Source organism: Hyalangium versicolor (assembly GCF_020103695.1).
GTDB classification, from domain to species: Bacteria; Myxococcota; Myxococcia; order Myxococcales; family Myxococcaceae; genus Hyalangium; species Hyalangium versicolor.
Genome location: NZ_JAHXBF010000031.1, coordinates 1 through 57,519 on the forward strand (window position 1 = coordinate 1; position 57,519 = coordinate 57,519).

Sequence of the window (57,519 nt, forward strand, 5' to 3'; positions counted from 1 at the left end):
CAGCCGGATTGCCTCCGCCCTGAACTCGGGCGTGAAGCTCCGTCTCTTCCTTCGTTCCATGGGACACATCCTCTCGTGTTTCGACTCATCAGGGGTGTCCACAAAATCGGGGCAGGCTCAGGTGGCATTGACGAGGAAAGAGAAGCGCTTGCGCTGGAGCACCTGTGCGGCCGCAGCCTCCATGGGCCTCAGCGCGCCGAGCCTCACGGCGGACCAGTCCTCCAACGCCTCCACCAGCCGGGGCATGTCCACCCGACGCTGCAATGCGAGGAACTCCGCGGGAGAGGGGCACTGGAAGAAGGGCGCCAGCAGCTCTTCATCCCACCAGGTGGAGGAGTCCGGCCAGCCTTCCGGTACGGCCAGCCCCCCGCACGAGGGCGGGCCTTGAGAGGGCTCCGCACTGGCCGCCGCGCGCACGGCCATCTCCTCCGGGCTCACCAGGGCCACGTCCGTGCCCACCACGGGACGCCGTCCCATCCACATGCGCCAGCATCACTGGCGGCGAACCTCCCCCGGCCCTGCCCCAGTCCCGCACCGCAGACAGCCCCAGCGTGTAGCGCCCTGGTTCAGATGACGCTCGGGTGACGACATGAGCCAGATCCACCTCGGCCTGCGCTCCCGTGAGGCGAGCGCTCAGCACATCCGAGGCGAACGCCTCCACGTAGAGGGGCCCCAACGTGCCGGTGAGAAAGGCGCCGGCCGGGTGGGAGTCCGGGTCGGCCCAGTTGGAGTAGCGCCGCACCAGATGCCCGGACAGCAGGCTGTAGCCCTCCAGCGCCCCGACCCACAGGGCCACCGGAGACGTGGGGCCACCCAGCTTCAGGGCTCGCACCCACTGTCCCCAATCCGAGAGACTGTCCCAGTCCTCCCGCCGTACCTCCTCCGCCCCTGCCTCGCCGCCCCACAGCCGCAGCCGCACGGGAGTACCCATGTTGAGACCGAACTCCTCGCCTCCGTCCACCACCAGCGTGGGCTCTACCTGCATGAAGCCCTCGGGCCTCCTCCCTCTTGGTAGAAGCACCAGCGTGGCGGCCTCTCCTCGCGTGAGCCAGTGCCACCTCTCGGCCGATGTGGTGGGAACAGTCTCAGCTGCGGGCGCCGCATCCTCCTCTGGGGTCTGCGCCAGCCAGAGCAGCATCATCAGCGAGGGCATCATTGGAGGCTCCTGGAAAGGCAGCCTCCAGACTACCCAGCGCCGCCGACACACCTGCTGCCCTCGACTCTTCGGGGCAAGATCAGATTGTTGTCAATCTGGGGGACACGTCCGACAGGTCCACAAGAAACCGCGGCCCCGCGATCCGCACCTTCCGGAACACGGGGCCGCTGTTCATCCCCCCTCTGCCTCTACGACAGCCTCACCTTCTCCGCCCGCTTCACCCCCACTCCCGCCCCCATCACCGAGTACTGGCTCATCAGCCCTTCAATCAGCTTGTCCACCTGCCCCAACGGGATGGTCCGGATCTCCATCACCGACTCCTCCTTGTGCCGGTTGAGCTGCACCCTCACCGGCGTGCCCTGCGGCAGGTGCCTCATGATGGCCTCCCGGTAGCCGTCCACCAGCGTCCGCTCCTGCTCCGGGTACGGCTTGGACTCAGGCTCCGCCCTCACCAGCTTGAGCGCCTGGCGCAACTCCTCCGTGCTGCAGTCGGCGAACAGCTTGGGCTCCACCTTCCCCTTCTTGTCCGGCACCTGGATGAGCGCAGTTCCCGGCTCCTCGTAGTCCACCTCCAGCTTCGTGGCCTCCTTGTAGCTCAGCAGCAGCCTCAGCCTCGACATCCCGTAGCGCGCTCCCACCTCCTCGCGGAACACCCGCGCCACCGCGCTGTAGTCCAGCAACGACGTGCGAGACACCTCCTTCACGTTGTTGCACAGGTAGTCCAGCGGGCTCTTGTACTCCTTCGAGCCCTCCAGCAGCTTGCTGTCCACCAGGTAGTTGTACAGCAAACCCATCCTCATGTAGTTGCGCGTCTGCCCATTCACCAACTGCAGCATTTCCTCCAACGCCTCCTGCTCCGTCAGCCCCTCGTAGGGGTTGGCGATGTTCGGCTTGTTCGTCACTGGGATGCTCCCGCCCTCGTTGAACCTGCCTCGGCTGCTCAGGCTCGACCGGCTCTCTCTGGGCGCCGCCGGTTGCTCGCCATAAAGCAGATCCGAGGCCAACCTCCGGGCCACGGAAATTCAGCCACTTGCGCGCACGGCACCGTCCACAATGAGAGACTTCAGTCCACGGCGCGAGACGGAGGGGCCGCAAGGGCTCGCCAACGACGCAGGGGCCGACCCCTTACGACAGTCCGAACGTTCGGACCGATGCCGATCCGAACGCGCCCTTTCGACACCCCAAGCATTCGAACAAAGGCTGTCTCCCTCTCGAAGCCCCCTCACCCCGACCACCGGGAGTCTCCTACGGACTCGCCATCCGCACTGAGCAACCGAAGTGGTCGAAAGAAGGCTTCGAAGAACAGTACATCAGCGGAAGCCCCGACGTAGAAACCCGCCGTGACTCACTGATGAGAGCGCTCCAACCCGTGTTTGGCGGAACGCCGCAGCCTGACGAGTTTCCTGTTTACAAGCAGGAGGTGTGGGCTCCGAGGGTAGACGCGCTCATCTCCGCACTGAAGAACTCCATGCCCGGAGAGAATGTGGTGTAGGAGTCGAGCCCTGAGGTGAAGGCCTGCGCCCAGGCAGGAGTCCTGCTCCTTGACACAACCGCTGTAGCCTGAGCTACAGGATTCGCCACGATTCTTGCCACATCCCGAGCGAATGTAACGCTTTCGGGCTGTGACATCGAGCCAGAGTGAATCCCAAGAGTCTCTCGTCAAGTCCGCCAGGCTGCATCGCACCGTCGATGTCCCTCAAGCGGATCGCCTTGAGAACATCCGGCAATTGATTGCCGCCACGAAGGAAGGCATCCAACACCCTGCTGCTCTTCGCGAACTCCTTGGAGTCGACGAGCGCCATTTCGCATACTACCGCAGAGCCGCCACGATTTTGGGATTGCTGGCGGATCGCGACGACGGTCGCCTCGATCTCACCGATAACGGGCGCGCGCTCCTCGGAACAAAAGAGCGCTCCCCAGAAGAACGCCGCCAATTTCAAGCAGCGATCATTTCCGCGCGCGGTCTGAAGCCATTTCAGTCCTTCTTCGAAGGAGAGGAGGTTTCATTCGAGGAGATCTCGTACCGGCTTGCTCAACTCACCGGCCTCTCGAAGACAACCGCCGATCGACGCGCGCAGACGCTCATGCGCTGGCGTGAATATGTACGGGCACCCGAGGCGGCCCTGGCTGGCCCCGAACTTCCCAATCTGACATCGCAGTTGGCATCCCTCATCGCCACGCATAACGCCCTCGCCAAGCAAAGGTATCTCGAATGGCTCTTGAAAATGGAACCGGCCGCATTCGAGAACCTTGTGGGCCAACTCGTTGAAGCCCTCAATCATCGCGAAGTGGAAGTCACCGGACGATCAGGCGACGGAGGAGTGGATGTACGGGCAGTTCGCGTCGATCAATGGGGGCATGCTGCACCGATCGCTGTTCAAGTCAAGCGTTACAGCAAGTCCATCGGGCGTAGAACGGTGGATGAACTGCTCGGAACGATTGTCCGCGAGAGGTTCGTAGCAGGAATTCTCGTGACGACCTCGGATTTCTCAAAGGATGCACAGAAGGCAGCATCACTGGCGCCTCAAATCCAATTGGTCAATGGTGCTCAACTCGTGGATCTGCTCGCCGAGCACGGCGTAGCGATCGCTTACGGCCATTATGGCGAACTGGTCCTGGCCACGAGCGACTGATGTTGAGAGGCCCTGGGTGAACATCTGTGCTGAGACTGCCTCGATTCTGTGGCTCTCTAGCACTGGGACTGCTCCAGTTCCGTGAACACCCTCGATGTGCGCTTCTCACTCGCCTTCGAAGTAATCGGTATCAATCTTCGGAATTCGCAGAGCCTCTGCGGCCACCCCGACACCATGTTCGATCATCAACTCGGCGAGTTGAGCACCGTCGATGAGGACAACGCTCCCTCGCGCCTGTCGCGCGGCCTCGCGAGCAGGGCCCGAGATCGTCCCTGATGTGATTAGCACGCCCTTATCCGCCCCTTGGAGTTGAAGCGCGCCCATGAACGCCTGGATCTGTGGCGCCCCTACCTGTCCCTGCCACTTCTTCGCCTGGACGTAGACCTTCTGGAGCCCGAGCCGGTCGAGCGCAACAATCCCGTCGATTCCGCCGTCGCCAGAACGCCCGGTCCGAACCAGTGCCTTCCGGCTCGTGCCGTACCCGAGCGCATAGAGGACATCGAGCACGAGCGACTCAAACTCCGCAGGGGTTTGCTGAGCGATGTGCTCAAGGAGGTCTCTCGCGACGCTCGCTCGGATCTGGATCAGCGCGTCTTCGATCTGCTCGCGGGGACTCCGGGTTTCCGCCTTCGCCTCGTTGGCGGCCGCCGTCCGAGCCGTGCGCTGCGCTCCATTCGAGCTGGCAAGCGACTGGATGGATACGTCGCGGGACTGGCTTCCGATTCGCTCCACCTCATTCTCCGGAAGTTTCCCTCCATGCGCATCCAGCAACTTTCGCCCAGCGTCGGTGATGAGCCACGAGCCACGAGCGGGCGCGCTCGAGAGTCCTGCTCGCTTCAACGCGTCATGCGCCCAGCCGATGCGGTTTTGGAAGACGGGCTGCATACCACTTGGCAACAACGTGGCCCGATCTGCCTCCGAAAGAGAGAGACGATTCGCCAGTTCCTCGTACACGACCCGCGTACGGACTGGTGCTTGCTGCTCTCCGAAGTACTGGAGGAGTGGCCCGATGAATTGATCGTAGCTGGGAAGTGACATGAGTCGGCATCCTTCGGCTGGCTCTACTTCTGCGGGACAGCTTCCCGCACGAACATCTTCGAGCAGGGTCATGCCAGGTAGCGACGATGTCCGCCCTTGCGCTTGCCGACGCGGAGGGGCTCGCCCCCCATCACTCACCTCGCCTCACTGAGCAGCCCTCGGCGCGCGCCCCAACGGTACATCGACGGCACATCGCCAAGAGCCATCTCCCAGAAACGAAAAAAGCCCCCGAGTCGCTTGGACTCGGAGGCTCTTTCGGAGTGCCCAGGGCGGGATTCGAACCCGCACACCTTTCGGCGCCACCCCCTCAAGATGGTGTGTCTACCAGTTCCACCACCTGGGCAATTTCTACGCGGCCCATGTACCTGAACCGCGTCGGGTCACGCAACGGTTTTCAACCGTCGCGCTCCCCTCTTTCTTCCTACGGCGCAGGAGCCGGCGTCGGTGCCGCAGGCTGCGTCGGTGCCGGAACCGTCCCTGCCGGGTTGGCCGGAGCCGCCTCAGGCGCAGGCACCGGCGTCTCGCGCGGCTGCTCCATGGTCGCCGGAGCACCCGTCCCAGCAGGCGCGGGAGCCTGAGCGCCCGTCGCATCCGTGGCACCCGTCGTCGTCCCCGGAGCGCCCGGCGTCGCAGGAGCCGTAGCCGCCGGCTTCTTGCTCGTCGTCCCCGCCGCCACCGACGTCTTCAATCCCACGAAGGACAGGCCCAGCGAGGTGAGGAAGAACAGCGCCGCGCAGACGCCCGTCACCTTGCTCAGGAAGGTCACCGCTCCACGGCCACCGAACGCGCTCGTAGCCGCGCCACCACCCAGCGCCGCGCCCATGCCCGCGTCCTTACCGGGCTGCAGCAGGATGACGAAGATCATGAACACGCACAGCAGGACGTGCACGATCGTGAAGAAGGTCAGCATGGCTTCTCTTTCAGACGCTCAAAATTGGAAAGGACGCGCACCCTACACAACCGGATACCGGGGTGACAACTTCTTCCAGCCACCCCGGCCCCGTCACACTCAGGCGCCCGCCTTGATGATGGTCGCGAAGTCGCTCGCCTTCAGGCTTGCCCCGCCCACGAGCGCCCCGTCCACGTCCTTCTGCCCCAGCAATTCCGCGGCGTTGTCCGGCTTCACGCTCCCGCCGTACTGGATCCGCACCTGCTCGGCCGTCCCCCCGTCGTACAGCCGGGAGAGCTGCGAGCGGATGGCCGCGTGGACCTCCTGCGCCTGGGCGGTCGTCGCCGTCCGCCCCGTGCCGATCGCCCACACCGGCTCGTAGGCCAGCACGAACTTCGCCACGTCCGCCGCACCAAACCCCGCCAGCCCGCCCTTCACCTGCCGCTCCACCACCTCCAGCGTCCGCCCACCCTCGCGCTCGGCCAGCGTCTCGCCCACGCAGAGGATCGGCACCAGGCCCGCCTTCACCACCGCCTGCGCCCGCTTGTTCACCGTCTCGTCCGTCTCACCGAAGAACTGCCGGCGCTCCGAGTGCCCCAGAATCACGTAGGTGCACCCCAGCTCCTTCAGCATCGACGCGGACACCTCTCCGGTGAACGCACCCGACGCCTCCCAGTGGCAGTTCTGCGCCGCCAGCTTCAGGTTCGAGTCCTCGATGGCCTTCGCCACCGGGTGCAGCGACACGAACGGCGGCGCGATGACGATCTCCACCTTGTCGCGCAGCACCGACACCATGCCCCGAAGCTCTCGCACCAGCGCGAGCGCCTCGGTCACCGTCTTGTTCATCTTCCAATTGCCGGCGATGACTTTCCGGCGAGGCTCCGCGGCCATGCTCCCTCCCTGCTCCACCTACGTGGCTACTTGGTCTCCAGCGCCTTGATGCCCGGCAGCGCGATGCCCTCGAGGAACTCGAGCGACGCGCCACCACCCGTGGACACGTGCGTCATCTTGTCCCCGTACCCCATCTGCTGTACCGCCGCCGCGCTGTCTCCGCCGCCGATCACCGTCACCGCGCCCTTGTTGTTGGCCATCGCCTCGGCCACGACGCGCGTTCCCTCGGCGAACTTGTCCACCTCGAACAGGCCCATGGGCCCGTTCCACACCACCGTCTTCGCGTTGCGGATGTGCTGGGTGAACTGCGCCCGCGACTTCGGGCCAATATCCAGGCCCATCTTGTCCGCGGGGATGTTGCGGTCCGCCGTCTCCTCCTTGCTGCTCTTCTCGGACGGCTCGGTGCCCACCACGTGGTCCACCGGCAGGATGATCTCCGTCTTCAGCCGCTGCGCCGCATCCAGGATCTTCGTGGCCAGCGCCAGCTTGTCCTCTTCCACCCGGCTCTTGCCCACCTCGGCGCCCTGCACCTTCAGGAAGGTGTACGCCATGGCACCGCCAATCAGCAGCGCGTCCACCTTGGGCAGCAGGTTCTCGATCACCTTGATCTTGTCGCTCACCTTCGCGCCGCCCAGGATGGCCACGAAGGGCTTCTCCGGGTTCTTCAGCACGCGGCCCAGGTACTCGATCTCCTTCTTCATCAGGAAGCCGGCCGCCTTCTCCTTCACGAAGGGCACCATGCCGGCCGTGGAGGCGTGGGCGCGGTGCGCCGTGCCGAACGCGTCGTTCACGTACACGTCCGCCAGGGACGCCAGCTCGCGCGCGAACGACTCGTCGTTGGCCTCCTCCTCCTTGTGGAAGCGCAGGTTCTCCAGCACCAACACCTGCCCGTCCTTCAGCTCCTTCACCTGCTTCTTCACAGCGTCGCCCACGCAGTCATCCGCGAGGATGACTTCATGCTTGGGCCCCAGCAGCTCCGCCAGCTTCGAGGCAGCCGGCTCCAGCGAGAACTTCGGCTCGGGCCCCGCCTTGGGGCGCCCGAGGTGGGAGGCGAGAATGACCTTGCCACCCATCTCCAACGCGCGGCGGATGGTGGGCAGCGCCTCTCGGATACGGGTGTCGTCGGTGACGCGCTTGCCCTCGAGCGGGACGTTGAAGTCCACGCGGATGAAGACGCGCTTGCCGGTCAACTGCAGGTCATCGATGTAGCGAATCATGTCTCTCGGTCTCCCTCTCGGTGCGCCCTGTGCCGCGGACTAGAAGCCCTTGGCCGCGAGGAACTTGCTGGTGTCCACCATGCGGTTGGAGAAGCCCCACTCGTTGTCGTACCACGCCATCACCTTCACCAGGTTGTCACCCATGACGAAGGCGTTGGTCGAGTCGAAGATCGCCGAGTGCGGGTTGCCGTTGTAGTCGATCGAAACCGTCAGCTCCTCGCTGTACTGGAGGATGCCCTTGAGCGGACCCTCGGCGTTCTTCTTGAACGCATCCTTGAGCTGCGCCTCGGTGACCGGCTTGCTCGTCGTCACCGTCAGGTCCACCAGGGACACGTTCGGCGTCGGCACGCGGATGGCCAGGCCGTGCATCTTGCCCTTGAGCGCCGGCAGCACCTCGCCGATCGCCTTCGCCGCACCGGTGCTGGTGGGGATCATCGACAGGCCCGCGGCGCGAGCGCGGCGCATGTCCTCGTGCGACAGATCCAGCACGCGCTGGTCGTTGGTGTAGCTGTGGATCGTCGTCATCAGGCCCTTCTCGATGCCGAAGTTGTCCAGCAGCGTCTTGGCCACCGGGGCCAGACAGTTCGTGGTGCACGAGGCGTTGGACAGAATGTGGTGCTTCTTCGGATCGTACTGATCGTGGTTGATGCCGTAGGCGATCGTCAGGTCCGGGCCCTTGGCCGGCGCCGAGACGATGACCTTCTTGGAGCCCGCGGCCAGGTGCTTCTCAGCACCCTCGCGAGCGGTGAAGCGGCCGGTGCACTCCAGGACGATGTCCACGCCCAGCGACTTCCAGGGCAGCGCCGTCGGGTCCTTCTCCGCCGTAACGGTGATGGTGTGGCCGTCCACGACGATGGCCTTCTCCTGCGCCTTCACCTCTCCCGGCCACGTGCGGTGCACCGAGTCGTACTTGAACAGGTGGGCCAGGGCGGTGGGCTTGTCGAGATCGTTGATCGCGACGACCTCGAGGTCCTTCTCCTGGCGAGCCAGGATCGCGCGCAGGACGCAGCGACCGATACGACCAAACCCGTTGATGCCAATCTTCGTGGCCATGTCTGTGTGTCTCCTTGAGATGAAAATCAAAAGTGTGGGCCCTACGCCCACGTGGCGAAAGCGGGCGGCCGACCGTAGGCAGGCCGGGCATCCGAGTCAACGCTTGGAATGCGTTGATTTCCGAGTCTGTCGCCGAAGCTGACGGATAACCAGCAACGCCAGCCAGGGAATGGACGCCCCCACAGAGCCCGCCCCACATCCGCATCCGGTGTCTCCCTCTTCATAGAACTGAGGAAGTTGGGCCACCACATAAGGAGGTACAGGAACCGGTGGCGGAGGAGGATCCGGCGGCCGGGGATCCTTGCCCGTGGCAGCGGCCCATTGGTTGGCAGGGCCCGGCTCGGGCGGCGGAGGTTCGTCTCCAGGCGCCGTGGGCGCCGTGGCGAGCAGGCCCGTGCGCGCCAGGAAGGTTCCGAGCACGTACTCGCGCCGCAGCGGGCTCACGAAGCCTTCCAACGGCACGGTCAGGAAGAGCACCTGTCCCCCAGGAGTCGAGGAAACGCCCGCGGACAGATCCGCTCCGTTGTAACGCAGCACGGAGGTGCTTCCAGAGGGAGAGAGCACGTCGGGAATGCCCACTGCCAGACCTCCTCGCGTGCCGTCGTCGAGCTCGATTCCGGAGGCGGACTCGAGCCACTCGCCCGGCTGTCCCTCCACGAGCAGCGAGGACGAGCCGTTGCCCACAGCCGCACGAAGGATATCGGCGAGGAACGCCTGATCGTCCGCATCCCCCGCAGCGAGCCGAGAGGCCACGTTGCTGCCGGAAAAGAGCAGGTGTCCACCACCCGTGACGAAGGCCCGCAGCGCGTCCTGCTCCGCTCGGATCGGTGCTGCGCCCGCGACTCCGCCGCGACCCGTGAACCAGTCGACGAGTTGGTAGCCCGAGAGGCTCACGAGCCCAGCGGCAAAGGCCTCGTTGGTCGCGCTGTCGAAGGCCACTTCATACCGAGCCACCGCGGCGCCGTGGCGGCGCACCGAGGTGCCATCATTCATCGTCTCCAGCAACACGCGCAGCGGAGAGCCCAGGCTGTAGCGCGAGAGATCCTCGGGCCGGTCCATGGTCGCGTCGAGCCGATCGAACGCGTTGACGATGAGCACCGGCGCCGTGGTGCCCACCCGCGCGCCCACTGTGTCCGATGGGAAGGATTCGCCGCCCGCATTGAGCGCCGCGACCCGGAAGTAGCGCGTGGTGCCCGCCGCCAGGTTCACGGTGAGCGAGGTGTTGGCCGTCTCCGTCCCGTCGTCCCAGGCCAGCCCATCCTCGCTCTGGTAGACGCGGTAGGACGTGGCGGTGTGCCCACCAATATCGTTGGAGTCCGTCTCAGGAGGCGCCCAACGCACCTCCACCCCGCCCGCTACATTGCGCACAGCCACCACGGTGGGAACCTCCGGCGGCAGGTGAACCTCCTTGCCGTCCTTCGTGGCGAAGTACTTGATCAGGCCCTGCAGGATCGCGCGGGCCGCGACCCGCCTGAACTCCGGCTCCTTGAGACGTGCCGCATCCGATGGGTTGTCGTGGTAGGCGATCTCCAGGAGCACAGCGGGCGTCTCTGGATTGTGGGTCGGGTTCAATTCGCCCAGATTCGCGGAGCGCAGCCGCCGCATCGTCCAGTTGGGGTCGAACACGGCCTTGAAGTCATGGTCCAGCTCGGCGCGCAGCGCGGTGGCCAGCACGTCGCTTCCAGGCACTCCCGTGAAGTTGTACGTGCCGTCCACGGGGTTCGGCCCGTAGACATAGGTCTCCGTGCCCACCACGGTCCCCGTGGTCCCCGCGTTCGTATGCCAGGCCACGTATACGGCGTCCTCGCCGCTCTCGTGGTCCCACGTCGCGAAGCGCGAGCGAGAGGTCACGTCATCATTGCGCTCATTGCCCAACCTGTTGGCCCCCGAGGGCGCGAACACAGAAGCCGGCGCCCCGTTGAATTGCAGGTGGTACCGCGCGCACTCCAGGTAGCGTGGCATGCCCAGCGGCGCCAACGTCGCGTCTCCGATGAAACCCGTGCCCCCGCCAATGCGAACCGCATCCAGAGAGATAGTGCCTGCCGCTGAAGAGTCGTTGAGCGCCACCACCGCCCCCTTCTCCGCGTCCTGCCCCGCCTTGAAGTAGAAACGGCCGAGCATGATCCACGTCCCGCCGTGACGGCGCTGGTCGACGCGGAAGTTCGTCTCTCCCCCCGCGTGCTTCACCACGAAGTGCGCGTCCGGCACCCGCGTGGCGTCCGCGGCATGGGAGACATAGACGTAGTAGTTCCCATCCACCGGGATGCGCGGCACCCACGAGGCCGAGGCGGTGGCTGGAACCGAGACGCTTCCAGTGGACTTCATCAGCCGACTGCCGCCCAGGTTGAAGGGCAGCACGTTGTTCGCCATGGGCGAGGAAGGCGGCCCCCAGCCCGGCACCGTGGCCGAGCTGAACAGCTCCACGGGCCCCGTCTCCGAGTAGTTCTCATCCCCGTTGTTGACGATGACCATCCGCCCGTTCAGGTCCGGCTCGCGCACCGGCACCACCCGAGCCCCCGCCCCCATCAACATGGGCAGCAGGTACTGGTCCAGCGTCTCCGCGGAGATCAGATCCTCCACCACGTCGTTCGTGTTGGGGCGCTGCGTCGCCCAGCGCGCCAGATTGGAGTCTCGATAGAAGCCGTGCCCGGGGCTCAGGTACACCGTCTTCCCGGACAGCGCCCCCGTGCGCATCCGCGTCTGCGGCACGCCCGAAGAGGCCGAGCGCACCCCATCCCTCAACTCCTGCCGCACGAGCGGCGGCTCAGAGGCGCTCCACGGTTTCACCTCGGAAGGCCGGGGCTCCGGCAGCGGCACATACACCGCACCGGGGGGCTCCAACCCACAATCCTGCATGGGCTCCGTGGGAGCCTGGGCCCCCGCGAGCGCCGGAAGCAACAGACAGATCCAACCCGAGACAGAGAGAAATCGAAGGCGTTCCATACTGGGGGCGGACCATAGGGCCACGCCTCCCCTCACGCGAGCGCAGCATTCCGCGCCGTGAGTGCTAGCCTGCTCTCCCGACTCCTAATGAACGCCCCTGCCCCACCTTCACCCCCGTTCCCGCCCCGCGGCAGTGCAGGATTCCTCGCCTCGTTCCGCCATGCCTGGGCCGGGCTCATCCACACCGTCATCCATCAGCGCAACATGCGCGTCCACCTCGTCTCCGCGGTGATGGTGGGCCTGGTGGGCAGCGGCATCGAACTGGGCCTCGCCGAGAAGGTGACGCTCATCTTCTGCGTCATGCTCATCTTCTTCGCGGAGATCCTCAACAGCGCGCTCGAGCACCTGGTGGATCTCGCCGTCCAGCAGTTCGACGAGAAGGCCCGGCTCGCCAAGGACGCCGCCGCCGCCGGCGTCATGGTGCTAGCCCTGGGCACGGTCGTCATCTTCGCCGCGCTGCTCGTCACCAACTGGGGCGTCGTCTCCCACAGCGGCCCGCGCATCGCCCGGCAGGTGGAGCTCGGCCTGCCCTTCACCGCCTGCGTCACGCTGCTCGTGCTGCCACGCTCGCGCCCCGCCTGGGTGGACTGGGCCGCCTTCGCCATCGCCGCCGCGCTGCTGGCCCTCATGGCCCTGCGCACCGCCAGCTCCGTCTTCACCGCGCTCACGGCCGGACTGCTCGGCGTGGCCATGTCCGCGGCGCGCACCCGGCGCCTGGAGCAAAGCGGGCAAAAAAAAACCGGCGCCTCGCCGGTTTCCCACCGCGCCTAGAGGGCGTGAGCCCCGGAACCCGTCCGGAGCTCGATCGCCCGCTAGGGGTTGATAGGGGCCATCCTACGCCACTAGACCCGGGGCTGCCAGCCGGAGCCCTGCTCCGTCGTCACCTGGGTGACTTCCGCAGGCTTCTCGCCTTGCTTGAGCTCCTCCGTCACCAGGTCCAGCAGCTCCGTGGCAATGCCAATGATCTGATGCGGCGTGTAACCGCTCGAGCGCAGCTGAGCAAAGAAGGTGCGCGCCAGGATCCGGGGGCCCTTTTGATCGGTGCTCAAGGAATGTCTCCAAAAAGAGGGGGGACTGCTTCGACTTGCGTGCTACAGCTTCAACCCTCATGCCAACGCTTGGCAGCCAGGCGGATTCCTCATGATCTGCGCTGGGTTAAGAGGTATCGAAGGCTCCGCCGCGAACCGAGCGACTGCGAAGCGGGCTTCGCACCTCCGCCCGGAACCCAGGGGATGAGAATCCAGGGTGTATAGCTGGATACACACCCCATCCCTGGGGGGCGCCCCTGTCATTTCAGGGACTTGCATTCCGCCCGGGGACGGGGATACGCGCTCCCGGGCACGAAGACGAGGGATCATGGCGTACCGCGTAAACAACATCGGGCTGTGGCTGGACGAGCCGGAGGAGCTGCTCGGCGAGCGGGCCGCCGAGAAGCTGGGTGTCACCCGGGCGGACCTGGCCTCGGTGCGGGTGGTGCGCTCGGTGCTGGACGCGCGCAAGAAGGGCAGCCCTCGCTACATCTATACGCTCGAGGTGACGCTGGCTCCGGGGCGCAAGCCCGGGAAACTGCCCCCGGATGTGGGCGAGGCGCCTCCCGATCCCGAGCCGCTCCCGCGCGTGAAGGAGCCGGAGCGCTGGCCGCTGATCATCGGCACGGGCCCCGCGGGGCTGTTCTGCGCGCTGGGGCTGCTGGAGCGCGGGGTGCGCAGCATCCTGCTGGAGCGAGGCCGCGAGGTGGTGACGCGCCGCAAGGACGTGGCGAAGCTCATGCGGGACGGTTCGTTGGATCCCGAGAGCAACATGAACTTCGGCGAGGGCGGCGCCGGGGCCTACACGGACGGCAAGCTCTCCACGCGCATCAACCACCCCATGGTGCGCAAGGTCATCGAGACGTTCGCCCAGTACGGAGCGCCGGACCACATCCTCATCGAGGGCAAGCCGCACATCGGCTCGGACCTGCTGCCGGGCGCGGTGGCGCGCATCCGGGACATGCTGATCGCCGGAGGCTGTCAGGTGCTCTTCGAGCACAAGGTGGAGGACCTGCTCTATCGCGACGGCCGGGTGGCGGGCGTGAAGCTGGTGGACGGGCGCACGCTGGAGAGCGATCGGGTGATTCTGGCGCCGGGCAACTCGGCTCGGGAGCTCTACGAGCGCTTCGCCGCCGACGGGCGTGTGAGCATCGAGGCCAAGCCCTTCGCGCTCGGCTTCCGCGCCGAGCACCCGCAGGGGCTCATCAACAGCATCCAGTACGGCAACGCGGCGAAGAACCCGAAGCTGCCCCCGGCGGACTACAAGCTGGCGGAGAACCTCGAGGTGGACGGCGAGGTGCGCGGCATCTACTCGTTCTGCATGTGCCCCGGCGGCATCGTCGTGCCCACGCCCACCGAGGATGGGTTGCAGTGCACCAACGGCATGAGCAACTCGCGCCGCAACGCGAAGTACGCCAACGCGGGCATCGTCGTCACCGTGTCCGTGCAGGACTTCGAGCGCGAGGGCTTCCGGGGCCCGCTGGCCGGCCTGGAGTTCCAGCGCCACTGGGAGAAGAAGGCCTATGAGCTGGGCGGAGGCCGCTTCTTCGCGCCGGCGCAGACCATCCCGGACTACCTGGCCGGACGCGTGAAGAAGGATCCGGGCGGCACCAGCTACCGCCCCGGCATCGTCAACGTGGACCTGAACCGGCTCTTCCCCGAGCGCCTCACCCAGTCCATCAAGCAGGCGCTGCGCGGCTTCGATCGGAAGATGCGCGGCTTCATCAGCGACGAGGGCAAGCTCATCGGCATCGAGAGCAGGACGAGTTCGCCGGTGCGCGTCACCCGCGGCGACGATCTCCAGTCCGTGTCGATGCGCGGACTTTACCCGGCCGGGGAAGGTTGCGGTTATGCGGGAGGTATCGTCTCCTCGGCCATTGATGGGCTGCGCATCGCTGAGCAGATTGCCGTGGAGCTGACCTAGAGAACGGCCGGGGTGCTCGCCCGGCTGCCTGCCGGGAATACCGCCCGGAGAGAAGAGGAGCCATGCGTTACCGCGTACGCACCCCGGACGGAGAACTCGAGTACGAGAGCCTCCTGCACGTGGAGCAGGCCTATGTCGCCGGGCTCGTCGCCCCCGAGGACGAGGTGCTCGAAGAGGGCGGCACCCTGTGGCGCAAGGCCGCCTCCCTCCCCAACCTGGCCCGGGCCAAGAAGCCCGCCAACAAGGCCTTCAATCGCAACCAGACCCTGACCATCCTGGTGGCGGTGGCGCTGGGCATCTGTGCCCTGCTCCTCATGCGCAGAGGCCAGGGCATGCTCGCCTTCCTGGCCTCCCTGGGCGTCGTCTCCCTGCTGTGGCGGGTGACCTTCACCACCTTCAAGAGCAAGCGCCGCTGAGCCTCCTCCCCTGCTCTCCAGCGCGGCGTCCCGGCGCCCGCCGACAGCAACGGCATGGACCACCATGTTCTCCGCAGAACAGGGCCTCGGGGCCCAGGTCCGCAGGCAGCGGAGAGAGGGAGAACACCACGTGCTCAACACGTACCTGTCTCGAGAGGCGGCGCAGAAGCTCCGGCATGGCGCGTTCTGGCTGAGCCGGGAGGACATCCTGTCCATGGACGGCACGCCCGTGGCCGGCCAGCCCGTCCAGCTCCGAGACGAAGACGGACAGGTGCTTGGGTTGGGAGACGTGGACCTCGATGCCTCGTTCCCCGTCCGGCGAATCGGGCTCCCCGAGGAGAGCGTGGAGGGGCTCATCCCCCGCCACATCCGCCATGCCCTCGAGCTCCGCGCACGTCTGGTGGATGATCCGCGCTTCTGTCGACTGGTGAACGATGACGGCGACGGCCTGCCCGGCCTCATCGTCGACCGGTACGACACCCACTTTGTCATCCAGACGCTCACCCGCCCCATGGATGCGCGCATCGAGGAGCTCACCCGCGCCATCGTGGAGGTGGCGGGCGCGGGCTCGGTGCTGCTGCGCAACGATTCGTACCGGCGCAAGGCCCTGGGGCTGGCGCCACAGCGGCCCCACGTGCTGTACGGCAACCCGCCCCGCTGGTGCCGCCTGCTGGAGCTGGGGGCCCGCTTCACGGTGGACCTCACCTACGGGCGCAACACGGGCTACCACTACGATCAGCGGGAGCTGCGCCGCTTCCTCGCGCGCCTGTCCCATGAGGCCCGGGTGCTGGATCCGTGCTGCAACGTGGGCGGACTCTTCGTCCACGCGGGCCTGCACAGCGCCCGGCAGATCCTCGCCTTCGACTCGAACGCGGACGCGGCGGACCTGGCGCGCGAGAACGCCGAGGCCAACGGGCTGTATGGCCGGGTGAAGGTGGAGTCCGGCCGAACCCTGGAGGTGCTCGAGGCCGTCACGGACACCTTTGATCTGGTGCTGCTCGACACCCGGGACGCGGACTCCCAGGAGGCCTTCATCGAGTTGGTGAGGCGGGGGCTGCGGCGCACCCGCCACGGGGGCCGGCTGCTGCTCACCGGCTACCATCCCCCCCTGGCCCTGGGCGCCTTCGAGGAGCTGGTGGCCCAGGCCTGCGAGCGCGAGAAGCGGGTGGCCTTCCGGTTGGCCCGGCTCGGCCTGCCCCCGGACCACCCCTCGCCCGTGAACACCCCCAGCGCCGACTACCTCGACGCGGTGGCACTCGAAGTGAACTGAATCCAAACGCGCCCTGGACGGCTTTGGGTGGTAGTGTCGACTCACGATGACGACTGACAACCCGGCTGAGACTCCTGGGCCCGCCACCGAGGGCGGCTCCGTCGAGACAGTGCGCAAGGTCTACGCGAAGGACCTGCGGGAGAAGGACCGCGTCAACACAGTCTTCCGCGTCACGCAGAAGAACAAGGTGACGGCGCGCAGTGGCAAGGTGTTCCTCGCGCTGACGCTCGGGGACAAGAGCGGCGAGGTGGATGCCCGCATCTTCGACAAGGTGGACGAGTTCGAGCCCGGCTTCAATCCGGGCGACTACGTCCTCATCCAGGGCCATGTGATCAACTTCCACGGCAAGACGCAGATCGTCGTGGAGGCGCTGGAGCGTCTGGATCCCGGTCCGCTCGATCCCAAGGAGTTCGAGGTTCCCCCGGCTCCGCCCGCCCCCGCCGAGACGGCTGCCCCCGCGGCCCCAGCGGCCAAGGAGGACAAGGGCCCGGAGAAGCAGGAGAAGGCCCAGGACAAGCCCCAGCAGGGCTCGGAGAAGCGCGAGGAGGGCTCGGAGAAGCGCGAGGAGAAGCGCGCGGGCCGCGACGACGGCGCGGGCCCCCGGGCCGTGGGATTGATTCGCGAGCTCATCACCGAGCGCGTGAGCGATCCGCACGTGAAGCAGTTGCTGGTCGCGTTCCTGGACGATCCACAGATCGCCGCAGGCCTGCCGATCGCTCCCGCGGCCAAGGGCATTCACCACGCCTACCGCGGTGGGCTGGCAGAGCACCTGCTGTCGGTGATGCGGCTGACGCTGCGCGTGGCGGACCACTACCCCATGGCGGACAGGGATCTGCTGCTGGCGGGCGCCCTGCTCCATGACGTGATGAAGGTGGCGGAGATCTCCCCCGAGAAGGGGTTCGAATACACCGACGAGGGCAAGCTGGTCGGCCACCTGGTGATGACGGCGCAGAAGATCCGCGAGAAGACGCTGGCCATCCCCGGCTTCCCTCCGGCGCTCGAGCACCACCTCACCCACCTGGTGCTCGCGCACCACGGGAAGCTCGAGTACGGCTCGCCCAAGCTGCCCATGACGATCGAGGCGTTCATCGTCCACTCGCTGGACACGTTGGATTCGCGGATCGCCTCGTGGCTGGAGGCCATGGCGCGCGACCCCAACGAGCGCTGGACGGAGAACCTCAAGCACTACGAGCGCCAGCTCTGGAAGGGCCCCTCGCCCACCGCGCGAGGCAAGTCCCCGGTGGAGACGCGCCGCAAGTCCCGCGACGAGCGCCGCAAGAAGGAGAAGGGCGGCGGACAGCAGGGCGCCCAGGGCTCACAGCCGGGAGCCGAGGAAGGCACCCCGCCCGCCCCACGCGAGAAGAAGGATCGTCCGCCTCGGGAGGGCCGTCCGCCTCGAGAGGGCCGTCCGCCGCGTGAGGACCGCCCGCCCCGCGAAGACCGTCCGCCCCGCGAAGACCGTCCGCCCCGTGAGGATCGTCCGCCCCGCGAGGAGCGCCCACCCCGCGCGCCGCGCGATCCGAGCAGCCTGCCCCAGGAGCTGACCTTCAAGCCGTTCAGCGCGCTGACGTCGTTGTCTTCGACGTCGAAGCCCGAGGAGTCGGCACCGAAGTCCGACGGCGAAGGCTCCACGGAAGGCTGACATGTCGAAGCGTCGGCTCGGAGAGCGTCTGATCGAGGCCGGCCTCGTGACCGCCGAGGCCGTGGACAAGGCCCTGGATCACCAGAAGATCACCGGCTACAAGCTGGGGGACTGTCTGGTGGAGCTGGGCCTGCTCCAGGAAGCGGCGCTGCTGCGCTTCCTGGCCGCCGAGTTCAACACCCGCTTCGTCTCCGCGGAGAAGCTGGCCAAGGCGAAGCTCCCCACGGACGTGCTGGACAAGCTCCCGGTGCGCATGGCCGAGGCCCAGGTGGTGCTGCCCCTGGCCTACGATCCGGAGCGCAAGCTGCTCTCGATCGTCGCCGCCGAGCCGCAGAACAAGTCGCTGCTGGACGAGATCGCCCTCGTCACCGGCGTGTCGGAGGTCTACGCATACGTGGGCCTGCGGAGCGCCATCGCCGCGGCCATCAAGAAGCACTACTACGGAGACCCCACCGCCTTCGCCACACTGGAGAATGGCGGCCCACAGGTGGTGCGCTCGGACGCGGCGGCCATGGCGAGCGCCTACGACGCCACGGGCAGCGGAGCGCGAGCCGCCCCGCACCTCCAGCTCCGCTTCGAGACGGATGTCAGCGCCCGGGCCCGGTCCGCCGGGACCCAGATGTCGCGCATGTCCACGGGCTTGCGTGAGACGTCCGCATCGCGCTCGGGCGTGTCCGAGGTGGATTTCATCGAGTCGCTGAACATCCTCGTGGGCCTGCTGGAGCAGGAGCGGCCCCACCAGCGAGGGCACTCAGCGCAGTTGGCACGGCAGGCGGCCATCGTGGGCAAGCGCATGGGCATGGCGCCGCGCGAGCTGGCCGCGATGAGCATCGCCGCCCACCTGCATGACCTGGGCAAGTCCGCCGAGCGCCACCACACGCTGGCCAGCAATGCCGTCAACGCCGACTGGAAGACGGAAGCAAAGCGCCTGAGCAAGGCGCCCGTGAAGCTCTTCGAGAGCGTCAAGCTGCCCACCGCCGTGAGCACCATCCTCAACCAGTTGTACGAGGCCTATGACGGCTCGGGGCCACTGGGGACGAAGGGCGAGGACATCTCGCTGGGCGCACGCATCCTCGCCGCGGTGGACAGCTTCCTGGACCTGACGAAGAACCCGGCCAACGCGCACGGCAAGGCGCTCCCCAAGGCACAGGCGCTGGAACACCTGCGCAAGAACGCGGGCGTCCTCTACGATCCGGTGGTGGCGGACATCGTCGGGCAGGTGCAGAGCGGCGAGTTGCTGCGCCACCGCATCGTCCAGGACGGGCGCCAGGTGCTCATCGCCGAGTCGGACGAGGCCATCCGCACGGACATGCTGGAGTCCTCGCTCCGCCAGGGCCTGGTGGTGCACGCGTTCTCCACGCTGGACGGCGCCATGGACGGGCTGGCCCAGCGCGAGTGCGATGTGCTCGTGGTGAGCCTGCGCTTCGGCATCCAGGACGTGACGGCGCTGCTCCAGTACGCGCGAGGCATGCCGGAGTGTGGCGGGCTGCCCATCATCGTGCTCGGAGAGCCGGACAACCCCACGCGGGAGCGGCTGCTGATGGCGGGCGCGACGGCGGTGGTCTCGGCCACGGACACGGACAAGGCGGCCGAGGTGCTCCGGCAGCTCTACGAGGACCGCATCGTCCACAACGGCCCGGCGCGCATGGTGCAGGGCAGCTACGACGAGCTGCCCCAGCTGGAACTGCTCAAGACTCTGGCCACCAAGTCCGGGAGGCTCCACCTGCGCCACCACTCGCTCGAGGGCTATCTGCACCTGGAGCACGGCAAGGTGGTGTTCGCCTCGTATGCCGGCCAGTCGGGTGAAGGCGCCATGCAGGCGCTGCTCAAGCTGAAGCAGGCGGACTTCCAATTCGACCCGGACTCCCTGCTGCTCGACCAGCCGCACCTCGACAAGGATCTGGCGACGGTGACCAAGGAGCTCACGGCTCGCAAGGCCGCGAGCGCCTGAGGTGGCTACGGCACTCGGAGCCCGAACAGGCCCGAGGCCGTCTTCGTGGTGATGGCGGCCAGTTCCTCCAGGGACACGCCCTTCAGCTCCGCCACCTTGCGCGCTGTCTCCACCACGTGCGCGGGCTCGTTCTTGCGCCCCCGGTGTGGCACCGGCGCCAGGAAGGGACTGTCCGTCTCCACCATGAGCCGATCCAGCGGGGTGAAGCGCACCGCGTCCTGGAGCGCCTCCGTCTTCTTGTATGTCACGACTCCGGACAGGGAGATGTGGAACCCCAGATCCAGGTAGCGCCGCGCCGCCGCCGTGTCTCCCGTGAAGCAGTGGATGACGCCTCGGCGGATCCCCTCCTCCCGCAGGATGCCTTCGCAATCCTCGTGGGCATCGCGCACGTGGACCACCAGCGGTTTGTCCAGCTTGCGTGCCAGGGCGCACTGGCGCCGGAACACCTGTGCCTGCACGTCTCGCGGTGATCGATCGTAGTAGTAGTCCAAGCCCGCCTCGCCCACCGCGCGCAGCTCGGGCCGAGCGCAGGTGCGCTCCAGCGTGGCGAAGTCCTCTTCAGTGGCCCTCGCGGCCTCGTGAGGATGGATGCCCATCGTCGGCGACAGGAACTCCGGATGCGCGGCGGCCAGCTCCACCGCATTGCCCCAATCCCCGGGCCCCTGGAACTGCCCCACCACGACGGCATGCACCACCCCAGCCGCGCGGGCGCGGTCCAGGACGGCGATGACCTGCTCGTAGTCCGCGCGCTCCAGGTGACAGTGTGCGTCGATGAGTCTCATGGCTTCTCCTGCAACAGTTCGTCGAGCTCCTCGCGCGCCTCAGGCGAAGTGAAGGTAGAGGCCACCGCTCGCACGCGCGCCTGGCCCTCGGGCAGTCCCAGCCGCCACAGCCCATCCGCCGCGTCCAGCCGGCAGTCCTCCGAGGCGCTCGCGTCCTCCAACAGGGCCACCAACCACGGCAGGGCCTTCGGGTCTCCCAGCCGCCCCAGCCCTCGCGCCGCCGTACCCCGGCACGGATCCTTCGGATCCTGAAGGATGGCGTGCAGCCGCTCCAGTGAGCCCGGGGCCTTCACCTCGCCGCACAGCTCCACCGCGAGCGCCCGATCCGCGCTCCACTTCTTCTGCGTGCGCTTGAGCAAATACTCCGCGCCCTCCGCCTCGCCCAGCTTCGCGAGCACCCCCGCAGCCTGGGTCCGCTCGAAGGCAGGGATCAACCATCGGCTGAAGAGCCGCTTCACGGCCGGCAAAGCGCGCGCGTCCCCCAGCTCCGCCAACGCCCCCAGCGCCCGGAAGCGCAGCACGTCGTTGTCCATCGCCTCCACGAGGATCTCCAACCCCGAGCTGTGCTTCAGCGCCGCCATGCCGCGAGCCGCCTCGAAGCGAATCTCGAAGATGGGATCCTCCAGCATCCGCGCCAGCGCCCCTCGCAGCTCCGGGATCGCCATGTCCGCGATCCGCCCCGTCGCCTCCAGGCGCACTCCGATATCCGCATCGGACAGCCGCGAGGTGAGCATGTCGGTCAGCTCCTCGAGCGACAGCACGAGCGTGGCCAGCCCGATGCCCGAGCGGCGGACCTCGCCCTGCGCATCCGCGAGCAGCCTCGCGAGCACCTCGGAGAACTCCGAGGCCCGCGAGGGATCCTCATCGACGATCTGGACGAGCAACTGCGCGGCCTCGGTGCGGGCCTGTGGACGCTTCTCCCGCTCCAAGGCGAGCAGCGCGCGATCCCGCTCGGCCCGCCAGTCCATGACGCTCACTTCACCGCCGAGCCCGGAGGCACATCCCCCGGATCCAGCAGGGACAACTTCTGATCGGCCGTCTCCGCCGTCAGGAGCATGCCGCGAGACTCGATGCCCTTGAGCTTCCGAGGCTTGAGGTTCGTCACCACCACCACGCGTCGGCCCGTCACCTGCTCCGGCGTGTACGCCAGCGCGATGCCCGACACGATGGTGCGCGGAGCCGCCTCACCCAGGTCCACGGTGAGCTTGAGCAGCTTGTCCGCCCCAGCCACCTTCTCGGCCGCGAGGATCTTCCCGGCCTTGAGGTCCACCTTGGCGAAGTCGTCGTACTCGATCTCCGCCGGAGCCCCACCCACCCCCGCGCCCGGCGAGGCTTGCGTCGCGGGAGCAGCAGCCGGCTTCTTCTCGGCCTTGTCCGCCGCCTTCTTTTCTCCCTTCTTCGGAGCCTCCTTGGCGGGCTCGGGCTCGGCGGACGGAGGAATGAGGGCGTTCACCTTCTCCTCCTCCAGGCGGGGCAGCAGCGGCTCGGGCGTGCCGATGGGGCGGCTGCGATCCAGCAGCGGGTACTTCGCCTTCTCCAGCGCCGCGAACGTGAGCGGAGGAGCATTGAGCTGGTTGAACAGCTTCTCCGTCACCCGAGGCACCACGGGCGTCAGCAGCGCGCCGAGCAGGTAGGCCACGTCCGCCGCATCCGACAGGTCCGCGCGAGCAGCCTCCGGATCCGTCTTCAGCTTCGCCCACGGCGCCTGCGCCTGCAGGAAGCCGTTGGCCGACTGGGCAATCTCGACGATGACCTTGATGGCGTTGCGGAACTCCAGCTTCTCGAAGGACTCGCGCACCTCGGGCACGCGCGCCAGGGCAGCTTCAACAAGCACCTTGCCTGACCCCTCGCGGCCCGGAGCCAGCTTCCGCTCCAGCTGCCCCGAGATCATCGTCAGCCCGCGGTTGGCCAGGTTGCCCACGTTGTTCACCAGCTCGCCGTTCACGCGCAGCCGGAAGTCCTTGAGGTTGAGATCAAAGTCCTCGGGCCCCGGCCCCAGGCACGCCGCGTAGAAGTAGCGCAGGTAGCTCGGGTCCAGGTTGTCCAGGTACGTGCGCACGGGAACCAACGTGCCGCGCCGCTTGGACATCTTCTCCCCGTTCACCGTGAGGTGGCCGTGGACCTTGATCTCGTTGGGCACGTGCAGGCCCGCGACTTCCAGCACCGCGGGCCAGAACAGCGCGTGGAAGTAGACGATGTCCTTGCCGATGAAGTGGAGGATCCGCGCGCCGCTGTCCTTGCTCCAGTAGTCCAGCGCGCTCTTCGCCTTGCCCGTCTCCTTGGCCCACTTCTCCGTGGTCGCCATGTACCCGATGGGCGCGTCCAGCCACACGTAGAAGTACTTGTCCGTCTCGCCCGGAATGGCGAAGCCGAAGTACGGCCCGTCGCGGCTGATGTCCCAGTCCGCCAGCCCCTTCTCGAAGAAGCTCTGCAGCTGCGTGGCGAGGCCCTGGTGCAGGAAGCCCGGCCGCTTGAGCACCTCGCGCAGGAAGCCCTCATGGCGAGACAGCTTGAAGAACAGGTGCGTCGAGTTCTTCCTCACCGGCGGCGTGCCGCACAGCGAGCACTTCGGATCCAACAGGTCCGTGGAGCTGTACGCCTTGCCGCACTTCTCGCACGAATCGCCGTACTGATCCGTCGCCTTGCAGTTGGGGCAGGTGCCCTTGATGAAGCGATCCGGCAGGAAGCGCTTGTCCGTCTCGCAGTACGCCTGCTCGATCTCCCGGCGCTCGATGTCGCCCTTCTCCTTGAGCCGGCCGTAGATGAGCTCCGCGTAGTGGCGATTCTCCGGAGAGTTGGTGGAGTGGAACCAGTCCACGCTCACCCCCAGCTCCTCGAAGTCCTTCTTGTGCAGGTTGTAGATGCCGGCGATGAACTCCTCCGGCTTGACGCCCTGCTTCGCCGCACTCAGCTCGATGGGCGTGCCGTGCGTGTCGTCCGCGCAGAAGTAGACGACGTCCTTGCCGCACGAGCGCAGGAAGCGCACGTAGATGTCCGTCTGGATGTACTCGACGGCGTGGCCGATGTGGATGGGACCGTTCGCGTATGGAAGCGCGCTGGTGACGAGGATCTTCTCCGCCATGGACTCTCCTAGAGGGCGGCGGACTGTAGCCGCTCGAATGCCCGGGGTCATCGATTCCATCAGCCCTTCGATGCACTTCCCTGCGCCGGAGGCAGGGCCGGTGTTATGGACCCGATACGATGTGTACCCTGCTGATCCTCCGCCAGGTCCACCCCGAGTGGCCCCTCATCCTCGCGGCCAACCGGGATGAGCTGTACGAGCGCCCCACCACCGGTCCGGAAGTGCTCCCCGGCACGCCCCGCATCGTCGTCCCCGGGCGGGACGCCGTGCATGGCGGCACGTGGATGGGCGTGACGGACACAGGCCTTTTCGTGGGGCTGACCAATCAGCCCCGCTCGCTCACTCACGGTGTGGCCCCTCGCTCGAGGGGCGAGGTAGTGCTCAGCGCCCTGCGCGCCGGGAGTGTGGACGCCATCGAGCGCTACCTCGACACGCTCGATCCCTCGGCCTTCAGCCCCTTCAACCTGCTCTATGGAGACGCCTCGCGGCTGCGGGTGGCCTATGCCCGCCCCGGCGCCAGCCAGCTGATCCGCGAGGACGTCCCGGAAGGCATCCACGTGCTCCCCAATAACGTGCTGGACGCGCCCTCGCTCCCCAAGGTGCAGCGGGCCCGCATGCTCGCGGCCGAGCACGCCCGGCGCCCCTGGCCCGAGCTTTCCCTGCGACTCCAGGAAGTGCTGGCCGACCACCACCTGCCGGCCCTGGAGCAGCTCCCCGAGCCGCCGCCCGACGCCTCCCTTTCGCCAGAGATGGCCCGGCAGCTCCAGGCCCTCTGCATCCACACCCCGGCCTACGGAACGCGCTCCTCGGCGATTCTGGCCCTCGCCCCGGGCCGTGTGGGCCACTTCCTCGTGTCCCAGGTGCCGCCATGCCAGCACGCGTTTCAGGACCATTGGAGCCTGCTCGCCCCACTGTGAGGGGGCCTGTCCCCCACACCCTGAGGGGTGCTCACTCCCCACCTCTCACTGGGTCGTTGCAGACCTCGACGAATTGTCTGAGAGTGGAACAATCGGTTGATACTGCCCGGAACAATCTCCCCGGGCACCCATGGGTCAGGTAAGACCTATGAGGTCGAGGATGACCCTCACTTTTCACCGGGTTTCCAAGGGAGACGTGGTGGCCTGAGGCTTGCTAGCCACCCGAAGGGTCCTTTCATGGCGAAGATCCTCATCGTCGACGACGAAGTGCAGGTGGCCAGCGCGCTTCGGCGGCTGTTCCGGCGCGAGGGGTTTGCCGTGGAAGTGGCGCTCAACGGCGAGGAGGCGCTGCAGAAGCTCTCCACGTTCGACCCGGACCTGGTCATCTCCGATTTCCGGATGAAGGGGATGAACGGCGCGGAATTGCTGGAGCGGGTGCTGCGCGTGGCTCCGAGGGCCGTGCGGATCCTGCTGTCGGGGCACGCGGACCTGTGGAGCACCTCGCCGTCCTCGTCGGCCCAGGCGGTGTCGCACTTCATCAGCAAGCCGTGGGATGACGATCACCTCGTTTCGCGCGTGCGGAGCCTGCTGGGAGGCCCGCAGGAGCCCTCCCCGTCGAGTCCCTGAGCCGAGCAGGCAGCCAGGGATGCCGCGGACCCGTCCTTTCGGGCATGGGGGGCGCTTTCGAACTCCGCCGCCTACATCAACGGCTAGACTGCGCCGCCCATGAATGAAGCCATCCGCGAGCTGGGGCAGCAGCTCTCCTCCGAGGATCTGTACGAGCGCGAGACGTCCGCGCTGGAGCTGGCTGGGCTCGAGGATCCCCAGGCGGCTCCGTTCCTCGTGCGCGCGCTCGAGGACGCGGAGGCTTCGGTGCGGCGGTGGGGCGCCCACGGGCTGGCGAAGCTGGGCAGCGCGGAGCATGCCTCCGCCCTCCGGAAGGCCCTGGAGAAGGATGAGGACCCGAGGGTGCGCGTCCAAGCCGCGTTCGGGCTGGCGGTGCTGGGAGAGCGCAGTGCGCTGGAGAAGCTGCCGCAGTACCTGAGCGCGGAGCCCCCGGACGCTCGCCGGGACGCGGCCGCGATGCTGGGCTCCCTGCCGGAGAACGTCCCCGTGCGAGCCGTGCTCAAGCCCCTGCTTGGCGCCCGAGACGAGCGAGGCCGGGCCTGGGCCGCGGCGCTGTTGCACTCCCTGGGAGAGCCCGACGTCTTCGCGAAGTGGCACAGCGCCCTGGCCTCCCCCGAGGGCCGCCGCGACGCGATCCTCGCGGTGCCGCTCATGCGGGAGGCGCGTGCAGTCCGCGAACTCCTCCGGTTGCTGGCCGAGCTGCCCCCGGAAGAACTCGAGACCGCCGAGGGCGACGAGCCCACACTGGTGGAGTTGCTCTGCGATGCCCTGCGGCTGTCCGGCTTGGAGCTGCTGCTGGATTCGGACACGGATGATGCCCTCCGGGCGGATCTGCTCGTGCTGATGGGCCGGCATCGGGAGCTCATCCCCGATCTGGCGAGCGATATCGTCGAGGCCTTCACCCAGCGCCCCGCCGACAAGCTGGGCCAGGAGCTGGCGGAGCTCCTCCTGGAGCGGGAGCCCGAGGAGCGCGGGGCCTTCTTCACGAACGTCGCGCCGCTGTTCCCCAAGTCCGCCCTGCCCGCTCTGGCGGAGCTGAAGGGCCCGGAGCGCGAGGCCGTGCTGCGGCACGTCGCGCAGGCAGCCCTGGAGGCACAGGGAGAGAATGCCGCGCTCTCGGCGCTCTGCCAGGAGCTGCGCGCCACTCCCTATGGCCACCACTTCGAGGGGTTGCCCACCAGCCCCACCGCTCGGGCGCAGGAGTTCCCGGAGGATGAGGACGACTGGAGCGGCGAGACCCAGGAGCAGGCCATCCCCGACGAGGAAGAGATCTACGTCGAGGGAGGTACGCTGGAGGAGGACGAGGAGTCCTGGACGGAGCAGGTGGCGCCGGAGGCCGACGCCGTGGCCCAGCGAGCCCTGGTGCTCGGAGGGCTGCTGAGGCGCCTGGCCCTGGAGGAGCGGCTGGCGAAGGGCAAGGATCCCGCCGCGAAGGAGGAGATCCTCCGGCTCCAGAAGTGGATGGACGAGGAGGGCCTCTTCAACACCCTGGGCGTCACGGGCATGGAGCTGCTCGAGGTCGAGCCTGGCATCTGGTCCACGGACGAACGGCAGATGGTGTCCTGGAGCGCCGAGGAGTTGCAGCTACTCCTCTGGGCCTTGAAGCAGGGCAAGCTGACGCCTGCCGAGGCCCGCGCGGAGGCCGCACCGCTGCTGGAGCGCGTGCCGCTGCTGAAGGATCCGCAACCCTTCCTGGAGTCCGCCGAGCGCCGCCCGCTCGAAGAGGTGCAGGCGCAGCGTGACCGCTGGGAGGCGATGCTGGAGTGCGCCCGGCACGAGTCCTTCGCCCGAGGCATCGTGGCCGATCCATCGCTCGCCGAAGAGGATCCGGATCTGGAGACGCTGCTCGAGTCCGCCGAGGAAGTGGGCTTCGATCGCAAGGGCCTCTCCGCGAACCAGTCCAAGGCCCACGTCGCGGCGGAGGGCCTGCGTCACTGGTCCCGGCACCTCGTCAACGAGCTGCAGGAGCAGGGGTTGCTGCCAGGCAAGGCCGGTGAGGGACTCGTCTTCCAGGGCAAGCGCCTGCCGGACCTGGATGAAGCGGCGCTGGACCTGCTGCTCGCGCTGGCCCACGGGCGCTTCCACGCTCTGGAGTGGCTCGTCGCGGGCGGTGAGCCCCTCCCCGAGGGAGAGGAAGAAGAGGCCGGCTGAGGCCGCACCCGCGCCAGGCTCAGGCGGGCCGGGCGCAGAGGGTCCACAACAGGCGCTCGATGACGAGCTTCCCGCTGGCGGAGGACTTCAGCTCCAGGTCCGCTTCCGCGCAGTGCACGAGCGCGCGCAGCAGCTCGCGGCGCTCGTAGCGTGCCGCGGCCTGCATGCTGAGGAAGGCGGCGTAGGGGTGCGGAGCGCGGCCCTTGGACGCCTTGGCCTCCTGCTCGATCTTCGGGAAGACGCGCGCCTTGAAATCATCGAACGAGCGCGGCGGCGAGCCCTTCGCGTACTGGCCCAGCCGCTCGTGGTTCTCCAGGAGCCCACGCACGATGGAGGCCACAGCGCCCAGCAACTGCAGCGCGTGAGTCCCCTGCCCCATCGCGTCCTCGGCGTAGTCCAGCGCGCCCTTCAGATCGCGCTTCTGGAGCGACTCGGAGAGCTCGAAGTACTCCTCCTCGCGCGCGTGGTGCACCAGCAGCGCCACGTCCGAGGCCTCGATGGTGGCGGCGTCCCCGGCGTAGACGGCCAGCTTCTCGAGCTCCGATTGGAGCAGGCGGATGTTGCCGCCCACGCGCTCCTTGAGCTGCTCCAGCGCCCCGCGGCCCAGCTTCTTCTTGAAGGGCGCGAGGAACTCCAGGGCGATCTCCGAGAGATCCAGATCCTTGTGGCGCGCGGCCACCTTGCGCTCGACGACGTGGCCCGAGTCCTTGGCGAACTTGAGCAGCGGGCTCTTGGCATCCACGTCCGTGGCGGCCAGCACCAGCGCGTGGCCCTTGGGCAGCCCCTTCTGGAAGAGATCCAGCAGCGCCGAGGCATCGCCCTCGGGAGCGGTGATGCGCTCGTCGCGGCAGAAGGCGGCGGCCTCCTTGAGGAAGGCGAGGTCCACCTCGGCCAGTTCCACGTCCAGCTCTTCCTTCCACTCCTCCACCGAGGGCGCTCCCGGCGCCGTGGGATCGAGCTGGTCCACGCCCCACCCCGCCCGAGCCGCCAGGGCCAGCAGCCGGCGAGCACCTTCCTTGCGCTTGCCCGCCTTCCACGCCTCGCGAGCCTTGCCCAACGCGTCTCCGCGTCCCTTCTTGGGGGCGAGGAACTCGGGGTCGCGCACCAGCACGACCTTGCGGCCGGGGAAGAGCGGCATGGTGGCCAGCTCCTGCGCCACCTCGCGAGGCGAGGCCGCATCCAGCACCGCGAAGTTGAGCCCCATGGAGGCATCCGGCACGAGCATCTTCACCAGCTCGTCGGCGCCCTTGCGCACGAGGAACTCCTCGCCCCAGAGCAGGTACACCGGAGCGACCTTGCCCGCCTTCACCTCCGCCAGCACGTCGTCCAGCTCCGCGCTCACCGGACCTCCCGCATCAGCAGTTCGATCAGCATCCGCTCCAGTTGGAGACGGGGCGAACCGTTGCGCGCGATGGCTCCCTGCGCGCGTTCGATGAGATGAAGCCGGCGGTGCAGCTCCGACTCGGAGACACGGGCCGCCGTCTCGCGCGCCAGCTCCTTCAGATCCAGGTTCGCCAGGGTGTCGGCTCCGGCCTTCAGGAGCGCCACGTCCCGCGTCCAGAGGGACAGGAGGGCGAGCGCCTGCTCGGCATCCTCCCGGCCGCCTCCGAACTCCTCGGCGAAGCGCATCGCGGGCAGCACGTTGTCGGGCCGGAGTGCCTCGAAGCGGGTGACGATGTCCTTGCGCTGGGCCAGCCCGTCCACATCGAGGCTCAGCGCGCGTCCCAGGCTGCCACCGGCCATCACGGCGGCGAGCGCGGCCGTCTGGGGATCCAGCTTGCGCTCCTGCTGCACGCGCTGGGCGACGAGATCCACCGGCAGCGGGGCGAAGTGCACCTTGCTGCAGCGGCTGCGGATGGTGGGCAGCAGCCTGTCCATGGACGCGGCGATGAGGATGAGCGTGGTATCCGACGGCGGCTCCTCGAGCGTCTTGAGGAAGGCGTTCTGCGCCGCCTCGTTCATCCGGTGCGCGGAGGTGATGAGAGCCACCTTGCGGCGAGACTCCAGGCCATGCAGGGCAATGCGCTCCTGGAGGCCGCGGATCTGTTCCACGCGGATGTCTCGGCTGGGCGTGCCGGTGAAGTCCGAGCGCCCCGCCAGGCCGCGCGACACGCGCTCCTCCTCCGGCATGATCCACGTCACGTCCGGATGGATTCCCTTGGCCACGCGCAGGCAACTGGCGCATTGGCCGCAGCCCACCTCGGGCTGCTCGGGGCAAGTGAGCGCTTGAGCGAGCCCTACCGCGGCGAGCTCCTTGCCCACGCCCTCCGGCCCAGCAAACAAGTAGGCGTGATGCAGCGTGCCACTGCGAAGGGCCGCCTGGAGTGCATCAATCGCGCGTGGCTGTCCGACCACCGAGGCCAGCGTCATGGTGCGTGTATGTCCGGTCACGAGGGAGCCGTCAACCGCCAGCTTGACCCTCATGGATCGGCTCGGTCAGAGTTTCCGTGCCTTGCTTCCTTTCCTTCTGAGCAATGTCTCCCTGGTCGTAGGTGCTGTGCTGGTGATCGTGCTCTTCGGGTTCCGCTCGGCGAGCGGAGACAAGGAGTTCCGGAGAGATCTGCGAGGCGCGTTCCGCTTCCTGATCGCCTTCCTCATCCTGCGCGTGGCGGCGTGGGCGATGCCGGAGGATGCGGCGGGCTCGGTGAAAAAGGCGATGAGCGTCGGGTGGATGCTCACCTTCACGTTCGGCGTCATCCGCGCGTGCGTGGCGCTGGGGCTGAAGGTGGTGCGGCTGCGCTCGGAGGTGCCGACGCCGAAGATCCTCCGGGACGTCATTGGCTTCATCCTGTACGGGCTGGCGGCGCTGCCGATCCTCCAGGCAGAGCTCGACCTGGATCTGCGGGGACTGCTGGCGACGTCGGCGGTGCTGTCGGTGGTGATCGGTCTGGCGCTGCAGGAGACGCTGGGCAATCTGTTCGCGGGCCTGTCGCTGCAGTTGGAGCGGCCCTACCAGGTGGGCGACTTCATCCGCATCGGGGAGTACACGGGGCGGGTGGTGCAGATCGGCTGGAGGGCCACGCGCATCCTCACTTTCCGGAGGGAGAGCATCACGCTGCCGAACAGCAAGGTGGCCAAGGAGATCGTGAAGAACTTCTCCTATGGCTACGAGCCGATCGGCATCGACATCACCATCGGGCTCTCGCTCGAGGCGCCGCCCAATCAAGTGAAGGCTGCGGTGCTGGACGTGATGAAGGAGATCTCCACCATCCTGCCGGAGCCGGCGGCGCAGTGCCGGACGTGGGCGTACGAGGACTCGGCCATCAAGTACCAGATTCGCTACTGGGTGGCGGACTTCTCGCAGGCGGACAGCACGATGGAGGAGCTGTACACGCGGCTCTGGTACCGGCTGAAGCGAGAGAACATCGAGGTGCCGCTCCCGCAGCGCGTGGTGCACCTGCGCAACCAGACGGTGGCGCAGTCCGAGTTCTCCTCGGAGACGGTGATGGAGCTGCTCCGGGCGGTGGACCTGTTCACGCTGCTGCTGCCGGACGAGCTGGATCGGCTGAGGCGGGATCTGGTGGTGCGGCGCTTCGGGAAGAACGAGCGGATCATCGAGGAGGGCGAGGAGGGGCACACCTTCTACCTGGTGGTGTCCGGCGAGGTGTCGGTGCGCACGGGCAAGGGGCAGGAGGTGACGCGGCTGAAGCGGGGCAGCTACTTCGGAGAGATGTCGCTGCTCACGGGTGAGCCCCGAGCGGCCACGGTGGTGGCGCTGCAGGACGCGGTGTTGTTGGAGTTGGACCGGCCTGCGTTCGGGAGGATGTTCGTGACGCATCCGGGGTTGGCGCGGCAGCTCTCGGCGTTGCTGGCACAGCGGCGCACGCAACTGCGCGCGGTGGCCGAGGCCAGTGGTGGCACCGTGGACGCGGCTCCCGAGGCCAACCGCATCCTGGGCCGGCTGAGGCAGATCTTCAGCCTGGGCGCGCACGACTGAAGCGAGACGTCGAAGCGCAGTGCTTCACATGACATTCGAAGCGCTGCCTGCATGCAGGAATGCAAAGGCTGGTGTTCTCGCTCGCCCACGTGCCATCCGAGAATGAGTATTCTCTGCTCTGCAACCCGAGGAGGTTTTCCCGATGCCTTCGCAGAGCAACCAAAAGCAGTCCTGGAGGTGGGCAGGCCTGGCGGTCGTCCTGGCAGGAGGCCTCTGGGCCCTTCCGTGGGCGACTTCAGCGGCCCCGAAGCAGACGCCGCCGACGAGCCAACACATCGTCAGCCACGAGTATGCGCAGGATCTCATTACCCGGTTTCGCGCCAATGCCGCGCCGAAGGCTGCCTACGCCCAGGCCCTGGACCGAAGCGCCTTCGATGCCCTCCTGTCCCAGCCTGGAGCCACTGGCATCCGCATCTATTACGCGAAGGACGCTGATGGCAGGGACACCGTCGTGCTCTATGCCTATAACGAAGAGGGACGAAACCTGACTGACATGCCGGCCAATGGCGCGCGGCCGTGTCCCCCCTATTGCTCTATCTCAGACCGTGACGGGGATGATCTCGGAGCGAACGCAGCAGGCTTCCAGCAGTTCTCCCCCTCCCAATCCCACCTCGTCAGCCGCGAGCATGCTCACGATGCCATTGCCCGGTTTCGTGCGAGCACGCCACCTGGGACCGCCTATGTCCAGAGCATGGATCGCAGTGCCATCGATGCTCTCCTGGCTCAGCCTGGGGCAGCAGGTATCCGCATCTATTACGGCAAGTACGCCGACGGCAGGGACACCGTCGTGCTCTATGCCTACGGCAAGGAAGGAAGGGACCTCACCAATCTGGTGGCGAATCGCACCTTCCCTGGGGCTGGATACTGCCCTTCCCCTTGCGAAGACCAGATTCCCGAGATGCCTTGATGGCCTCAATCAACCTCGGATAGCGAGGCGCCGCCTGAAGCGGCAGTCTCATCGTCGGCGGCGTTGGGCCGAACTGGTATGACAAGCATACCGGTTGGGCCAGACCGTGCCCGGCACGGCTGGCTCCTTTTATTGGCGCAGGAGAAGATCAGGGCGAGTGGGCTCATCGAGCATCCACTGGATTCGATGTCGGCGGTCGGCGCTTCCGAGGCTGGCCAAAGGCTGGCGCGTAGCACTTCTGCTTGAGGAACACGTAGCCGTTCTGCTCGCAGGCTTCGCCATCCTTCCCTGACTGTTCCACCCAGCAGACCCCGTTGATGAGGACCTGCTCACGGCCCGGACAACGGCCTCGCTCATCCGGCCGGGACTGCCCGGGAAACGGATCCGGCGGCGTGTCCCCGACCGCCTCCTCTTCAGAAGGTTCGTGTGCGGACGCCGGTGGAGTCACTGGAGCCGCCTCTGCCAATGCAGTGCCCGCATCCGGCGTCTCCGTGACGGAAGCCACCGGCACCGTACTTCCCCACGGCGCAGGCGACATGCGCAGCGCACGATAGGTCCACACAGCCAGAAACACTCCCGCCAGAGCCAATGCGCTGAAGGAGACCCGCGCCAGGACGCGTCCCCATGACATGGGCCGAGCGGGAACTGGCGGCACGACAGCAGGCTCGTCGACTCCCAGAGGCGCGGCTTCTGCTCTGTGCCGAGTTGGAACAGGCGGCACAACAGCAGGCTCATCGACCGCCACAGGTCCAACTTCTGGCCTCTGGAGGATACGAGGTGGCTCTTCGACGGACCGAGGCGGCTCCATCTCGGAGCCCGCATGCTCCGCCAGCGATTCGAGTTCGGCGGCCAGCTCGCTTGCGGTTCCCCGAGCTTCCGGAGCCAACGAGAGCATCCGGAGGATCAACGCTCCGAGCCGCGGGTCCACACGCGGGTTGAGGACATGCAGAGGCTGCGGATGAGCCTCCTCCATGTACCAGACACCCCGCTCATCCATCTGAGGTTCCGCGACCTGAGGGTACTGCCCCGTCACGAGCCGATAGGCGGTCACTCCCAGCGCATAGATGTCATCCGCAGGCCGAGCCACATAGTGCGCCCCCGGAGAGCGAACGGAGCGAATCAGGAACAGCCCCGCCTCGGGCGATCGGTAGGCTGGAGTCCCTGGTGGTCCGGGCTCCCATGTCAGACGCGCGGCAGCCTGGTAGCTCCCGGCACCGTAGTCCGTGAGGATGGCCCGGCCGTCCGAGCCCCTCACCAACACGTTGTCCCCCTTTACGTCCCGGTGCACTGCGCTCGCCGTGTGTGTGGCCTCGAGCGCACGCATCAGCTGGGCCAGGACGCGGCTCATCTCCTCGGAGGAGGGAGTGTGCTCGCGCGCCCAGTCATATAAAGGAGTGCCCTCCACCCACTCCATCGCCACGAACGGGTGGACCGTCCCTCCCGGGTGCCTCCAGAAGCCCTGGCCGAGCAGTCGCGGCACACTGGGATGCCGGATGAGCGACAGCAGCGCCACCTCTCGCATGAAGCGCGGATCCCAGGGGAACAAGGCCACCTTGATCGCCACCGGGCCCGCCTCCTCCTGCCCCACCCTCACGGCACGGTAGACAACACCGTAGGCGCCATGCCCCCGGCAGCCCTCCACGCGCCAGTCCCCCACCACCGTGCCCGAAGCCAGGCAGAACGGATGCCCCTCGGGTGTTCGCGCTCTCTCCATGAGGTGCCTCGTGAGCTGGAGGGCTCGTGTCCCTCCCTCCTCACAGATCCTACCTCACACGTCGCATGAGGTCAGAAGCAAGGTGTTCCAGCCGGAGGAGCGGAACCGCCCCGGTCCCGCGCGGAGTCCGCATCAGCGGGACCTCCCTGGAACGGGAGCCCCTGTCGGCCCGAGTTGTTCCGAACCTGTCCAACAAGCGGACAGGTTGGCAACGGTCGCGCCCGACAGGGGCACCTCCCTGGATGAAGGTGGAGCTGACACCGAGTTCCGCAGGCAGCTCGGGCCTGGCCGTGTCGCATCGCCCAGGCGGCTCAAACACCGAGCACCTCGGCCGTCACCCGTGGCGAGCCCGTTCCGGCGGCTTCCGCGCGCTTCACCGCCTCCAGCACCTTGCGGTTGAGCGGCGCGTCCCGGCCCAAGGAGCGCGCGAGCTCCACCACGGCACCCTGGAGGTAGTCGATCTCCGTCGGCCGCCGCTTCTCCAGATCCTCCCAGAGCGAGGAGCGCGCCTCCGGGTCGATCTTCACCATCGCTCCCGCCAGCACTCGGAACACCGGATCCGGCAACGACAGGAGGAAGGGAAGCAGCCGCGGCCGGACCTTGCCCACCTTCGCGGGAATGATCCCCGCCGCGGCCAGCACATCCAATGCCTCACGCTGACTCGCGGCCAGCACCCGGCGCCAACGCCGATCCTCCAATTGCTGTCGCAGCGGCAGGCCTGACAAGGCATTGAGCGCATTGTTCAGGTTCATCATCAGCTTGCCCCAGGCCAGCCCTGTCATGTCCGAGTGCTCCTCCACCGCCAGCCCAGGCACCGACAGCAACGCGTGCAACCCCGGCACGCCCGCCTCCACCGTCAGACTCCCATCCGTCCCCCGGTGGAACCGTCCCTCTCCCCGGTGCAACACATTGAAGGGCACCATGCCCGCGACCACCCGCTGCTCCTTCGCCAGAGCACGCAGCCGGTCGGCATTGCCAATCCCATTCTGAAAGCTGACGGCCACCGCCTGAGGCTTCGCATGGCGGGCAAGGAGCTCCCCCATCTCGACCGTGGCGCCACTCTTCACCGTCACCAGGATCCACGCCGCCTCGGCCAGCACCGCGGGATCCTCCGTCACCGACACGTTCGCCGCCTGTACCCGGCGCTCGCCCCCATCGCGATCCGTCAAGGTGAGCCCGTGTGTCTGGAGCTCCGCCACCATTCGTGGCCGAGCGAGGAACCGCACCTCCCGTCCGGCCACCGCCAGCAACCCTCCCACAAAGCAACCGATGCTCCCCGCACCCGCAACAACGACAGGTCCGCTCATCCCTTTCCCCTCCAGGTATCGGCCATGTCACAAACGTGTCACATGTCACAAACGTGTCACGAAACCGCGTAACTCGACACAGTCCGGGAAACAATGTTTATTGCAACGGAAACTTCACATCGAGGTCACAGGTGTCTGCCACCGCTGAATCGCAACCAGGAGCCCTGCTCCTGGGCCGCTACGAGATCGTTTCGGAGCTGGGGCGAGGCGGCATGGCCACTGTGTATCGGGCGCGTGCCGCCGGCCCCATGGGCTTCGAGAAGACGTTGGTGGTGAAGTGCATTCTCCCACATCTGGTGGAGGATCCGCAGTTCATTGAGATGTTCCATTCCGAGGCGAAGCTGGCCGCCCAGCTCACCCACCCGAACATCGTCCAGATCTTCGACTTCGGTGAGGCCGAGGGCACCTACTTCATCGCCATGGAGTACGTCGATGGCCCGAACCTGCGCGCGTTGATGCGCCGGGCCCAGACGCTTGGCAAGGCGCTGCCCCTGCCGCTGTGCGCGAAGATCGTCTCCCAGGCCTGCGAGGGGCTCGCCTTCGCTCATGAGTTCACAGCTCCCGACACGGGAGAGCCGCTGCACCTCATCCACCGCGACGTCAGCCCCGACAACATCCTGCTGGCGCGCAACGGCACGGTGAAGCTGGTGGACTTCGGCATCGTCAAGGCCGCCAACCAGGTGCACCAGACGCGCGTGGGCACGCTCAAGGGCAAGGTGCCCTTCATGGCGCCCGAGCAGCTGCGCAACGAGCCGTTCGATCTGCGCATCGATGTCTATGCGCTGGGCGTGGTGCTGTACGAGCTGGTGACGGGGCGCCGGCCCTACGAGGCTCCGCATGAGGCCGCGCTCATCCATGCCATCCTCAACGAGCCCATCATCCCGGTGGCCTCGCGGCGGCCAGATGTACCCGAGGCCCTGCAGCACATCATCTCGCGGGCCCTGGCCAAGAACCCCGACGAGCGCTACGCGAGCTGCCGGGAGATGCAGTCGGACCTCGACCACTTCCTGCTGAGCCTCGGCCAGCCGGTGGGCTCGTACCAACTCTCGCAGCTCATCTCCCAGCTCGCGGTTCAGTCCATGAATGGCGGCGCATCCCCCGGGACGCCCGTCTCCATGAACCGCTTCCGCACCCCCGGCACCAGTGGCACCGGCACCCGTCCCCGGCTGCCCGGGGCAACTCCTCCTCCACCGCCCACCCCCGATCTGCCCGTCCTGGACATCGAGATGGTGACGGAGGAGTCCAGCGTCGGCAGCCCGCCGCCCCCTCCCAGCCCCCAAGCGCCCGTCGCGAGCCCCGCGCCTCCTGCCGCGTCGCGCCGCTGGCTCTTCCCCGCCGCGGGAGCAGCGCTCGTGCTCGTGGCCGTCGTCATCGTCGTCCTGGGAAGGAGCGGCTCCCAGGAGACCCCGGCGCCTCTCGCTCCAGTCCAGCCGGCGACTCCGCCCGTCGCGGTGGCACCTCCACCCCAGGCTCCCAGCAAACCCGTCGAGGCCGAAGCCGACGAGCCTCCCGAGGAAGCTCCCGCGGAGCCCCCCGCCGGCTCCGTGGCCGAGTCCGCCGCCACCACGGCGAAGGACGCCGCCCCGCCCGCGGCCCCCACGCCTCTGCCCACGCCACCGTCGAAGATCGAGCTGCAGATCGTCGTCTCGCCTCGCAAGGCGCAGGTGACGCTCGACAACAAGCCACTGAACCGCCTGCCCTTCACCGGCCGGTTCCCCCGCGACGGCAAGGTGCACGTGCTGCGCGTCAGCGCGCCCGGCTACACCCCACTGGTCAAGGAGATCCCCTTCGAGAAGGACCTCGCCGTGGATCTCACCCTCCAGAAGAAGGTCCCCGAATCTCGCAAGCCCGCCGCCGCGAAGGCCGCGGCACCTTCCACCGTGGCCTCCGAGCCCGCGCCGAAGCAGGAGGCCGAGGTGGACTTCCCCGAGCTGGCCCCCAAGGCCCCCAAAGGCGCCCGTCCCAAGAAAACCCTGGATGAAGAGAGCCCCTGGGACGACGGAAGCCAGAAGACAGACGCCCCACGCCCATGAGGATCCCCACAATGAAGTTGCTGCCGAGACCGCTCGTGCTCGTGCTGCTCGCGGTGTCGCTGGCCGCAGGCAACGCCAGCGCCGCGGGAAGCAAGGCTCCCACCAAGGCCAACATGGAGGAGGCGCAGAAGCGCTACGAGCGCGGACGCGATCTCTACGAGGAGAGTGACTACCGCGGCGCGCTCGTGGAGTTCCAGCGCGCCTACGAGCTGGCCCCCAGCTTCCGGCTCCTCTACAGCATCGCGCTCGTGCAGTACCAGTTGCAGGACTACGCCAGCTCCATGCGCAGCTACCAGCAGTACCTCCAGGAGGGCGGCAACGACATCCCCGCCCAGCGCCGCGAGGAGGTCCAGCGCGAGCTGAACAAGCTGCGCTCGCGCGTGGCCACGCTGACCATCACCACGGACCGGCCGGGCGCGGAAGTCTCGGTGGATGACGTGGTGGTGGGGACCACTCCGCTGCAGGATCCGGTGATCGTGAGCGCGGGCCGGCGGCGCATCACCGCCACCCTGCCCGGGCAGCCTCCGGTGAGCCGCGCCATCGACGTGGCCGGCACGGACAGCGTGAACGTAGCGCTGGCCTTCGGTGCACCCAAGGAGACTCCGGCGCCCGTGGCCACCGCGCCTCGAGAGCAGGCTCCGGTGGGCGTGACGGAGAAGGCCCAGCCCCGAGGCATTCCCTGGGTAGCGTGGGGCACCACGGGCGCGCTGGCGGTCGCCACCGGCGTCACCGGCGTGATGGCCCTGGGCGCCCAGAGCGACCTGAAGAAGAAGCGCGACACCTTCGGCGTCTCCAAGGAAGAGCTGGCCGACGCCAGCCAGAAGACGAAGCGCTTCGGGCTGATGACGGATGTGCTCGGAGGCGCCACGCTGGTGGCCGCCGGCATCTCCACCTACCTCACCCTGACCCGAAACCCCTCCGAGCCCGCCGAGACCACCTCTCTCCATCTGGGCGTGGGCCCTGGCAGCGTCGGCGTCGCGGGGACCTTCCCATGAGACTCACGACCGCTCCCTCTCGAAAGGGGCTCCGCATGGGGCTCCTGGCGCTGCTGCTGGCTGGCACCGGCTGCTCTCTCTCCCTGGATACCGAGTCCACCCAGTGCGCGACGGATGACGACTGCGTCCGCTTCGGCACCTACCCCGTGTGCCAGGAGGGGGTCTGTGTCCCCTCGGGGCTGGGGCCTCCGGGCTGTTACCGAGGTGAGGCCTCCAGCGAGGACCAATACCTCAACCAGTGCACCGCCTCGCAGTGCATTGCCTTCGACAACTGCGCCCGGCTGGGGCTGTGCAACGGAGAAGCACTGCCCGCCCTGGTGCCGAAGCCGTGAGCCCCCCTCCGGGTGCTTCCCTCTTCCGATCCATGCCTTTGGAGACTTGCAGCATGAGACACTCCCTTCACCGGAGCGGCCTCGCCGCGTCGCTGGCCGTGCTCCTCTCGTCCGCGGCGGCCCTCGCGCAGACCAACACGCCGACCATCTCCTGTCCCCGCACCAACGTCGTCTTCGTGTCGGGCTCCTCGGCCGTCCGCTCGCTGCTCAGCGAGGTGGCGCCGCTGCTCGCCGCGGAGTCCCCGCCCTACTCCATCGTCTACCAGTCCCAGGGCTCCTGTACCGGCGTCAACGCGGTGTTCAGCGCGGATCCGAACGCCCGCCTGATGAAGGACATCCCCGCCAGCGGAGGCAGGGCCGCCAACTACGCCATCCTCCTCGCCTCGGACGGCAGCGCCCAGGAGTGCTCCCTGCCCACGGAGGGTGTCGCCGTCGACGTGGGCGTGTCGGACGTCTACTCATCCACGTGCAGCGCCACGGCTCCCACGGGCGTGACCATTGCCGACTACGAGGGCCCCATCCAGGTGATGACCTTCGTGGTGCCCCAGGCCTCGTCCCAGCGGAGCATCAGCGCGGAGGCGGCGTACATGATCTTCGGCACGGGCGGCAACCAGGGCAAGGCTTCACCGTGGACGAACTCCAGCCTCTACTTCGTGCGCAACTCCAGCTCCGGTACGCAGCAGATGGTCTCGCGCGCCATCGGCGTGCCCGGCGACAAGTGGTGGGGCACCGACCGCGGCAGCGCGGACGGCGTGCGCAAGAACATGAAGCTCATCCTGGACGGGGAGACGGCGGAGAAGGCCATCGGCATCCTCTCCACGGACATCACCGATGAGGAGCGCAGCAACCTGCGCGTGCTGGCCTTCCAGGCCAAGGGGCAGACCTGCGGCTTCCTGCCGGACTCCACGCCCTTCGCCGAGGACAAGCAGAACGTGCGAGACGGGCACTACCCCATCTGGGGACCGGTGCACTTCTTCACCCGGACGGAGAACGGGCTGCCCACGGCCGCGGCCGGCGCGCTGGTGAGCCGCTTCGCCTCGGCCCGGCTCGATGCGGCGCTGCTGCAGGCCATCATCGAGAAGCACCTCGTCCCCAAGTGCGCCATGAAGGTGAAGCGCACCTCGGAGATGGGGCCGCTGAGCGGGTACAAGACGGAGTCCGCATGCGGCTGCTTCTTCGACAAGGTCGCCAACGGGGCCACGTCCTGCAAGACGTGCGGCGGGCCCGGGGACTGCCCGTCCTCCACCCCCGCCTGCAACTACGGCTACTGCGAGGCCATCTGAGGCCTACCGGCCCGTGGCGGCCTTCTTCTCCGGGGCGCGGGGCTCTGGCGCCTTCTTCACTGCGGGCGCCAGCAACTCCACACGGCCCTCGGGATAGAGGGCCGTGAGCCGGTCCCCGCGGATCTCCAGCGCAGCGAGGTGCCGCCCGTAGCCCGTGCTCAGCCCCGTGTCGATGAACAGCGTCCTCCCGCCGAACCGGACGCCGATGCGCCCGTCTCCCGTCGTGGTGTGCCCCATCACCATCCGCTTCGCTCCGAAGCGGCGCAGCACCTCGTCCAGCCCTTCGTTCCACTGGGACTCGGGATCCTTCGCGTAGCCTCGGAACCACAGCGGACCCTGCTGGTCCGTCCCGCCACCCGAAGGATTGCCCGCGAAGAGATCCTGGCGCACCCAACGGTTGAGCTCCGCGAGCGTCTTCGCCGGAACCCCAGGCTGGAGCCCTCCGTGCATGAACAGCGTCCCGTCGATGCGCAGCACCGCGGGCCGGCTCCGCAGCCAGCGGCCATAGCGCCCCTCGGGACCGAAGGCCACCTTGTGCCCCGCGAGCCCTCGCGCCGTCCCCGGAGCGTCCTGTGTCGGGCTCTGATCCGCGTATGAGGCCATCTCCTCGGGGGTGACGTAGCGCAGGTCCCCGAGCATGTTCATCACCTCGTGGTTGCCCAGCAGCACGTGCACCCGGCCTCCCGCTGCGAGCGCCTCACCCTCCAGCCGCCGGAGCAGCTCGTAGCAATCCCTCGTCCGGGGCGCCCGATCCGCGATGTCTCCCGTCTGCACCAGATGCGCCTTGCCGCCGCTCCACCGGCCCTTCTCGTCGATCAGGCCCGCCAGCCGCAGCACCTCCGTCAACGCCTCCACGTCCCCGTGCACATCCCCCACCGCCACCACGCGCGCCACGCCCTCGAAGGTGTCCGGTACGGCGTCCTCCAGGCGCGGAGGAACTTCGGAAGCCGCCGTCCAGAGCAGCGGCGTCAGCAGGATCACCCCGGCGGCGAGCCGGGCAGGGACAGGAGCAGGAGCAGGAGCAGTGCGCATGCCCTCTTCTCTATACCGACTTGAGGAATCCAACACCTCGGCACGCCTGCGTCCGTTGGTTCACTTCTGATCCATTCACGAGCCACCGAATGGAGCCTCATGCCCTGAGGTCTTGTTTCCTGAAGTGATCACTTGCCCCCACCCTCGCCGGAAACACAGAAAACTCTGCAGATGGGGGTTCCAGATGAAGCTCGTGGCGACACTGTCCTTCACATTGCTGGTCGCAGCCCCGCTGGCCTGCGGCCCCGTAGAGTCCGACACCGAGTCCTCCTTCGAGGGAGCCGCTCTCCAGCAGGGAATCGAATCCGACAACGGCTTGATGGCCAATGGCCTGTCCGCCAACGGCCTGTCCGCCAACGGCCTGTCCGCCAACGGCCTGTCCGCCAACGGCCTGTCCGCCAACGGCCTGGCTGCGGCCTCGTTCCGCTCCTGGTTCCAGAAGAACCCCGCCCACAGTGACATGGTGATGCGCTACATCGTCCGCTGCGCCGTGCCCGCCGGCCAGGTTCGCACCTTCACGGATCCCCAGACCCAGATCACCTATCAGTGGCCGGGAGCACTGGGGCTGGCGCCGGGCTGGGCCAGCGGACAACCGGCAGCGCTCGCCGAACAGCAGATCGTGTCCGCCTGCATGGCTGCTCACGTGAACAAGTTCGGCGTGACCGTCAGCATCTCCGTGCTCGGCAAGAACGCTACCGGGCAGATCATCCCCTTCACCCTCGATGAGCTCCAGCAGTACTCCCGCCGCGAGGCCTGCTTCTTCGGCAACCTCTTCAATGGAGAGGGCGTCTTTTTCGGCTCGGACGGCCCTCGGCTGCACGGCAACGAGAGCTCGTCCCGGGCCTGCGAGCTCTCGAGCGACGATCCCAAGAAGACGCAGCTCTGCCCTCCGCTCACGTACGCGGGAAAGTGCGAACAACTCTGCCAGCCCATCGCTCAGGGAGGCTTCTACGTGGCCTGCTCGTGGCGCGGAGTGACCTACAAGCCGCTGACGACCCGGGTCCGCCCCAGCGAGATCTTCAAGTGTGGAGACCACGTCTGCCAGGTGTCCGAACAGTGCGGCTCGGGCACCCCCACCTGCAAGAAGGACTGCGGGTGCTGTGACAGCGAGCGCTGAAAGCCATGGCGTCCGGAATCGTGGGATGCTGCGCCCATGCCTCCCACGGAACGAACGCTCTACCAGTTCCCAGTCTCCCATTACTGCGAGAAGGCCCGCTGGCTGCTCGACGCCAAGGGCCTGCCGTACCAGCTCCAGAACCTCATGCCCGGGCCCCACCGCCGCCTGACCAAGCGCATGGCGCAGGCCAGCGGGAGCGTCCCGGTGCTGGTGGACGGCACCGTGGCGCTGGGCGACTCCACCGAGATCGCCCTCCACCTGGAGCGGACCTATCCCACGCCGCCCCTGCTGCCTCCGCCCGGTCCGGAACGGGATCGCGTCCTCGAGTTGGAGGACTACTTCGACGGAGTGGGCATCCACGTGCGCCGCTGGGCCTATGGGTACATCCTCGACGGAGGGGACGTAGGCCGGTTCTTCTTCGGAGCCTACGCCGCGCCGCAGCGGTGGCTCGGCCGTCTGCTCGCTCCTGTCCTCAAGAGTGTCATCCGGCGCCAATACCGCGTCACCCCCACCAAGGTGGAGGAGTCCCGCGTGAAGGTCCTCGCGGCCATGGATCGCATCGAGAGCGAGACCCAGAAGGATCCCTCGCGCTACCTCGTGGGCTCCTCGCTGACGCTGGCGGACATCACCGCCGCTGCGCTGCTCGGCCCCCTTCTGGCCATCGAGGGCACTCCGTACGCCTTCCGTCCGGAGCTCCCCATGCCCAAGGCCATCGTCCAGATGGCGGAGGAGCTCCGCAAGCGGCCCGCGGGCCAGTGGGCGCTGCGCCGCTATCAGGAGGACCGACACCGGGTCGCCGCGCAGCGTCACGCCGCGTGAACAAAATATTTCTTCATCTCCCCGAAGCATCCGAGACATGGGCAGGCCTCAGGTTGAACCTAGCGCGACCCGGAGTTTCATCTCTCTCCATGCGGGTCCCACCCGGGGCCCATAAAATCCCTTCCAGGGGCTCTCCGGGTCGCGCACCTTCTGCCTCCTCGGAGATACCGTGCAGCCAAAAGGGACTGGAGAGATACCCATGGAGCAGCAAACCCGCCCGGTGACCGAGGAAGGAACCGTCCAGGTCCTCCTCGTGGAAGACGACGAGCGGCTGGCGCGCCTCACCGCTCGCTACCTCCAGGAGCATGGGGTCATCGTCACGATCGCCCGCACCGGCACCGAGGGCCTGACCGAGGCCGCACGTCACGCGTATGACGTCATCCTGCTGGACCTGATGCTCCCGGGACGCGATGGCCTGGAGGTGTGCCGGGAGCTGCGCACGCGCAGCGATGTCCCCATCATCATGGTCACCGCCCGTGGCGAGGAGATCGACCGCGTCCTGGGCCTGGAGACGGGGGCGGACGACTACCTCCCCAAGCCGTACTCCTCTCGCGAGCTGCTCGCGCGCATCCGCGCCCAGGTGCGCCGCGCCCGAGGCCACGCCGGCCCGGCCACCCAGCCCATCCAGGCGGGCCGGCTGCAACTGGATCCCCGCAGCCTCACCGCCACGCTCGACGGGCGCTCCCTGGCGCTCACCTCCTATGAGTTCGCCCTGCTGCGCGTGCTCGCCGAGCGCGCCGGGCGCGTGCTCAGCCGCGAGCAGATCCTCGACCTGGTCAAGGGCAGCGCGGACGAGGTGTTCGACCGCTCCATCGACGTGCACATCTTCCGCATCCGCCAGAAGCTGGAGGAGGATCCGCGCAACCCGAAGCTGCTCAAGACGGTTCGTGGCGCGGGCTACATGCTGACCCGCGGTGAAGAGTCATGAACTGGAGGCGCTTCCGCCTGCCCAGCTCGCTGTTGATGCGAGTGTACCTGGTCGGGATCGCCCAGTTCGTCCTCATCGTCGCGGTGGTGATCGGCACGCGGGATCTCATCGCGGAGCCTCCCCAGATGCGGCGAGGCCCGGATCAATTCTTCGCCTACTTCACCCTGGAGTGGGAGCCGCTCCTGAACCAACCCGAGGCGCTCCAGGCAGCGATGGAGCGCGCCGAGAAGTACATGGGCCAGCAGGTGACGGTCCACGCCATGGATGGACGGGTCCTGGCTTCCAATATCGATCCCCCGATCGACGCTCCGCTCCCAAGCCCCTCTCGGCCCCACGTCCGCACACCGCGCTGGCTCCCGATCCCATCCGATGGAGAGCCCCATCGCAGGGTGGTGATGATCCCGAAAGAGGGGACCCCGGTGGCCTACGCCGTATTCCTCCAGCGCCCTCCACCGGGCCCGCCCACCATCAATTTCGCCGTGCTCATCGGACTGGTGCTCGGCTGCACGGCCGTCACCTCCGTGGCCTTCGCCCGGACGCTGGCCGTGCCCCTTCAGCGCCTGGCCCAGGTGACGCGCTCGTTCGGCCAGGGGATGCTGAATGTCCGCGCGGGCCTCAAGCGGCGTGACGAGCTGGGGCAGGTCGCCGAGGCCTTTGATGAGATGGCCGAGCGCATCACCCACCTGCTCCGCTCGCAGAAGGAGCTGATCGCCAACGTCTCGCACGAGCTGCGCACGCCGCTGGCTCGCATCCGCGTGGCGCTGGATCTGGCCTCCGAGGGAGACGCGGACCTGGCTCGCGAGTCGCTCGCGGACATCACCACCGATCTGTCCGAGCTGGAACAGCTCATCCAGGACGTGCTCACCGCGGCGAAGCTGGATCTCGCGACCGGACAGTCTCCGGGCGCCATGCCACCCATGCGCCGCGAGCACCTGGAGGCCCGGACGCTGCTGGACAAGGCCGCGACGCGCTTCCGCACCACCCGGCCTCGCCATGTCCTGGAGGTGAGCGCTCCGGAGCCGCTGCCCGCGCTGGATGCGGATCCGGTGCTCCTGCGCCGCGCGCTCGACAACCTGCTGGACAATGCGGGCAAGTACTCGGAGCCCGGCACCACCGTCCAGCTCCGCGCGCGTGTGGCCAAGGAAGGGCTCACGATCGAAATAGCCGATCAGGGCATCGGCGTCGACGCGAGCGACATGCCCCACCTCTTCACGCCCTTCTTCCGCAGCGATCGGAGCCGGGCCCGCACCACGGGTGGCGTGGGGCTGGGGCTGGCCCTGGCACGCCGCATCGTCGTCGCGCACGGCGGCACGCTCACGCTGGAGAGCCAGCCGGGTATCGGCACCACGGCCCGCATCATCCTACCTGTCGCCCCGGCGCTCCCTCTCCCGGCGGATGAGCAGGCGGACAGCCCTGCGGCGGGCGCCGGACATCTTTCGTAATCTTGAGGAGATTCACCGAAACGCACGGCGGCCTAGACCTCAAGGCATGAGGTCTGTGACTGAGCTGCAGAGACGAGAAGAGGCGCCCGTAAGTTCCCACCCCCTGCCCACCGAGGCGAAGCGGCCTTGGTATTCGCAGAGGCGATGGGTGGGCTGGCTGGTGGTAGGGCTGGTGGCCGCTGCCGCTGGGATATGGTGGGCCCGCCGCGCTCCCTCCGAGCCCGTGGCGGCCTTCGAGACCACTCCGGTGGAGCGCCGGAACATCGAGTCCCGCGTGACGGCCACCGGCACCCTGTCCGCGCTGGTCACCGTGCAGGTGGGCAGCCAGGTGTCCGGCCGCATCCAGGAGATCACCGTCGACTACAACTCGCCGGTGAAGAAGGGGCAGATCATCGCCCGGATCGATCCCCAGCTCTACCAGGCGGCCGTGGAGCGCTCGCGAGCGAACGTGCTCGTGGCCAAGGCCAACCTGCAAAAGGCGCGCGTGGAGGCGGAGAACGCCCGCCGCAGCGCCGAGCGCTCCAAGACGCTGCGCGACAAGCAGTTCATCTCGCAGGCGGAGCTGGACACCGCCGAGGCCTCCGCGCAGTCCGCGCAGACGCAGGTGGCCTCCGCCGAGGCCTCGCTCGCCCAGGCCCAGGCGTCGCTCAACGAGGCCGACGTCAACCTCAAGTACACCACCATCGTGTCGCCCACGGACGGCATCGTCATCTCGCGCAGCGTGGACGTGGGGCAGACGGTGGCGGCATCGCTCCAGGCGCCCACGCTGTTCACCATCGCCGAGGACCTGCGGAAGATGCAGGTGGACACCAGCGTCGGCGAGGCGGACGTGGGCCGGCTGGAGCCCGGTCAGCACGCCACCTTCACGGTGGATGCCTTCCCCAACGAGCGCTTCGAGGGCGTCATCCGGCAGATCCGCAACGCGGCCCAGACGGTGCAGAACGTCGTCACCTATGACGCCGTGATCGACGTGCAGAACCCGGACCTCAAGCTCAAGCCCGGGATGACGGCCAACGTCACCATCGTCACCGATCAGAAGGCGGATGTGCTCGCCGTGCCCAACGCGGCCCTGCGCTTCCGTCCCGCGTCCGCCATGGCCGCTCCGGCGGGTGGTCCCCAGCAGCCCCAGACAGGGACCGCGGGTGCCTCTGCGGCCGCGGGACGCGCCTCGGATGGGAGCCGGACCCTCTTCGTCCTGCGTGACGGCACCGCCGCTCCGGTCCACGTGAAGACCGGGCTGACGGACGGCTCGGTCACGGAGGTCCGCGAGGGCGAGCTGCGCGAAGGCGATCGCATCATCACCGCGCAGGCCACGGGCGCGCAGGGCTCGCAGGCGCCAGGTGCGGCGCAGAAGCCTGGTGGCGCCACCCCATTCCGTCGCGGTCCGTTCTAGGGCGTGAAGGAGAGAGTCATGGAAGGAATGAGAAAGCCGCCGCTCATCGAGCTGCGCGGAGTGAGCAAGATCTATCGAACGGAGGACGTGGAGGTCGCCGCCCTGCGCCACGTGGACTTCAAGGTGGAGTCCGGGGACTTCGTCTCCATCATGGGCTCCAGCGGTTCGGGCAAGTCCACGCTGATGAACATCCTCGGCTGTCTGGACCGGCCCACCTCGGGCGAGTACCTGCTCCAGGGAATCGACGTCTCGAAGCTGGACCGGAACGAGCTGGCCATCGTGCGCAACCGCACGCTCGGCTTCGTCTTCCAGAGCTTCAACCTGCTGGCGCGTACCTCCGCGCTGGAGAACGTGGAGCTGCCCATGCTCTACGCGGGCATCTCGGGCCGCGAGCGGCACAAGCGAGCCAAGGAGGCACTCGAGCGTGTGGGGCTGGGCGCGCGCCTGGATCACCACCCGCGTCAGCTCTCCGGCGGCCAACAGCAGCGCGTGGCCATCGCCCGGGCGTTGGTGAACCGGCCCTCCGTCATCCTCGCCGACGAGCCCACCGGCAACCTGGACTCGCGCACCAGCATCGAGGTCATGGCCCTGTTCCAGGAGCTGCGCCGCGAAGGCCTCACGATCATGATCGTCACCCACGAGCCGGACGTGGCCAGCTACACCGAGCGCCTCGTGGTGGTGCGGGACGGGCGCATCCGCTCCGACCAGCGCCAGGTGGCCCAGCCCGCGGTGCTCACCGAGCTGGAGGAGGCCTCGCCATGAACATCTTCGAGACCCTGCGTCTGGCCGTGCGCTCCCTGGTGCGCAGCAAGACGCGCTCGGTGCTCACCGCGCTGGGCGTCATCATCGGCGTGGGCGCCGTCATCGCCATGGTGGCCATCGGCGACGGAGCGCGCTCCAACGTCGAGCAGGTGTTCACCTCCATGGGGACGAACCTGCTCATCATCCTGCCGGGCTCCTCCACCTCGGGCGGAGCACGCGGCGGCTTCGGCAGCGCGCCCACCGTCACCTGGGACGACCTGGAGGCCATCCGCACGCAGGTGCCCTCCGTGCGCGCCGCCGCTCCGGAGATGCGCGCGTCCACCACGGTGGTTTCAGAAGATCAGAACTGGACGACGAACGTGGTGGGCACCACGCCGGACTTCTTCGACGTGCGCAACTGGCCCATCGCCTCGGGAGCCCGCTTCACCACCACGGACGCGGAGGTGGGCGCCAAGGTGGCCATCCTCGGCCAGTCGGTGGTGGAGAAGCTCTTCGGCGCGGGCGCCGATCCGGTGGGACAGGTCGTCCGCATCAAGAAGACGCCCTTCACCGTGATTGGCGTGGCCGCGCGCAAGGGCCAGTCCCCCATCGGCCAGGACTACGACGACACCGTCTTCATCCCCTCCAACAGCTTCCGGCGGCAGGTGCAGTCCCAGAGCCTGGGCGCGTTCATCTCCGGCATCATCTATGTGCAGGCCGATCCCTCCACCGGCACCACCAAGGCCCAGGAGGACGTCATCCAGTTGCTGCGCGAGCGGCACCGGCTGGCCGACGGCGCCGCCAACGACTTCGACATCAGAGATCTTTCCGAGCTGGCCGCCGGGCAGCAGCAGAGCACCCAGACGTTGAGCCTGCTGCTGGCCTCCATCGCCGCCGTGTCCCTGGTGGTGGGCGGCATCGGCATCATGAACATCATGCTGGTGAGCGTCACCGAGCGCACCCGGGAGATCGGCGTGCGCGTGGCGGTGGGCGCGCGGCCCCGGGACATCCTCGCGCAGTTCCTCGTCGAGGCGCTCACGCTGTCGATGCTCGGAGGCGCGCTGGGGGCAGCGCTCGGCGTGGGCGTGGCCCGGTTCCTCGCCGCGCAGTTCCAGTGGCCGCTGCTCGTCCGTCCCGATGTCGTCGTGCTGGCGCTCGGCTTCAGCGCCCTGGTGGGCGTGGGCTTCGGGCTCTACCCCGCGCGCAAGGCCAGCCAACTCGATCCCATTGATGCGCTGAGGTACGAATGATGCGCCCGCTCTCCCTGTTCCTGCTCCTCTGCGCGGAAGCCGCTTCCGCCACGCCCGCGGACGCACCGACGGTCGCCCAGGCGACTCCTTCGAGTGTCACTCCGAGTGCCGCCTCGACCGCCGAGCCCACCGCCGCTCCCGCGCAGCCCTCGCGGACGCTCTCCCTGGAAGAGGCGCTCCAGACCGCCACCTCCCACCAGCCGCAGCTCCGACAGGCACAGGCCAACACCCAGGCGGCGGAGGCTCGGGTGGACCAGCGCCGCTCCTCGCTGCTGCCCCAGGTGAACAGCACCCTCACCTACCAGCGCTCCACCTCGGGCACCACCGGCACCTCCACGCCCACGACGGGCATCTCGGTGCGCAACAACGGCTTCACCCTGGGCGCCACCGCGAGCCAGCTCCTCTATGACTTCGGACAGACCACCGGCCGCTGGCGCGCAGCCCAGAGCTCGGCCGAGGCCCAGGCCTCCACCGGCGAGCAGACCCGGCTGGACGTACTGGCCAACGTCCGCACCGCCTACTTCAACGTGCTGGCACAGCAGGCGCTGCTCCAGGTCGCTCGGGAGACGCTGGCCAACGAGGAGTCCCACCTGAACCAGGTCCAGGCCCAGGTGGAGGTGGGCACCCGCCCGGAGATCGATCTGCTCCAGCAGAAGACCTCCCTCTCCAACGCGAGGCTCCAGCTCATCCAGAGCCAGAACGCCTACGCCACCAGCAAGGCCCAGCTCAACCAGGCCATGGGCGTGAAGGGCTCCACGGACTACGCCGTCCAGGACGTCACCGTGGCTCCCGTGGAGGGCGAGGACCAGCCGACCGATGCACTCGTGACGTCCGCGCTCTCCCGCCGTCCGGACCTGGCCGCCAGCGCCTCCGAGCTTCGCGCTCAGCAGCAGCAGCTGTCCGCGACGCGCGGCGGGTACTGGCCCAGCCTCTCGGCCTCCCTCAGCGGCTCGGATGTGGGAGAGGATCCCAGTCAGACGCAGTGGAACCTGACGGGCCAGCTCGCGCTGAGCTGGCCGCTGTTCCAGGGCGGGCTCACCCGCGCGCAGGTCCGCGAGCAGGAGGCCACCCTGAGCAGCCTGCAGGCCCAGCGCGACTCGCTCCAGCAGCAGGCCCGGCTCCAGGTGGAGAGCGCCCAGCTGTCCGTGCGCGCCGCCCGGGAGAGCCTGTCCGCCGCCGAGGACGCCCTGGCCAATGCCCGCGAGCGCCTGCGGCTGGCCGAGGGCCGCTACCAGGCCGGCGTGGGCAACATCATCGAGCTGGGGGACGCGCAGGTGCAGGCCACCAATGCCGCGGCGCAGCGCGTCCAGGCCGTGTACCAGATCGCCACCGCGCGCACCGAGCTGGCCCGAGCCCTCGGCCTCGTGAGCTGACTCCCCACCCGCCCTCCCAGGCCCCAGGCCCCAGGCTCCAGTCCCGCCCCCGCAGGCTCCTGAAAAACGGGGCCTTTCGGGGGCGGTGCGGTGTTTGTTGCCCCTGAGGTGAGGGCGCTGGCTAATGCACAGTGTTAAGGAACATACACTGTGCGCAGTAAAGCCACCTCCTCACGGGCGTGCACTGGCCGCTCTATGCAATTACGGTGAGGAGGAATTTATCCATGAATACCAACTCTTCCGGGATTGCCGAGACTCAGGGCGCGGTGTCGCCTGCGGCCTCCGCGCGCGGCGGCGCCTCGGCATGGCTCCGGCAGGGGCTGGATTTGTTCCTGAGGGAGGACCAGCGCCGGGCTCCCGCGGATGAGCTCAACCGCTACCGCACGGTGGCGTTCGGCGCGCTCTCGCAGTGGGTGATGAGCGTGCTCTTCCTGGGCTCGGTGCTCTCGAGGCCGAACCAGGCCGTCCTCCAAGCCGTCGCCATCGGCTGTGTGGGGGCATATGCGCTCACGCTGGTGCTCCTGCGCAAGGGCTCCTCGCCGCGACCCGCCGGCCTGTTGCTGTGCTCGACCCTGTGCTGGGCCTACATCACCGCAGGCATGCACATGGGCAACCGGATGGCGGCCGCGCATGTGGCCAGCACTCTCATCCCCCTGCTGGCCTTCTTCGTGCTGGGCTCGCGCGGAGGCCTGGCCTTCACCCTGCTCATGGCCCTGTACGCGCTGGTCCTCCAGCCGCTCGCGCTGGTCGGCTTCAACCTGTCCGACCCTGCCTTCGCCAACGGGCTGACGCTCTCCAGCAACCTCTTCGCCGCCCTGTGCATCGTCGGCGTCTGGGGCCTCAACTACCTGTACATCCGGGCACGAGACAACGCCCAGCGGGCCCTGGAGCGCACGTTGAAGGAGCTGCGCGACAACGAGCGCAAGCTGCACAGCCTGGTGGAGAGCACGGATGACATCGTCTGCTCGCTGGACAAGGAGGGGCGCCTGCTCACGAGTAACGCGGCGCATCGTCGCTGGTACTCGCTGATCTTCGGACACGCGGCCCTGCTGGGCGAGCCGCTGGCCCAGACGCGCTTCCAGGAGCGCCACCCGGAGTTCGCCCAGAACTTCGCCCGGGCCCTGAGCGGCGAGCGGGTGCTCAGCGAGTTCATCTACCCGATGGGAGACTCGAGCGCGGCGCTGGAGTTCTCCCTCACCCCCATGCTGGACGAGCAGGGCCAGGCCGCGGGGGTGACGATCTTCGGCCGGGACATGACGGCCCGGCGCCAGGCCGAGGCCCGGCTGGTGGAGCTGCACCGCAGCCTGCTGGAGGCGTCGCGCAAGGCGGGCATGGCGGAGATCGCCACCGGCGTGCTCCACAACGTGGGCAACACCCTCAACAGCGTCAACGTCTCGGCGACCCTGGTGGCCGAGCACCTGCGCGGCTCCCGAGTTCAAGGGCTTGTCCGGGCCACGGAGCTGATACACGAGCACGGCGAGGACCTGGGAACGTTCCTCACGCGTGACGAGAGGGGTCGGCTGCTGCCAGAGTACCTCCTGTCCGTCTCGCGGCAGATCGCGGAGGAACAGGCAACGATGTTGGCGGAGATCCGGTCCCTGACGAAGAACGTGGACCACATCAAGAGCGTGGTGCAGATGCAGCAGGAGCATGCCCGCTTCGGGGGCATGGTGGAGCAGGTCTCCTTGCCCGAGCTCTTGGATGACGCACTGCGTCTTCACTCCACCTCGTTCGAGCAGCTCGGCATCCAGGTTCGCCGGGAGTACGCCACCGTTCCACCGCTGCACGTGGACCGGCACAAGCTGCTGCAGATCCTGGTGAACCTGCTGAGCAACGCGCGGCACTCGCTGTTGGAGAGCCAGCGTGCGAACAAGCAGCTCACCTTGCGCATCAGCGCCCTGCCCCAGGAGCGGCTCCGGCTCGAGGTGTCGGACAACGGCACCGGCATTGCCCCGGAGAACCTGCCGCGCCTCTTCAGCCAGGGCTTTACAACGAAGAAGAGCGGACATGGGTTCGGGCTGCACGCCAGCGCCCTGGCCGCCAGCGAGATGAAGGGCAGCCTTACCTGCACCAGTGCCGGCCTGGGCCATGGTGCCACCTTCATCATCGACCTTCCCCTCAACCCCGAGCAGGCCCGCGGATGATCATGCCCGCCTCTCCCCGTCGCCGCATCCTCATCATCGACGACAACCCCTCCATCCATCAGGACTTCCAGAAGATCCTGGCCACCTCCGAGAGCAGCACCTCGCTGGACGCACTGGAGATGGCCATCTTCGGCTCTCCCCAGGCGCGCGGCGGGGGTGCGTACTCCTTCGAGGTGGACTCCGCCTCGCAAGGTGAGGAGGGCGTCCAGCGCGTGAAGGAGGCCGCCGCCGAGGGCCGCCCCTATGCGCTGGCCTTCGTGGACATCCGCATGCCGCCCGGCATCGACGGGGTGGAGACCACGGCGCTGCTCTGGAAGGCGGACGAGGATCTGCAGGTGGTGCTGTGCTCGGCCTACGCGGACTACTCGTGGGAGGAGGTGGCGCAGCGGCTGGGCATCAACCAGCGGCTGCTGATCCTCCGCAAGCCCTTCGACAACATCGAGGTGCGCCAGATGGCGCACGCGCTGGCGCAGAAGTGGGACTTGTCCCGGCAGAGCCGCCGCCGCCAGGAGGAACTGGCCCAGGCGGTGGCCGAGCGGACCCAGGAGTTGCAGGCCAGCAACGCGCGGCTGCGCCAGGAGATGGATGACCGGGCGCGGCTGGAGGCACAGCTGGCGCAGTCCCAGCGGCTGGAGGCCATGGGCCGACTGGCCTCGGGCATGGCCAACGAGATCAGCAGTCCGCTGGGCTTCGTGAGCACCAACCTGAACCACCTGCGGCTGGCGCTGGAGAAGCGGAACGCGGGGGTGCCCCTGGAGGATCCGGCGGAGCTGCTGGATGCGTGCCGGGATGCGATCCAGGGCACGGATCGGCTCAAGCGGATCGTCCAGGACGTGAAGCTGTTCGCCCGCGTGAGCCCGCAGCCGGGCGTGGCGGTGGACGTGCGCAAGGTGCTGGAGCAGGCGCTCACCCGCATCGAGCTGCCCGCGGGCTCCCGGGTGCAGCGGGTGCTGGAGTTGCAGGAGGTGCCTCCCGTGCTGGCGAGCGACGAGGGGCTGACGCAGGTCTTCCTCAACCTGATCTCCAACGCCATCCAGGCGCTGCCCGCGGACCACCCCGAACCCCGGCTGCGCCTGGGCACGCGGCCGCAAGGGGCCGACGCGGTGGTGGAGATCCAGGACAACGGTGCCGGCATCGAGGCCGAGCACCTGAGCCACATCTTCGAGCCCTTCTACACCACGAAGCCGGGAGGCTCGGGGTTGGGGCTGTCCATCTGCCACGGCATCATCACCGGGTTCGGCGGGGAGATCTCCGTGGAGAGCGCTCCCGGCAAGGGCACCACCTTCCGCATCAAACTGCCGCGGGCCGCCTGAGCGCGGACACTGTCTTCTCCCCGAGGGGCCCCATGCCCGTCCTGACCCAGCTCTTCATCCATCCCATCAAGTCCACGCGGGGGCTGCCGCTGACACAGGCCACGGTGGAGCCGCTGGGGCTCGAGAACGATCGCCGCTGGATGCTGGTCCGCCCCGACGGCTCCTTCATCACCGGACGCGAGTCCCCTGCCCTCGTGCTCGTGAGCGCCATCCCGTCCGAGGGAGGGCTGCGCCTGTCCGCTCCGAATCAGCCCGAGTTGCAGGTGGCCGTGCCGCCCGAGGGGGCTGAGCGCCTGAACGTCAAGATCTGGGGAGATCAGTGCTCGGCGGCTCGCGCGGGCGAGACCGCGGACCGCTGGTTCAGCCAGTACCTGGGCGAGTCGGTCCAGCTCGTGTACCGGGACTCCCGGATGGATCGGCCGGTGGATCCCAAGTACGCCCGGCCCGAGGATCAGGTGGCCTTCCCGGACGCCTTCCCGCTGCTGCTGCTGTCACGGGGCTCGGTGGAGGAACTGAACCGGCGTCTGAACCGGCCCATCACCGTGGAGCACTTCCGGCCCAACCTCGTGGTGGAAGGCTGCGAGCCCTTCGCCGAGGACTCCTGGAAACGCCTGCGCGTGGGCAACGTGGAGCTGGAGGTCGTCAAACCCTGCTCGCGGTGCGTCTTCACCACGGTGGATCCGCTCACGGGCACGAAGGCGAAGGACGGCGAGCCGCTGCGCACGCTGGCCTTCTTCCGCCGCCAGGAGGGCAAGGTGATGTTCGGCCAGAACGTCCTGGTGCGCCGCCCGGGGACGCTCCGGGTGGGAGATCCGATCGAGCTGTTGGGCTGAGCGCCGCCTCACTCGTACCGGAAGCGGTAGACGACCTCGGGGTGGCCTCGGGTGAAGCCCTTGACGACCTCGTGCTGGAGGTTCTTGGCGCCCAGCACCTGGAGCCCTCCGGCGGCGAAGCCCATCACCGACAGCTCGAAGTAGGGATGGGGCCGCGGCACGCCGGTGATGCGCAGCTCCGTGTACTCGGCCTCGGGCCGGACCAGCAGCTCGCCCGCGGTGAAGTAGCCCTTCCAGATGCCGGGGGTGAAGAGGAGGAAGCGCTTCATGTCTCCCAGGCCGAACATCGTCTTGAGCTGGCCGCGGATCAGTGCGTACTCGGCGGACTTCACACCGAACTGCCAGTAGATCTTCGGATCGCTGTTGTAGAAGCGATCCACCAGCGCCTCGTTGAAGCGCAGGAAGGCCTCGACGGGCATGCGCGTGACGGGCATCACGGGCTGCGCGAAGAGCGGCTCACTGACCGCATACTCCGAGAAGAAGGCCTGCCACGCCTCCTCCCCCTGCTCCTGAATCATCATCAACTGCCGCGCCAGGAATGCGACACCTTTGACTTCCATCCAAGGCCTCCGCGAACAGCATCTGATCAGGTTCTACCAGAGATCCGCATCTTCCTCGGTGCGTGCTGGCCTGCGCTAGGCTGGTCCCATGAACCTGCCGCTCCTCATGGGACTGACCGCCATGATCACCACCAGCCCCCCACCGCCCGCGGACTTCAATGCCGAGGCCGCCACGCGCTTCGCGGAGCTGGCCCTCACGTGTGTCCACCAAGAGTACCCGAACAAGATTGCCCACGTGCTGAACGCGGACACGGATGTGCGCCCTCCCCGCGAGCTCACTCCGGCCTTCTACGGCTGCTACGACTGGCACTCGGCCGTGCACGGGCACTGGCTGCTCGCCCGGCTGGCGAGGACCTTCCCAGAGGCGGCCTTCGCGCCGCGGGCCCGAGCGGCGCTGGCCCGGAGCCTGACGCCCGCGAACATTACCGCCGAGGTGGCATACCTGAGCGCACCCGGACGGGTCTCCTTCGAGCGGCCCTATGGGTTGGCCTGGCTGCTCCAGCTCTCGGCCGAGCTGCGCGAGTGGGACGATCCGCAGGCGCGGGAGTGGGCGGCCACGCTGAAGCCATTGGAGCAGGCGGCGGCGCAGCGGATCCGCGAGTGGGTGCCCAAGCTGACGCGTCCCATCCGTGTGGGAGAGCATGATCAAACGGCCTTTGCCTTCGGACTCATCCTTGACTGGGCGCGTCAAGCGAAGGACGGCGCCATGGAGCAGCTGCTCATGGAGCGCGTGGAGACGTTCTACGGGAAGGACCAGCGCGGCCCCCTGGCGTACGAGCCCTCGGGGCACGACTTCCTGTCGCCCTGCATCGCCGAGGCGGACCTGATGAGGCGGGTGCTGCCTCCGGCACGCTTCGCCACGTGGCTGCGCGGCTTCCTGCCGGAGCTGCCATCGAACGGCTCGGCCGCGTGGCTGGAGCCAGCGGTGGTGTCCGACCCGGGGGATCCGAAGCTGGCACACCTGGATGGCCTGAACCTGAGCCGGGCGTGGATGCTGGAGGGGATCGCCTCGGCGCTGCCGACCTCGGACAAGCGGGTGGGCTCGCTGAGGGCGGCGGCGAAGCGGCACCGGGAGGCAGGGCTGCGCTCCGTCACCGGCGCGCACTACGAGGGAGGACACTGGCTGGGCAGCTTCGCGGTGTACCTCGTGACGGGCCGAGGCCTGACGCGTACTCCGTGAGGCCTGGGACCGGTCGGGACCGGCGCTGGCCCGACTGGTAGGGTGGTCGGACCAGTTGCCAGGCATTCGGCCGACGAGGGTGCCGCTCACTTCAGGCGGGCGATCGAGAACCGGGAGAGGTCCCAGGGCACCCGTTGGCCCGTGGCCATCCACGCCGCGATGCGGCCGAGCAACACGGTGAACTTGAACCCGTGCCCGCTCAACCCGCCGATCACGGTGATGCGAGGCTCGCCGGGCAGGTGATCCACCACGAAGTCCTTGTCCGGCGTCATGGTGTAGAGGCAGACCTTCTCGAGGGTGACGCGGGTCGAGAGCCCGGGGAAATGCCTGGCGCTGTAGCTCCGCAGCGGCTCGCGGTCGGATTCGTGGAGTTCGCGGTCCACCCGCTCGGGATCCGTGGGAGAGCCCGTAGCGTGCCACGCCACCTTGACTCCAGGAACCTGGCCATCGTTCGGGAAGCCGTAGAAGTCCGTCGCGAAGTCGATCCACACCGGGAAGCGATCCGCGCTGAACTCCGCGGCCGGGACGTGGGGCTCGAAGTGGCAATAGGTCTGCCGAGTCACCGTGAACGGAAGCGAGACGAAGCGGGCCAGCAGGCGCGCCGTCCACGGGCCCGCGGAGACGACGAGCCGGTCGAACTCGAGAGACTCTCCTCCAGCGAGGGTCAGCGTGATGCCCTGCGAGTTGGGAGCAATGGATTCCACCGGAGTCCTGACGCGCAGCCGGGCACCACGGGCGGTGGCCAGACGGAGGTTGGCCCTCACGCACGCGGAGGCGTGAAGGAAGCCGGCCTCGCGCTCGAAGATAGCCGACTCCCCTGGCAGCAATCGGAACTGAGGAAACCTGCGCTCGCAGGCGGTGGGATCCAGCTCTTCGAACGGGACGCCGTTGTCCTTCAGCGCGCGGCGGATGGCGGCCAGCTCCGGGTGCTCGGCGGGACCGAAGAACAGACCTCCCGCGCGGACGAACAGCGACTCACCGGCCTCGCGCTCCAGCTCGTCCCAGAGCGGATAGGCATGGCCCATGAGGGCCGTGTAGAGACCATCCGTATAGGTCTTCCGGATGATCCGGGACGTGCCGTAGGAGCTGCCGCGATCATGATCGGGCTCGAACTGCTCGAGCACCGTGACGTCATGTCCCTCGCGCGCCAGGAAGCGCGCGGTCGCGCTGCCCACGCCTCCAGCGCCCAGTACCGCGATGCGTGCCATGAACCACCTCCCGGCACCCTTTTACCCGAGGAGCCCCTGCCCTTCCGCTCCTTGCCTGCCTGCTCCTC

The 57,519-nt window shown here is 67.9% G+C and carries 48 protein-coding genes and 1 tRNA gene; 28 read left to right on the top strand and 21 right to left on the bottom strand.

Features of this window, described 5'->3' with window-relative positions; genetic code table 11:
- Window positions 1-117 precede the first annotated feature (117 nt).
- The 3 genes from KY501_RS54095 to KY501_RS43710 form a co-directional block, all read right to left on the bottom strand.
- Window positions 118-264, bottom strand: a complete 147-nt coding sequence (locus KY501_RS54095; RefSeq protein ID WP_309243045.1) for a hypothetical protein — start codon at window positions 262-264, stop codon at window positions 118-120.
- Window positions 265-316: 52 nt separating this feature from the next.
- Window positions 317-1,156, bottom strand: a complete 840-nt coding sequence (locus tag KY501_RS54455; protein WP_373691715.1) for a hypothetical protein — start codon at window positions 1,154-1,156, stop codon at window positions 317-319.
- Between the two features lie 188 nt (window positions 1,157-1,344).
- Window positions 1,345-2,058, bottom strand: coding sequence for a hypothetical protein (locus KY501_RS43710; RefSeq protein ID WP_224370355.1), 714 nt, complete (start codon window positions 2,056-2,058; stop codon window positions 1,345-1,347).
- A gap of 720 nt (window positions 2,059-2,778) precedes the next feature.
- Here KY501_RS43710 and KY501_RS54100 point away from each other — a divergent pair.
- A complete protein-coding gene (locus KY501_RS54100) occupies window positions 2,779-3,789 on the top strand; it encodes a restriction endonuclease (RefSeq protein ID WP_224370357.1) in 1,011 nt (336 codons plus the stop codon).
- Window positions 3,790-3,894: 105 nt separating this feature from the next.
- On the opposite strand, the gene KY501_RS43720 is transcribed toward KY501_RS54100, so the two are convergent.
- From KY501_RS43720 to KY501_RS43750, 7 genes are all read right to left on the bottom strand, one after another.
- Window positions 3,895-4,827, bottom strand: a complete 933-nt coding sequence (locus KY501_RS43720; RefSeq protein ID WP_224370359.1) for a restriction endonuclease — start codon at window positions 4,825-4,827, stop codon at window positions 3,895-3,897.
- Between the two features lie 261 nt (window positions 4,828-5,088).
- Window positions 5,089-5,170, bottom strand: a tRNA-Leu gene (locus KY501_RS43725).
- 78 nt (window positions 5,171-5,248) lie between these two features.
- Window positions 5,249-5,737 (bottom strand): preprotein translocase subunit SecG, encoded by a 489-nt coding sequence (gene secG / locus KY501_RS43730; protein ID WP_224370361.1) that lies wholly within the window; start codon window positions 5,735-5,737, stop codon window positions 5,249-5,251.
- A gap of 99 nt (window positions 5,738-5,836) precedes the next feature.
- Entirely contained in the window at window positions 5,837-6,607 is a 771-nt protein-coding gene (gene tpiA / locus KY501_RS43735; protein ID WP_224370363.1) for a triose-phosphate isomerase, read from the bottom strand.
- A gap of 26 nt (window positions 6,608-6,633) precedes the next feature.
- Window positions 6,634-7,824, bottom strand: coding sequence for a phosphoglycerate kinase (locus tag KY501_RS43740; protein ID WP_224370365.1), 1,191 nt, complete (start codon window positions 7,822-7,824; stop codon window positions 6,634-6,636).
- A gap of 39 nt (window positions 7,825-7,863) precedes the next feature.
- A complete protein-coding gene (gap, locus tag KY501_RS43745) occupies window positions 7,864-8,877 on the bottom strand; it encodes a type I glyceraldehyde-3-phosphate dehydrogenase (protein ID WP_224370367.1) in 1,014 nt (337 codons plus the stop codon).
- A gap of 96 nt (window positions 8,878-8,973) precedes the next feature.
- Complete coding sequence (locus KY501_RS43750; protein WP_444881618.1) at window positions 8,974-11,775, bottom strand: golvesin C-terminal-like domain-containing protein; 2,802 nt, start codon at window positions 11,773-11,775, stop codon at window positions 8,974-8,976.
- A gap of 132 nt (window positions 11,776-11,907) precedes the next feature.
- Here KY501_RS43750 and KY501_RS43755 point away from each other — a divergent pair, with 132 nt between their 5' ends.
- Complete coding sequence (locus KY501_RS43755) at window positions 11,908-12,591, top strand: diacylglycerol kinase family protein (protein ID WP_224370369.1); 684 nt, start codon at window positions 11,908-11,910, stop codon at window positions 12,589-12,591.
- Window positions 12,592-12,662: 71 nt separating this feature from the next.
- Here KY501_RS43755 and KY501_RS43760 read toward each other — a convergent pair whose 3' ends face one another.
- Window positions 12,663-12,869 carry a hypothetical protein gene (locus tag KY501_RS43760; RefSeq protein ID WP_224370370.1) on the bottom strand — a complete coding sequence of 69 codons (207 nt, stop codon included), beginning with the start codon at window positions 12,867-12,869 and terminating at the stop codon, window positions 12,663-12,665.
- Between the two features lie 307 nt (window positions 12,870-13,176).
- On the opposite strand from KY501_RS43760, the gene KY501_RS43765 reads away from it, so the two are divergent.
- The 5 genes from KY501_RS43765 to KY501_RS43785 all read left to right on the top strand — a co-directional run bounded on the left by KY501_RS43765 (window position 13,177) and on the right by KY501_RS43785 (window position 20,051).
- Window positions 13,177-14,772, top strand: coding sequence for an NAD(P)/FAD-dependent oxidoreductase (locus KY501_RS43765; protein ID WP_224370372.1), 1,596 nt, complete (start codon window positions 13,177-13,179; stop codon window positions 14,770-14,772).
- A 62-nt stretch (window positions 14,773-14,834) separates the two neighbouring features.
- Window positions 14,835-15,188, top strand: a complete 354-nt coding sequence (locus KY501_RS43770; RefSeq protein ID WP_224370374.1) for a hypothetical protein — start codon at window positions 14,835-14,837, stop codon at window positions 15,186-15,188.
- A gap of 130 nt (window positions 15,189-15,318) precedes the next feature.
- Window positions 15,319-16,458, top strand: a complete 1,140-nt coding sequence (locus KY501_RS43775) for a class I SAM-dependent rRNA methyltransferase (protein WP_224370376.1) — start codon at window positions 15,319-15,321, stop codon at window positions 16,456-16,458.
- Window positions 16,459-16,504: 46 nt separating this feature from the next.
- Window positions 16,505-18,100, top strand: coding sequence for a 3'-5' exoribonuclease YhaM family protein (locus KY501_RS43780; protein WP_224370378.1), 1,596 nt, complete (start codon window positions 16,505-16,507; stop codon window positions 18,098-18,100).
- Window position 18,101: 1 nt separating this feature from the next.
- Window positions 18,102-20,051, top strand: a complete 1,950-nt coding sequence (locus KY501_RS43785; RefSeq protein WP_224370380.1) for an HD domain-containing phosphohydrolase — start codon at window positions 18,102-18,104, stop codon at window positions 20,049-20,051.
- A gap of 5 nt (window positions 20,052-20,056) precedes the next feature.
- Here the strand turns inward: KY501_RS43785 and KY501_RS43790 are convergent, their stop codons facing one another.
- The 3 genes from KY501_RS43790 to metG are packed head-to-tail and all read right to left on the bottom strand — an operon-like array spanning window position 20,057 to window position 23,915.
- On the bottom strand, window positions 20,057-20,833 hold the full coding sequence (locus tag KY501_RS43790) for a TatD family hydrolase (RefSeq protein WP_224370382.1): 777 nt from the start codon (window positions 20,831-20,833) through the stop codon (window positions 20,057-20,059).
- On the bottom strand, window positions 20,830-21,801 hold the full coding sequence (locus KY501_RS43795) for a HEAT repeat domain-containing protein (RefSeq protein ID WP_224370384.1): 972 nt from the start codon (window positions 21,799-21,801) through the stop codon (window positions 20,830-20,832). Before KY501_RS43795 ends, KY501_RS43790 begins: the two co-directional genes overlap by 4 nt.
- Before the next feature lie 5 nt (window positions 21,802-21,806).
- Window positions 21,807-23,915 (bottom strand): methionine--tRNA ligase, encoded by a 2,109-nt coding sequence (gene metG, locus KY501_RS43800; protein ID WP_224370386.1) that lies wholly within the window; start codon window positions 23,913-23,915, stop codon window positions 21,807-21,809.
- A gap of 119 nt (window positions 23,916-24,034) precedes the next feature.
- Between metG and KY501_RS43805 the strand changes: the two genes are divergently transcribed.
- The 3 genes from KY501_RS43805 to KY501_RS43815 all read left to right on the top strand — a co-directional run bounded on the left by KY501_RS43805 (window position 24,035) and on the right by KY501_RS43815 (window position 27,610).
- On the top strand, window positions 24,035-24,832 hold the full coding sequence (locus KY501_RS43805) for an NRDE family protein (RefSeq protein WP_224370388.1): 798 nt from the start codon (window positions 24,035-24,037) through the stop codon (window positions 24,830-24,832).
- Between the two features lie 237 nt (window positions 24,833-25,069).
- A complete protein-coding gene (locus KY501_RS43810) occupies window positions 25,070-25,459 on the top strand; it encodes a response regulator (protein WP_224370390.1) in 390 nt (129 codons plus the stop codon).
- Window positions 25,460-25,558: 99 nt separating this feature from the next.
- A complete protein-coding gene (locus KY501_RS43815; RefSeq protein ID WP_224370392.1) occupies window positions 25,559-27,610 on the top strand; it encodes a HEAT repeat domain-containing protein in 2,052 nt (683 codons plus the stop codon).
- 19 nt (window positions 27,611-27,629) lie between these two features.
- Here KY501_RS43815 and holA read toward each other — a convergent pair whose 3' ends face one another.
- Both holA and holB read right to left on the bottom strand, forming a co-directional pair.
- Complete coding sequence (gene holA, locus KY501_RS43820; RefSeq protein ID WP_224370393.1) at window positions 27,630-28,952, bottom strand: DNA polymerase III subunit delta; 1,323 nt, start codon at window positions 28,950-28,952, stop codon at window positions 27,630-27,632.
- Complete coding sequence (gene holB, locus KY501_RS43825) at window positions 28,949-29,980, bottom strand: DNA polymerase III subunit delta' (protein ID WP_224370528.1); 1,032 nt, start codon at window positions 29,978-29,980, stop codon at window positions 28,949-28,951. Before holB ends, holA begins: the two co-directional genes overlap by 4 nt.
- A gap of 82 nt (window positions 29,981-30,062) precedes the next feature.
- Between holB and KY501_RS43830 the strand changes: the two genes are divergently transcribed.
- Together KY501_RS43830 and KY501_RS43835 are read left to right on the top strand one after the other, a co-directional pair.
- Window positions 30,063-31,547, top strand: coding sequence for a mechanosensitive ion channel family protein (locus KY501_RS43830; RefSeq protein WP_224370395.1), 1,485 nt, complete (start codon window positions 30,063-30,065; stop codon window positions 31,545-31,547).
- Between the two features lie 142 nt (window positions 31,548-31,689).
- Entirely contained in the window at window positions 31,690-32,454 is a 765-nt protein-coding gene (locus KY501_RS43835; RefSeq protein WP_224370397.1) for a hypothetical protein, read from the top strand.
- A gap of 163 nt (window positions 32,455-32,617) precedes the next feature.
- Here the strand turns inward: KY501_RS43835 and KY501_RS43840 are convergent, their stop codons facing one another.
- Together KY501_RS43840 and KY501_RS43845 are read right to left on the bottom strand one after the other, a co-directional pair.
- Window positions 32,618-34,168: a serine/threonine protein kinase gene (locus tag KY501_RS43840; RefSeq protein ID WP_224370399.1), complete on the bottom strand. Its 1,551-nt coding sequence runs from the start codon at window positions 34,166-34,168 to the stop codon at window positions 32,618-32,620.
- A 311-nt stretch (window positions 34,169-34,479) separates the two neighbouring features.
- The gene (locus KY501_RS43845) at window positions 34,480-35,475 is read right to left on the bottom strand and encodes a 2-dehydropantoate 2-reductase (protein ID WP_224370401.1); all 996 of its coding nucleotides are present in this window, start codon (window positions 35,473-35,475) and stop codon (window positions 34,480-34,482) included.
- Between the two features lie 131 nt (window positions 35,476-35,606).
- Here KY501_RS43845 and KY501_RS43850 point away from each other — a divergent pair, with 131 nt between their 5' ends.
- The 4 genes from KY501_RS43850 to KY501_RS43865 are packed head-to-tail and all read left to right on the top strand — an operon-like array spanning window position 35,607 to window position 40,118.
- On the top strand, window positions 35,607-37,508 hold the full coding sequence (locus KY501_RS43850) for a serine/threonine protein kinase (RefSeq protein ID WP_224370403.1): 1,902 nt from the start codon (window positions 35,607-35,609) through the stop codon (window positions 37,506-37,508).
- An 11-nt stretch (window positions 37,509-37,519) separates the two neighbouring features.
- Window positions 37,520-38,503 carry a PEGA domain-containing protein gene (locus KY501_RS43855; RefSeq protein WP_224370405.1) on the top strand — a complete coding sequence of 328 codons (984 nt, stop codon included), beginning with the start codon at window positions 37,520-37,522 and terminating at the stop codon, window positions 38,501-38,503.
- A complete protein-coding gene (locus KY501_RS43860) occupies window positions 38,500-38,835 on the top strand; it encodes a hypothetical protein (protein WP_224370407.1) in 336 nt (111 codons plus the stop codon). Before KY501_RS43855 ends, KY501_RS43860 begins: the two co-directional genes overlap by 4 nt.
- Window positions 38,836-38,888: 53 nt before the next feature.
- The gene (locus KY501_RS43865; RefSeq protein ID WP_224370409.1) at window positions 38,889-40,118 is read left to right on the top strand and encodes a type 2 periplasmic-binding domain-containing protein; all 1,230 of its coding nucleotides are present in this window, start codon (window positions 38,889-38,891) and stop codon (window positions 40,116-40,118) included.
- 3 nt (window positions 40,119-40,121) lie between these two features.
- Here the strand turns inward: KY501_RS43865 and KY501_RS43870 are convergent, their stop codons facing one another.
- Window positions 40,122-41,150 carry a metallophosphoesterase gene (locus KY501_RS43870; RefSeq protein ID WP_224370410.1) on the bottom strand — a complete coding sequence of 343 codons (1,029 nt, stop codon included), beginning with the start codon at window positions 41,148-41,150 and terminating at the stop codon, window positions 40,122-40,124.
- A 184-nt stretch (window positions 41,151-41,334) separates the two neighbouring features.
- Here KY501_RS43870 and KY501_RS43875 point away from each other — a divergent pair, with 184 nt between their 5' ends.
- The 11 genes from KY501_RS43875 (at window position 41,335) to KY501_RS43925 (ending at window position 54,503) form a co-directional block, all read left to right on the top strand.
- Window positions 41,335-42,267, top strand: coding sequence for a hypothetical protein (locus KY501_RS43875; protein WP_224370412.1), 933 nt, complete (start codon window positions 41,335-41,337; stop codon window positions 42,265-42,267).
- Between the two features lie 36 nt (window positions 42,268-42,303).
- Entirely contained in the window at window positions 42,304-43,086 is a 783-nt protein-coding gene (locus tag KY501_RS43880) for a glutathione S-transferase family protein (RefSeq protein ID WP_224370414.1), read from the top strand.
- A 199-nt stretch (window positions 43,087-43,285) separates the two neighbouring features.
- The gene (locus tag KY501_RS43885; protein WP_224370416.1) at window positions 43,286-44,014 is read left to right on the top strand and encodes a response regulator transcription factor; all 729 of its coding nucleotides are present in this window, start codon (window positions 43,286-43,288) and stop codon (window positions 44,012-44,014) included.
- Entirely contained in the window at window positions 44,011-45,456 is a 1,446-nt protein-coding gene (locus KY501_RS43890) for a sensor histidine kinase (RefSeq protein WP_224370418.1), read from the top strand. Before KY501_RS43885 ends, KY501_RS43890 begins: the two co-directional genes overlap by 4 nt.
- Before the next feature lie 148 nt (window positions 45,457-45,604).
- The gene (locus KY501_RS43895; RefSeq protein ID WP_224370420.1) at window positions 45,605-46,849 is read left to right on the top strand and encodes an efflux RND transporter periplasmic adaptor subunit; all 1,245 of its coding nucleotides are present in this window, start codon (window positions 45,605-45,607) and stop codon (window positions 46,847-46,849) included.
- Window positions 46,850-46,876: 27 nt separating this feature from the next.
- The gene (locus tag KY501_RS43900) at window positions 46,877-47,611 is read left to right on the top strand and encodes an ABC transporter ATP-binding protein (RefSeq protein WP_224370530.1); all 735 of its coding nucleotides are present in this window, start codon (window positions 46,877-46,879) and stop codon (window positions 47,609-47,611) included.
- The gene (locus KY501_RS43905) at window positions 47,608-48,840 is read left to right on the top strand and encodes an ABC transporter permease (protein WP_224370423.1); all 1,233 of its coding nucleotides are present in this window, start codon (window positions 47,608-47,610) and stop codon (window positions 48,838-48,840) included. The genes KY501_RS43900 and KY501_RS43905 overlap by 4 nt, the downstream gene beginning before the upstream one ends.
- Window positions 48,837-50,213, top strand: coding sequence for a TolC family protein (locus KY501_RS43910; protein WP_224370425.1), 1,377 nt, complete (start codon window positions 48,837-48,839; stop codon window positions 50,211-50,213). The genes KY501_RS43905 and KY501_RS43910 overlap by 4 nt, the downstream gene beginning before the upstream one ends.
- Before the next feature lie 224 nt (window positions 50,214-50,437).
- Window positions 50,438-52,357, top strand: coding sequence for an ATP-binding protein (locus KY501_RS43915; RefSeq protein ID WP_224370427.1), 1,920 nt, complete (start codon window positions 50,438-50,440; stop codon window positions 52,355-52,357).
- 2 nt (window positions 52,358-52,359) lie between these two features.
- Window positions 52,360-53,670 carry a hybrid sensor histidine kinase/response regulator gene (locus tag KY501_RS43920; RefSeq protein WP_224370429.1) on the top strand — a complete coding sequence of 437 codons (1,311 nt, stop codon included), beginning with the start codon at window positions 52,360-52,362 and terminating at the stop codon, window positions 53,668-53,670.
- A gap of 32 nt (window positions 53,671-53,702) precedes the next feature.
- A complete protein-coding gene (locus KY501_RS43925) occupies window positions 53,703-54,503 on the top strand; it encodes an MOSC domain-containing protein (protein ID WP_224370431.1) in 801 nt (266 codons plus the stop codon).
- An 8-nt stretch (window positions 54,504-54,511) separates the two neighbouring features.
- Here the strand turns inward: KY501_RS43925 and KY501_RS43930 are convergent, their stop codons facing one another.
- Window positions 54,512-55,063, bottom strand: a complete 552-nt coding sequence (locus KY501_RS43930; protein ID WP_224370433.1) for a hypothetical protein — start codon at window positions 55,061-55,063, stop codon at window positions 54,512-54,514.
- An 88-nt stretch (window positions 55,064-55,151) separates the two neighbouring features.
- Between KY501_RS43930 and KY501_RS43935 the strand changes: the two genes are divergently transcribed.
- Window positions 55,152-56,243 (top strand): DUF2891 domain-containing protein, encoded by a 1,092-nt coding sequence (locus KY501_RS43935; RefSeq protein ID WP_224370435.1) that lies wholly within the window; start codon window positions 55,152-55,154, stop codon window positions 56,241-56,243.
- Window positions 56,244-56,329: 86 nt separating this feature from the next.
- On the opposite strand, the gene solA is transcribed toward KY501_RS43935, so the two are convergent.
- Window positions 56,330-57,451, bottom strand: a complete 1,122-nt coding sequence (solA, locus tag KY501_RS43940) for an N-methyl-L-tryptophan oxidase (protein ID WP_224370437.1) — start codon at window positions 57,449-57,451, stop codon at window positions 56,330-56,332.
- Between the last annotated feature and the right edge of the window lie 68 nt (window positions 57,452-57,519).

Bases quoted from the DNA above. Each gene is read 5' to 3' on its own strand.
- KY501_RS54455 (WP_373691715.1), bottom strand. From the start codon at position 1,156: ATGATGCCCTCGCTGATGATGCTGCTCTGGCTGGCGCAGACCCCAGAG.
- KY501_RS43720 (WP_224370359.1), bottom strand. From the start codon at position 4,827: ATGTCACTTCCCAGCTACGATCAATTCATCGGGCCACTCCTCCAGTAC.
- secG (WP_224370361.1), bottom strand. From the start codon at position 5,737: ATGCTGACCTTCTTCACGATCGTGCACGTCCTGCTGTGCGTGTTCATG.
- tpiA (WP_224370363.1), bottom strand. From the start codon at position 6,607: ATGGCCGCGGAGCCTCGCCGGAAAGTCATCGCCGGCAATTGGAAGATG.
- KY501_RS43740 (WP_224370365.1), bottom strand. From the start codon at position 7,824: ATGATTCGCTACATCGATGACCTGCAGTTGACCGGCAAGCGCGTCTTC.
- gap (WP_224370367.1), bottom strand. From the start codon at position 8,877: ATGGCCACGAAGATTGGCATCAACGGGTTTGGTCGTATCGGTCGCTGC.
- KY501_RS43755 (WP_224370369.1), top strand. From the start codon at position 11,908: ATGAACGCCCCTGCCCCACCTTCACCCCCGTTCCCGCCCCGCGGCAGT.
- KY501_RS43765 (WP_224370372.1), top strand. From the start codon at position 13,177: ATGGCGTACCGCGTAAACAACATCGGGCTGTGGCTGGACGAGCCGGAG.
- KY501_RS43770 (WP_224370374.1), top strand. From the start codon at position 14,835: ATGCGTTACCGCGTACGCACCCCGGACGGAGAACTCGAGTACGAGAGC.
- KY501_RS43780 (WP_224370378.1), top strand. From the start codon at position 16,505: ATGACGACTGACAACCCGGCTGAGACTCCTGGGCCCGCCACCGAGGGC.
- KY501_RS43785 (WP_224370380.1), top strand. From the start codon at position 18,102: ATGTCGAAGCGTCGGCTCGGAGAGCGTCTGATCGAGGCCGGCCTCGTG.
- KY501_RS43790 (WP_224370382.1), bottom strand. From the start codon at position 20,833: ATGAGACTCATCGACGCACACTGTCACCTGGAGCGCGCGGACTACGAG.
- KY501_RS43795 (WP_224370384.1), bottom strand. From the start codon at position 21,801: ATGGACTGGCGGGCCGAGCGGGATCGCGCGCTGCTCGCCTTGGAGCGG.
- metG (WP_224370386.1), bottom strand. From the start codon at position 23,915: ATGGCGGAGAAGATCCTCGTCACCAGCGCGCTTCCATACGCGAACGGT.
- KY501_RS43805 (WP_224370388.1), top strand. From the start codon at position 24,035: ATGTGTACCCTGCTGATCCTCCGCCAGGTCCACCCCGAGTGGCCCCTC.
- KY501_RS43810 (WP_224370390.1), top strand. From the start codon at position 25,070: ATGGCGAAGATCCTCATCGTCGACGACGAAGTGCAGGTGGCCAGCGCG.
- KY501_RS43815 (WP_224370392.1), top strand. From the start codon at position 25,559: ATGAATGAAGCCATCCGCGAGCTGGGGCAGCAGCTCTCCTCCGAGGAT.
- holB (WP_224370528.1), bottom strand. From the start codon at position 29,980: ATGACGCTGGCCTCGGTGGTCGGACAGCCACGCGCGATTGATGCACTC.
- KY501_RS43835 (WP_224370397.1), top strand. From the start codon at position 31,690: ATGCCTTCGCAGAGCAACCAAAAGCAGTCCTGGAGGTGGGCAGGCCTG.
- KY501_RS43840 (WP_224370399.1), bottom strand. From the start codon at position 34,168: ATGGAGAGAGCGCGAACACCCGAGGGGCATCCGTTCTGCCTGGCTTCG.
- KY501_RS43845 (WP_224370401.1), bottom strand. From the start codon at position 35,475: ATGAGCGGACCTGTCGTTGTTGCGGGTGCGGGGAGCATCGGTTGCTTT.
- KY501_RS43855 (WP_224370405.1), top strand. From the start codon at position 37,520: ATGAAGTTGCTGCCGAGACCGCTCGTGCTCGTGCTGCTCGCGGTGTCG.
- KY501_RS43860 (WP_224370407.1), top strand. From the start codon at position 38,500: ATGAGACTCACGACCGCTCCCTCTCGAAAGGGGCTCCGCATGGGGCTC.
- KY501_RS43865 (WP_224370409.1), top strand. From the start codon at position 38,889: ATGAGACACTCCCTTCACCGGAGCGGCCTCGCCGCGTCGCTGGCCGTG.
- KY501_RS43870 (WP_224370410.1), bottom strand. From the start codon at position 41,150: ATGCGCACTGCTCCTGCTCCTGCTCCTGTCCCTGCCCGGCTCGCCGCC.
- KY501_RS43875 (WP_224370412.1), top strand. From the start codon at position 41,335: ATGAAGCTCGTGGCGACACTGTCCTTCACATTGCTGGTCGCAGCCCCG.
- KY501_RS43880 (WP_224370414.1), top strand. From the start codon at position 42,304: ATGCCTCCCACGGAACGAACGCTCTACCAGTTCCCAGTCTCCCATTAC.
- KY501_RS43885 (WP_224370416.1), top strand. From the start codon at position 43,286: ATGGAGCAGCAAACCCGCCCGGTGACCGAGGAAGGAACCGTCCAGGTC.
- KY501_RS43890 (WP_224370418.1), top strand. From the start codon at position 44,011: ATGAACTGGAGGCGCTTCCGCCTGCCCAGCTCGCTGTTGATGCGAGTG.
- KY501_RS43900 (WP_224370530.1), top strand. From the start codon at position 46,877: ATGAGAAAGCCGCCGCTCATCGAGCTGCGCGGAGTGAGCAAGATCTAT.
- KY501_RS43905 (WP_224370423.1), top strand. From the start codon at position 47,608: ATGAACATCTTCGAGACCCTGCGTCTGGCCGTGCGCTCCCTGGTGCGC.
- KY501_RS43910 (WP_224370425.1), top strand. From the start codon at position 48,837: ATGATGCGCCCGCTCTCCCTGTTCCTGCTCCTCTGCGCGGAAGCCGCT.
- KY501_RS43915 (WP_224370427.1), top strand. From the start codon at position 50,438: ATGAATACCAACTCTTCCGGGATTGCCGAGACTCAGGGCGCGGTGTCG.
- KY501_RS43920 (WP_224370429.1), top strand. From the start codon at position 52,360: ATGCCCGCCTCTCCCCGTCGCCGCATCCTCATCATCGACGACAACCCC.
- KY501_RS43925 (WP_224370431.1), top strand. From the start codon at position 53,703: ATGCCCGTCCTGACCCAGCTCTTCATCCATCCCATCAAGTCCACGCGG.
- KY501_RS43930 (WP_224370433.1), bottom strand. From the start codon at position 55,063: ATGGAAGTCAAAGGTGTCGCATTCCTGGCGCGGCAGTTGATGATGATT.
- KY501_RS43935 (WP_224370435.1), top strand. From the start codon at position 55,152: ATGAACCTGCCGCTCCTCATGGGACTGACCGCCATGATCACCACCAGC.
- solA (WP_224370437.1), bottom strand. From the start codon at position 57,451: ATGGCACGCATCGCGGTACTGGGCGCTGGAGGCGTGGGCAGCGCGACC.